A 57,671-nucleotide genomic window follows, 5' to 3' on the forward strand; every position below is an offset into this window, starting at 1 on the left:
ACAGGAGGGTAGGTTCAGAATAAGCCGCACCATAAAAGGAAATACCAACCGGCAGTCCATATACCATTCCGCAGGGTACAGTAATATGTGGATAGCCCGAGGATGCTGCAGGCGCGGTCAGGAATACATCGCCCCACCTGTCGCCATACCAGAGATCGATACTACATGCTGGACCCATTGTTAATCCTGAAATGGCATCAAGATTATGTTCCTTGAGTATCCCGTCTATGATGGCTTGCGATCCCTTATGTGATTTTTTTAATGCATCCTTATATTCTTTGGATTCCAGTGTGCCTAATGCTTCACATGCTTCCAGCGTTTCCTGTTTAAAATATGGCATGGCACGATCCTCATTGGCCTTGTTGAATTCGATAACTTCTTTTAGTGTTTTGATCTTTGTATTTGCGTTCGCGAGATATTTATTTAAGCCTGCTTTAAATTCGTATTTCAATACATTGTACTCATCATTGCCAAGGTCATTGATACGCTTTAGATAGCTCACCTCTATCACTTCAGCCCCCTTCGCAATCAGAACTTCTTTTGCCTTCGCGATCAGAGCATGCATATAATGGTTCTTTCCCGGAAATTCTTTCTCAATACCTATCCTTTTTCCTTTCAGCCCCTCTGCGTCAAGAAACTTGGTATAGTCCTCCAGTTTTTTCCCTTCACTGGTTCTTGTTATTTCATCTTTTTCATCAATACCTGTAAGTACGCCTAAAAGTATTGCTGTATCCCGCACTGTTCGGGCCATGGGACCTGGGGTATCCTGTGTGTGTGAAATAGGAATAATACCACTTCGGCTAAGCAAGCCTACTGTTGGCTTAAGTCCAACAATTCCGCTTACTGCAGCAGGGCAGGTGACTGATCCATCAGTTTCCGTTCCAATTGCCACCACGCAAAGATTTGCGGATGGCGCAACACCTGATCCTGAGCTTGATCCACAAGGGTTATGAGTAAGAAGATATGGACTCTTTGTTTGTCCACCCCGGCTGCTCCAGCCCGAACAGGAACTGGTGGATCTGAAATTGGCCCATTCAGAAAGGTTTGTTTTACCTAGTATAACGGCACCGGCCAGTCGCAGTTGCTTTACTATAAATGCATCTTCCTTTGCAATATGTCCTTCCAATGCTAATGACCCGGCAGTAGTCTGCATTTTATCTGCCGTATCTATATTATCCTTGATCAAAACAGGAATACCATGGAGGCTGCTCCTGATTTTGCCAGCTTTTCTTTCATTATCCATTTCAGCTGCTATTGAAATGGCATCAGGATTTAATTCGATCACTGAATTCAATTTCGGGCCCCCCTTGTCAATTTGCTGGATCCTGTCAAGGTACAACTGCGTGATGGATACCGAGGTCATGCTGCCTTCCTTCATCTTCTGCTGTAATTCATCGATCGTTGTTTCCATTAATGGGAAGCTATCTTCAGGTGCTGTTTGGCCTGCCTTAGCAGAATCGACCCCGGATTGTCTATTTTCCTTACAGGATCCAAATGATAGGGTGGTAATGGTTAATCCGGCAAGTGATCCATTCCAAAGGAAATTGCGTCTGTTCATTATGGTAAGTTGGTATTATATTTAATTGAATATAAGAAATCAATCTGCACTGTGTTCATTATGGGGAATTGTTCGAGCATGATTTTCCACATTCTGGTAAAAAATTCCGCGAAATCCTTAGCATTTGCACATCCTGACCGAGGGTAACCCCTCTGGCCCGGAGTTTGAATTATAAGTGTAGGTTTTTCATAGGATATTGGATTATAAAACGGGCTGTATTTCTATACTGGCCCCTTTTTTTTGCCTATACCCCAAGTGACTTGCGGGCTTTTACCGGCAATTTATCCAACACCAGCTTGTATGACTGGTTAATGAAGAATCGCCATTCCTTTGCCGAAAGTTTACTAATATCCGTTACTTCAATCCAATGATATCTTCCCAGATGTGATGCGATTTTAAAACCATCTCTGTCGAGCAACTCTTCAAATGATTCTTCAGGCACTTTAAAAGTTGCGTTTACCGGTACCTCATCAGGTGATGTGATCAGGAACATTTTACCCCCCACATTAAAACATAAATGCGTTTCCCATTTTATGTCTTCTGTAACAGCAGGCAGTAAAAGGCATATCTCACGAATCAGGTCTATTGTCATCGGTCTCTATTAAAAATGCCCCGCAGCTTTCACTACGGGGCATTGTTCAAGATAGTTATTTATATCAAATGTATTTTGTTTTACCAGGAACCGCGATAGGATAGAATCCATCTGCATCTGGCAATACCGGTGGTGCTGCATCCCAGGCGAATGCTTTGGGCATAATATCAAGACCACTATTTAGTGCCTTGTCCATATCAATGATCTGACCACTATATGTTGCCATTCTTCCAAGTATGGATGTCATTGTACTATAAGCCCCGTTTTCAGCATCTTCAAATTTGTACTGACCCTTGGCAATTGCAGCAAATAATTCATCATGTTCGGTCTGGTAAGGATTATTCTCTGTTTTTGAATCAAACTTATACAAGGTCTTTCCTTTGCTGTCGGCAATCATACCTGCACCGCAATGTATTTTACCTTTTGTTCCGATAAGCAATTCATCTACCCGGCTCATAGTGCCCGGAATATGACGACACTGGCTATTCAGTATGGTACCATCAGCATAGGTGAATTCTACAAAGTGATGATCAAATATCTCACCATGATCCTTTCCTTTACGGACTTGTCTTCCACCCATTCCCTGGGCTTTAACAGGGTAGGCTCCCTTAAACCAGTTTACTACATCAAGGTTATGGATATGCTGTTCAGTGATATGATCACCACATAGCCAGTTAAAGTAATACCAGTTGCGCATCTGGTATTCCATTTCTGTTTGTCCAGCTTTACGTCCCCGTACCCATACACCATCATTGTTCCACCATGCCTGGGCGGAAGTAATATCACCTATCTGGTCCTTACGTTTGAAAAGTTCGCGGTAAGAATTCTGGTAATGTCTCTGTAGACCTACAACCACATTCAGTTTTTTCTGCTTCGCCACAGCAGCTGCCTTTAATACACGCTGAACACCAGCAGGATCAACGGCAACAGGTTTTTCCATGAAAACATGTTTTCCCTGCCTGATAGCTTCTTCAAAATGAATGGGACGGAAACCGGGAGGAGTGCAAAGTATTACTACATCAGCAAGTGGAATGGCTTTAAGGTATCCATCGAATCCTGTGAATTTTCTTTCTTCCGGAACATCAATCTTTGCCAGGATGGCTGCATTATCAGCAAGTTCTTCCCCAATGCTTTTATAACAATTATCGATATTGTCGCGGAAAGCGTCGGCCATCGCCACCAGCTTAACATTCTGCTTCGAAAGAAGCGCCTGGATAGCAGCGCCGGTTCCTCTTCCGCCACATCCTACCAATACCACTTTAATAGTATCATCACTACCGGAAAAGAAATTGGCATGTGACATCAGTGGGGCTGCAATAATTCCACCTGTCAGGAGGCTGGATTGTTTTACAAATTCCCGGCGGGAATTTGAACGGTTTTTGGCATCGTTAGACATCTTGCTTGTTGTTTATGGTGATCTAAGTTAATGTTGAAGGTATTCATCAAAAAATGCATTTGCCGCAGATGGCGATGGTTGTTCCAACGGTCGGATAATCCGGAAGCCAATAAAGCTGCCTTCGGTAAGCCACCAGGGACTTTTTGGTATCTGCGGATCACGGCGGTTCCAGGCTGCAATTGATTTTATTCTGTTAGCTGATCTAAGCTCCGTTGCTTCACTGTTGTAGCCTCCACCTTTTAATGTTTTGGGATAACGCGAAGCATTAAATGTTGTTTTAGGGTCTTTGACTTTATCAGTAAGTGCTTCCTGCGGATCAGGATAATAATGGTCAAGGGTCCATTCGGCAACATTTCCTATCATATCATAGAGCCCCCATGCATTCGGTTTCTTTGTTCCCGATTTATGGAATTTATTCTGGCTGTTGGCGGTATACCAGGCGTACTGGTCAAGCTCTTTTTCGTCGGATCCAAAAAAGTAACGTTCATTGCTCCCAGCACGACAGGCATATTCCCATTCTGCCTCTGTAGGCAGGCGGTAAAATATTCCTGTTTTATTATAGAGCCAGCGGCAATACATAAGGGCAGATTGCTGGCTCATACTGTTTACAGGATAGCCTCCTTCTTTCCCCATTCCCAAACTAAAATCTATATACTGCGGACTTGGCCTTGTTATAGCATCCACATCAGAATTCTGGCTGATGGATTCATCTTTATAAAAAACATCAAAGGCATCGCGACTAACTTCCATTGATGCCATCCAAAATGGAGATATACTTACTTGCCGCCTTGGTGCTTCATCTGTTTCATGCCCTTTCTCCGTGGCATCAGATCCCATCTTGAAGGATCCACCCGCAATAGGCACCATGGTAAAACTTATTGAACTACCCGGAATGAGTTGCTGGTAGGTACGGAAAGAATCAACGGGATTCTGGGCGGCAGCAGTGAGCGTAATTAGGGAGCCGCCAATAAATAACAAAAGGTCTTTCAAAATCTTGCTTGTTTAAAAAAACCAATTTAGTTCATTTTCCTTAAGTGTTCATTTAACAGTTGTCCAGAATGACGCAAAACCCCTGCTCAATCGTTTGCGTATTTTTTCCTTTTTGTTTTCGGTAATGATGAATTCTGCATTTTGCTGCCTCGCGAGTTTCCTTGCAGCAGAAAAGGAGAGTTGGCTGAATGCTTTGGTAAGCCAGTCGGCTTTTATTCCATCGTCTGCAATAACTGTTACCGTTCTGCCTGAAGTGAGACCATAGCCGGTGTGTGGATCAAGTACATGTGAATATTTTTTTCCTTCATGTATCATAAATTGAAAAGCGTTTCCAGAAGTAGTAACAGATTTTCCCGATACACTGATGGTGCGCTCCAGTATTTTATCCCGGCTTTCTGGTACAGCCAGGGCAAGGGTCCAGCCATTTTTATCGGGGGGACTACCCGAAGTAACAATATCTCCACTCACATTCACCAGCGCAGAGCTTATTCCCCTGGCGCGCAGGTTGTCGATCACTTTCTGCGCAATATATCCCTGGGCAATTCCTCCCAGGTCAAGCAGCATACCTTTCTGGGTAAGCCATACCGATCTGGTTGCTTTATCCAGCTTTATTTTTTTGTAACCGCTTACTGCAAGGGCCTGTTGTACCTCGTTTTCTGATGGCCAGCTCTTCTCTTTTCTGGCCCTGCGCCAAAGGCGGGTGAGAGCACCAAGTGTAATATCAAAACTCCCCTTGCTTTTTCGGGATGCATCTACTGAAATTTCAAGAATCTCAAAGAGGGCAGGGGAGGCAATAAAAGCTTCTTCCCGCCCTGCTCCCGCACACAAACGATTCAGTTCGCTGCTGTCAATATAATCGCTGAAAATATAAACCAGTGAATCCACCAGTTTATATGCATCATCAGCAGCCTGGTTGGCAATAGAGCTGTCAGTTGAATACAAAATGATATTAAAGGGAGATCCCATTTTGCTGGCAGAATAGCTAAACTTTTTCGGCTGCGCTTCCAGGTTATAAAAGGATATTAACAATCCTGCGTTCAAAATTATCTTAAGGAGCAATATTTTATTTTTATTGGATTGGATTCCGGTAAATTTAAGACTCAAATTCAATTGCCATGCAAAGAAGGGATTTTGTTCATCAGTCATTACTTGCCGGTGGCGCACTGTTCACATCAACTGTGGCAGAAGCGGCAAAAGGAAAAACAGACACAAGTAATTTTTCCGAAAAGCCTTTTAACCTCGATTATGCTTTCCACGACGGGATGTTCAAAAACCATGGCGGTGATGATTTTATTGAACAGATCAAATTTGCCCACAGTGTGGGGTTCCGTTCCATTGAAGACAATGGTATGATGGGTCGCTCAGTAGAACAACAAAAGAAGATCGGTGAAACCCTCGCGAAACTTGGTATGCGCATGGGCGTATTTGTTATCACTTCTCAAAACTGGCATTGGAAAACCTCCCTCACATCAGGGAAGCAGGAATTTATTGACCTCATGATCAAAGATTGCAAGGAAGCAGTTGAAGTGGCTAAACGCTGTGGTGCTAAATGGATGACGGTTGTTCCTGGAAATTATGAGAGAAGCCTTTCTCATGAATACCAGACCGTCAATGTGATAAATGCGCTTAGAAAAGCATCTGACATACTTGAACCTCACGGACTGGTGATGGTGCTGGAAGCGCTGAGTGATAACCCCGATCTATTCCTTCGCCATACTGATCAGACCTATATGATATGCCAGGCAGTGGGAAGCCCATCCTGCAAGTTTCTTTTTGATATGTACCATATGCAGCGTAACGAAGGAAACATTATAGCAAATATTGATAAAACCTGGTCGGAAACACCTTATTTCCAGATTGGTGACAATCCCGGCCGTAATGAACCGGGCACGGGTGAAATGAATTATCGTAACATTTTCAGGCATATCCATTCAAAGGGATATAAGGGTATTCTTGGCATGGAGCATGGCAATGCCGGTAAGGGTAAAGAGGGTGAACTCGCCCTCATAAAAGCCTACCGTGATGCAGATAATTTCCTGGCTAATCCCCCTCGGTAAAAGGAATATTATGCTGGTTAAGGAAATCTTTGATGATTGCCACATGTACACATAATCCTACATGCAGGAAGGGATGATTTGATACCTGCGTTTTATGTCCCCCATCAATGATCTCCTTACCATTAAGATCAAAGCCAAGGTGAAGATGCTTGGTTGCGAACTGCATTCCGTAAATAATTCCATCCCGGTCAAAAAGAGGACCCCCACTTTGTCCCCTCAACCCGGGTGTACTCAGCTCTATGCCGGTATGACCTCCCTGGGGTTCACCCAAAAAGCGGGTTACAATCCCATCGATAGGAAAGATGGGTGAATTTTGCTTTCCCTCAGTTGTCCACTCAATATTATCTGTTTCAGTATTGTGTTTGAAATTATTGAACTCGGGGAAAGGGAAACCAAGCCGGCAAAGGTATTTGCCTTGTTTTATGCCGGTATTGTTGCGCTTGAAAATAGCATGACCACTATAGAATGTTTTCTCAAATCCTTTGAATTCAAGAATGGCAAGATCCTGCGTGGCATGCATATGTATATCGATCTTGGCGATCTTGTCAAAGCTGTTCCGGAAATTGGTTTTCAACTGAACCATGGTTTCCTTGGAATACTTGTACTTATTATCAAGGTTTTTTAGGAATTGCGGGTATTTATTATCTTTTGCGAGCCGGTTTCTCTCTGATTTATATTCGTTATAGGCATTGTTGATCTTATCTGCGGAAATGATCATATTGGCAACATGCTTACAGGTAATAGCGGCTCCCTTGTCATTTACAAAAAAGAAAGTGGATGCCCCCGGAACGATCATGCCGTTATGATACCTGGCGATTGTATGCAGTGGCCTGGTGAACTTTGATACATTTTCGATGGCGGTTTCGAACATGGGGCTTCAATTAGATGGTAATATACTATTTTAGCCCTTCGCAATAATACCTCTATGCACTCCTTTGAAGAATTATCAAAAGATTTTATAGCCCGTTTCCAGCAATCCCATTTCCCGGAACATCCTGCCTCCTTATATGGTGCGGCAGATTATTTCCTGGGACTGGGTGGAAAAAGGATCCGCCCGGTTTGCTGTCTGATGGGCAATGAACTTTTCGATGAGATAAACCCCAATACATGGCATGTAGCCAATGCAATTGAGCTATTCCATAATTTCACACTCATCCACGATGATATTATGGATAAGGCACCCCTGCGAAGGGGCATGGAGACTGTTCACTATAAATATGGTGAGCCCACGGCATTACTTGCGGGGGATGTGATGTTGGTTGTTTCTTACGAATATCTGAACAAGATCCGCTCTGAACAGATCCATAGAATCGTCCAGTTATTCAACCGCACTGCCAGGCAGGTATGTGAAGGGCAGCAGCTTGATATGGATTTTGAAAAGGCTGAAAAGGTTTCCCTCGATGCCTATATTAATATGATAGAACTAAAGACTTCCGTTCTCCTTGCCGCCAGCCTGAAATTAGGGGCCTTACTCGGAGGAGCAGGAGAGGGCAACCTCCATCATATATATGAATTTGGCCGGAATCTGGGAATAGCTTTCCAGGTGCAGGACGATTTCCTGGATGCCTTCGGTGACCCCGCCAAGTTTGGAAAACAAATAGGTGGTGATATCCTCGCCAACAAAAAAACATTCCTGTTGATCAGGGCGATGGAAACGGCCAGTGAAAGCCAGCTTGCCGAACTGCGATCACTCGCCGATTCAAATCCTCCTGATAAAGTGGAGAAAGTGTTATCCATTTTCCGGAGTTGTGGAGTAGATGTTTGGGCAAGGGAGTTACAGGACAAATATCTCAACGCAGCCCTGAAACACCTTGATGATATAGCGGTATTGAGTAAGCGCAAAGTACCTCTGCAGCAACTGGCTCAATTCCTGGTTCAACGCGATTACTGAACAAAAAAACCGTTCTTTCCCGCTCTTACCTGATTCAATAATTACATATCTTGGCCAACTAAACCAACTGCATGCCGACTTCTTTATTCAGAAAAAAATCCATAGATAAGATCATACGCGACCACGAGCAGGGACTATCCGATGGTCATGAGTCAGGAATGAAAAAAGTACTGAATGTTCGCGACCTCACCATGATGGGCATCGCTGCAGTTATTGGCGCGGGCATTTTTTCTACCATAGGATCAGCCGCTTTCAATGGCGGACCGGGTGTAATATTTCTTTTTCTTATCACCGCAGTTACCTGTGGATTTACCGCACTCTGCTATGCTGAATTTGCTTCGCGTGTTCCGGTTTCCGGTAGCGCTTATACCTATTCGTATGTAACCTTTGGAGAACTGGTCGCATGGATTCTCGGCTGGGCGCTTATTCTCGAATACAGTATCGGTAATATTGTTGTTGCCATTAGCTGGAGTTCTTATTTCAATAATATTCTGCATAATGTGCTGGGCATCGATCTTCCGGCATACCTCACAACAGGTTACCAAACAGCAAAGTCGGCCTACCAGGCCGCATTGGCTGCAGGTGAACCAACAGATGCCATGGTATATGCAACTGCCCCAAAAATCATGGGTATACCTTTTGTAGTGAACCTGCCTGCCTTCCTTATTGTGATCCTGGTGACCATGCTGGCCTATATAGGTATTAAGGAAAGTAAGAATACAGCAAATTTCATGGTTGGATTGAAGATCGTGGTTCTCTTACTGATTGCCGCCGTTGGTTTGTGGATCATTTTTTCGGAAGATACAACCAGTAACTGGAGCCCATTCCTACCCAATGGTATGACAGGCGTTCTTAAAGGGGTATCTGCCGTTTTCTTTGCCTATATAGGGTTCGACGCTATTTCAACAACAGCAGAAGAATGTTCCAATCCTCAGCGCGATATGCCCCGGGGGATGATTTACTCCCTTGTTATTTGTACCATCATCTATGTAATCACCACACTTGTAATTACAGGTATGGTCAACTACAAAGAATTTGAAGGGGTTACTGATCCGCTCGCATTTGTTTTTGACAAGATCAATATGCAGAAGATCGGAACCTTCGTTTCCATTAGCGCCGTTATAGCTGCAACCAGTGTTATGCTTGTTTTCCAGATCGGGCAGCCAAGGATATGGATGAGTATGAGTCGCGACGGACTCATGCCCAAATCATTTTCAAAGATCCATCCCCGTTACCAGACTCCATGGTTTGCAACAATCATAACCGGCCTTGTAGTGGGTATACCGGTATTGTTCGCGGATGATAAACTGATGACCGACCTTACCAGCATAGGAACGCTGTTTGCTTTTGTATTGGTTTGTGGTGGTGTTTTGCTGCTACCCCGCATTGCCAATAAACCCGGGAAGTTTAACCTTCCTTACATTAATGCAAAATTCATAATACCAGTTATAGTAATTGCTTTTACCTGGCTCTGGCGCCATCGTATAGCCGAAGCGGTTAGTAATATCGGCGATGAAGGATACCAGGAGATTTTATTCCTTGTTTTCATGTTCACATCGTGGCTGATGGCAATATTTTCTTTTCTACGAAATTATTCGCTGATCCCTGTATTGGGCATGCTATGTTGTATGTACCTCATGATTGAGATCCCTGCAAAGAGCTGGTTGGTATTCTTTATCTGGATGGCTGTGGGCCTCGCTTTCTACTTCCTTTACGGCTACCGGAAGAGTAAGCTGGCAACTAATCCATAAACCATTCGCGGGCCTTATCTTTGCTACATGAAATTTGAAGTTGGAGATAAGGTGGTGGTACGTCTTACCAATGAGGATGGGGAAGTGGTGGAAATAATAAATGAGAAGATGGTGATGGTGGATGTTCGGGGTGTTAAATTCCCGGCATATACTGACCAGCTTGATTTCCCCTATTTCAAACAATTTTCTAAACAGAAGCTGGTAAAGGAAAAGCCAAAGCCCAAGACCTTTATAGACCAGGTACCAAAAGAGAAGATCGTTCAGAAACCTCGCCGCGATCCTAACGGGGTCTGGATCACCTTTATTCCGAAATTTGAAGCGGATGAATTTGGTGACGAAGTGGTGTCAGATCTTAAGATCCACCTTCATAACCAGAATGATGCAGGGTACAGTTTTACCTATCAGCTGAAGTATTTTGGCGATACAGATTTTGAATTGCGCAATGAGATTCTTGCATTCCAGGATTTCTATTTGCATGACATTCCTTTTGCAGATCTTAATGATAGTCCTTCTTACCATTTCGAATTTTCTTTACTTAGTCCCGATAAGAAAAAGGCTCCCTTTTTTGAGGCTTCCCTGAAGTTGAAACCGAAGCAGGTTTTCATGAAGATCCAGGAGATACAGCAGAAAGGTGAACCCACATTTTCCTACCAGCTTTTCAAAGATTACCCCGCGCGGGTGGAGGAGGAAAAAATGGAGTTGGGTAAACTGGCTGCTGCAGGTTATAAGATCTATGAAGCCTCCCAGGCGCGCCAGCATCTTCCTCCTGCGCGTACAGTAGTGGACCTTCATATGGAGAAGCTCTCCGATAACTGGAAAGGCATGAGCAATTTCGAAATCTTACAAATGCAGATGCAGGAGTTTGAAAAATACTTTGATCTTGCACTGGCGCACTACCAGCCCATGCTAACCATCATCCATGGGGTTGGAAGTGGACGGCTTCGCGATGAGATCCATGATATGCTTCGCCACCGTAGCCAGGTAAAATATTTCGTGAACCAATACCATCCCAACTATGGGTATGGGGCTACTGAGATCCACTTTCAGTACTGAGTTCTTCTTATCTTTACAGGCTTCTCACCGCGCTGCCGCGGTACATGTTTCATGTAACGAGGAAAGTCCGGACAGCATAGGGCAATACACCGGCTAACGGCCGGGGGGCGGGCAACCGTTCACAGAAAGTGCCACAGAAAATAACTGCCTGTTTCGCTTCGGCGAAACCGGTGAGGGTGAAAACGTAGGGTAAGAGCCTACGGTAGCCGGCAGTAATGCCGGTTGGGGGTAAACCTTGTATGCTGAAATGCCATGTAAACCGGTGGCTGAGGGCGGCTCGCCCGATGGTTCCGAAAGGACCAACGCCGGAGGGTAGGCAGATAGATCGCAATAGTAATGTTGCGGCCAGATAAATGGTGGCGGCTTGCTCGGGGTAAAACCCGGGCAGGAACAGAATCCGGCTTACAGGTGAGAAGTTTATTAAAACGACCCAGGGGTCGTTTTTTTTATTTCACCGGCTCCCAACTAATCACCAAGGCCTGGTCTCCTTCTGGATTGCTTGATCTGCGACTTCTGCTTCTTGTGTTCAATTCTTTTTTCTTTGGATCCGGCACTCGGCTTTGTTGCTATCCTGCTTTTCTTCTTACGAAAAGCCTCTTTAATTAATTCATTCATCTTGATGATGACGATCGCCTTATTACCCAGTTGTGTTCTGTCGGCCTGTGATCGCACCTGCAAAAAACCTTCTCCATTGATACGGGCCCTCAATTTCTGGTGGAGCAATAATTTTTGCTCAGCAGTAAAGAAGGTGGATCCATCTATATGCCAACGCCCCTCTACCATGGTTTCCACCTTGTTTACATTCTGTCCGCCACTGCCGCCACTTCTTGCAGTACGAAATATTATCTCGCTGCTTATATCAATATTCATGATGACGCAAAGTTATGGCAACCGTGGCGGCAATTTCCATCATCCATGCCAGTCCAAGATGGATAAGTATACCACCCCAGATGCTGTGGGAATAACAGGCAATTATGCCAAGGATCATTCCCCCGAAATAGGAAGAAATGCATTCCAGCAACGGTTTTCCAAAATGTATGGAACAATAAAAAACTGCCATAGGAAGTATGGCTGCAGGGCCCACATAACGGCTAAATAAAACAACCAGGAATCCCCTGAAAAAAATTTCAATAGTAAAGAAATCGCTCCCATAAGAAATTTCATATAGTAACTTTTGCCACCACGATGGCCCGGCTGGTGCAAGAAAGGAAATGTTTCTAAGTTTTGGATATGTATTCAGGAAATCGGATTGCGTTGCAGCAAATGCAACAAGTGGGACCATCAATGCGAGTAACAAAACATAGGCCCCCCATGAGGGAATTGAATCACTTAATCCATGTGCGTTCAGGAACCCGCTCCCTTTATTTGCAGATGGGGGAAGAAAACTATAAATGATAAATAATAAACTAACTGTGATCAATAATCGGAGCGGCCAGTCAGCTATGATCGATAGGTACCACCCCTTATGACCCGGATGCCATCCCTGTATCAATTCTTTCCATCCTCCGGCAGTTACCTTGATGGCAAAAACAGCCGGAGCCAATAATATTAGAATGATTATTACAGTGGAATTATTTACAGGCACTGCCAATAAATAGTAAAGCAGGTAAGGGATGGCAAATGCCGTCAGGTAAAGTAAATAATAACCAATGAACTTAGTGGGTCGATTGGGAAGATTGTGCAACCACTTGGGTTCTATGCCCAATCGATAATTTAAAACGATTAACAGGGCCGCAAATAGCGTACAACATAAAAGGTAAGGTTTACTTGTATGCTGGTAAAAATCCTGGAACCATGATAGAAAATATTGCATAAATAAATGAACAGGCGCGAAGAAATTAAAAGGAAAGTTAATGTAGTTTTTGATTGATTTGTAACAACTGTTTAGGAAGCGTTAAGAGAAGTCAGTAGAAATGTTAAGTTGTCTTCTGTAAACCGTTTTTAAGTACTGTTGGCCCGCTAATTGAATTATCAGTATGTATTCAATTATTAAAATAAGTACCATGAAAAAGTTAATGTACTCAATAACAGCAATTGCCTTTCTGGCCGCCTGCGGTACAAAAGGTACAACCGAAGAAAAAGAAGTAGCCGCTACGCCTGCACCCGTTGTAGTGGAGCGTGCAAAAGTTACAACCAAGAAAAGCTCTAATTACCGCTCTTCAAACAGTGGTAACTATTCGATAAATAACGAAAGTGCCGCGAGGGTTCCACAAAAGCCTACTGGCATAAGTGATGCCGCCAAAGGTGCCATCATTGGCGGTGTTGCCGGAGCTGGTGCCGGTGCCATCATCGATCGTAAAAAGCCTGCCCGCGGTGCCGTGATTGGTGGAGTGGTTGGAGCTGGTACCGGGTATACTATCGGACGTTCCAGTGACCGTAAATCAGGTCGTGTTGAACAAGGCCGTGAATACAGGGTTTATAAGAGAAGTCAATAATTATTAAATTCAATATTGGTGATCCTGGTTGGCAGATTCGGTTTTCCGATAGCCGGCCGGGATCTCTTTTTATACCTCCGTGCTGTCCTGGCGAAAAGCTGATTGCATGTTCTCCAAAAGCTTGCTTTCAATCATCTTTTCAGCAAGTAGCAACATGTTTTTGAAGGAAGTGGAATGGGAGATTCCATGACCGATGATAACCGGTTTATTAACGCCTAAAATGGGAGTGCCGCCATAATTCTCGAAATTGAAGCGATCGAAATAAGCATGCTGAATATTCTTCCGGCTGGTAACCTCATACAATGATTCGGCCAGCTTAAGAATGATATTACCGGTAAAGCCTTCACATACCATGATATCGGCCTTGTCAACCAGTATATCGCGCCCTTCAATATTACCTATGAAATTGATCTGCGTATTTTCTTTAAGAAGGGGATAGGTGGCTTGTGCCAGGATATTACCTTTTCCTTCCTCTTCCCCGATATTCACCAATCCAACCCTTGGGTTCTCCACACCAAGAATATGCTTGGCATAAAGGCTTCCCAGAATTGCAAACTGGTTTAAATGTTCAGGCTTACAATCTGCATTCAGACCCACATCCAGCAATAAACCGGTTTTACCATCTTCCTTAGGAATGATGGTGGAAATGGTGGGTCTCAATACCCCCTCAATTGGTTTGAGGCTGTAATGTGCGCCAACAAGCATCGCACCTGTATTGCCTGCACTTATAAATGCATCGATCTTACCATTGGCAAGATAATAATACCCTACTGCAATGGAGGATTGTTGCTTTTCTTTCAGCGCCTTGGTGGGGTGCTCATGCATGCCAATTAATTGCGGGGCATGCACAATTGAAATATTATCGGAGGGGATCCTGTATTCTTCCAGTAATGGTTTCAGGGAAGCTTCATCACCGAATAAAACAATATTTGCCGGAGAATGGTGTTCTGACAGGAAAAGCTGAAGACCTTTCACCGCTTCAAGCGGCGCGAAGTCTCCACCCATCATGTCCAGACCGATTTTCATCTCCGGCAAACTATACAATTGTATACAGGTTAATTATTTCTTGATGGGTGATTTCTCAGCCACCAGCTTTCCCTTGTAGAACAATTTTCCTTCGCTCACGTGTGCACGATGACGTACATGCAGTTCACCAGTTGTGCTATCTGTGCTCAGGGTAGCTGCAGCGGCCTTGTAATGCGTCCTTCTCTTGGCACTACGCTGCTGTGAATGTCTGCGTTTCGGATTTGGCATATCTCAACAGTTTATTATATACAAAAATCAATTTCCCAGGTCCTTAAATTTATCCAGCCCCTTCCAGATCGGATTATCTGTCTGGGTCTCTTCCGTTTCCATCTTGCGGAGCATTTCAAGCGCCTCCTGGTTACAGTAAGGCTGCTTTCCGGCTTCCTCCTCGGCGCACATGCGGCGCATAGGCATACTCAGTACAATGAACTCATAGATCCAATCGGCAACGTGCAGGTGACTTTCTCCCCTCGATATATAATATACATCGGGATCCTCTTCCTGACCATTCATCTCCTCCGGGTTCTCCACCAGTTTTACAACTATATTGAACTCATCGAAAAGGGTCCAGGGTAATGCAGTGCTTCCACACCGGTCGCAATTCACTTCCACCGTTCCGCCGATCTCGAACTTCAGCAACATGAAACCGTTCTTCTTATCAAGACTCAATTTTACATGAGCCCTCGAATTGCGGACTTCTGCCTGCTGATAGTTCTCAAAGAACTTATCTGTAACTGAATATTCAAACTCATGAATTCCGGGCTTCAACCCCACAAAAGCAATATCAAATTCCCGTCTGCTGCTCATGAGTACCTTTTTTAAAGGTTGGCAAAGGTAGTAAAATATAATTGAACCAAAGGGTTTTTTTTGTTCAAATCCCTTAATTTCGATGCCGTAAAACAAAAGTACATTTTTCACAGGCATGAACAGAATTGTAAACATATTCGGTGCATATCTGGCCTTCTTACGGTCCGCCTGTGCTAATGTTCCCTGACAAGATCCCCCTCAAAGCTTTCTTACTTTAAATGATTCTTCACCCTAAGTGATCTATCATTGCTGCTTTTTTTGTATTTCGTATACTTACATATTAAACATATAAATAATGAAAAACGTTGCTGTCGTTGGACTTGGCAAGGTTGGTTCTTTGGTTGGAACCCTGCTAAGCGATCTTTTTACCGTAACTGGCTTTGACCAGAGCAGACCCGCCACCGATCTTTCTTTTGCAGTTGAAACGGGTTCTATTAAGGATACCGCCCAATTGGAGGCTTTTCTCTCTAAGCAGGATGCTGTCGTTTCCTGTCTTCCCTATAACCTTAATCTGCCAGTGGCACAAGCCGCTCATAAACTCGGGATCCATTATTTTGACCTCACAGAAGATGTACCCACCACAGCGGCGATCCGCGAAATGGCCAAAACATCTAAAGGGGTGATGGCTCCCCAATGCGGACTCGCACCCGGCTTTATCGGCATCGTTGGGGCCGACCTCTATAATCGCTTTACCAAACTCCGTGACGTGGAACTGAGGGTAGGAGCGCTTCCCCGTTATCCCAACGGTCTCATGGGTTACTCCTTCACCTGGTCGCCTGCCGGGGTTATCAATGAATATATCAATGATTCTGAAGTGATCCATAACGGTGAAAGGAAAATGGTGCCCTCCCTGGAAGGAATTGAAATGATCAATATAGAAGGGCAGGAGTTCGAGGCTTTCAGTACAAGTGGTGGATTGGGTACCATGTGCGAAACACTGGCAGGAAAAGTAGATACCCTTAACTACAAAACCATGCGATATCCCGGTCATGCCAAACTCATGCGCTTCCTCTTGTATGAACTGATTTTAAAAGAAAAGCGGGAATTGGTGGAACAAATATTGACCGAGGCAAAACCACCGGTTCGCGAAGATGTTGTATATGTATATGCTGTTGTGGAAGGATGGAAGGGTGACCAGCTGGCCAGGGAAGAATTCTATCATGCTTATCATCCGATCCTGATCCATGGAAAAGAATGGCGTGCCATTAGCTGGACTACCGCCGCTTCTGTTGCAGCAGTGGTGGAAATGGTTGCCAACGGAACCCTGGCAAATCAGGGCTTTATCAAGCAGGAAGAAATTTCCTATGAAGCCTTCATTAAAACTAAGAACGGAAGCCTTTATCAAAGTCAACATTAATATACACCAGATGAAAAGGGATTATACAGGGTTGCAGCAAGTGTTATCAGGATTGATGCGCCGCTACCAGGAAAGGGTGCCTGATGTTCAGGCTGTAATTGATGCCATGATCAGGGAAGGAATGATCTCCAATGCCAATGACATCGAGAATGATCATATAGCTTTTCGCACAATGGGTGTTCCCAACCTTGGCATCGCCTCCCTCGAAAAGATCTGGCTGCATTACGGATACCAGAAAATGGATCATTATTTTTTCCCTGAGAAAAAACTGGATGCCTTCTGGTATGCGCCACCTTCACCTGAGTTCCCCCGTATTTTCATCAGTGAATTAAGGGTTAATGAATTATCTGCCGAAGCCCGGCAGGTAATTCATTCCTATACCGATACCGTAACCTCGGATCCAGTTGATAAGATCGATCTTGATAACCCGGCAGCTGTGGATGAATTTTTGCACAGCGGCCTATGGCGTACACCAACATGGGAAGATTTTAAAATGCTTTCCACTGAAAGTGAATACGCCGCCTGGGTCATCTATAATCGTTACTACCTGAATCATTTTACTGTTAGCGTTCATAATCTCCCGAATGGTTATGATACCATGGAAGGCTTCAACGCATTTCTTCTGCGCAACAGTTTCAAACTTAATGATTCGGGTGGTGTAATTAAAACAAGTCCGGATGGAAAGCTGGCCCAGTCATCAACCGTTGCAAGAATGGTGAAGGCCGTTTTTGCAGATGGTCAGGAACAGGATATTGCCGGCTCTTATGTTGAATTTGCCGAAAGGAAATTGCTGGATGAATTTGCCCATCTTCCCCGCCATCAGGTTCAGCGCGAACACCGGCGCGAAGGCTTTGAGGCAGGTAATGCCGACAAGATCTTTGAGAGCACTTACTCAACACAAACCGCCAAAGGAGGCTGATCTTTAGCCTTACCTTTACAATTCATCCGCGTTTTTGCCAATTCATCCGGTTTCATCTTCCATCGGGTTGGGCATCCCGTATATTGATGCAAAGCGCGGTTATGCTAAACAGTATGGCATTTTTACAATATTCCACCAAAGAAAGATGGATCGCACTGCTGCTGTTACCACCCTTTGCAGTAGCCATAAACTTCATGATCTTTGGGAAGGCCTATATTGATTCATTATATGGTTTCACAGTAGCTACCCTTATTACTTTATCAGTGATTTTCCTGGTGTACGTGGCCTGTGGAATGATAGCCACCATCCTCGTTCACAAGTACCCAAAATATAGCCAGAGCTTCCGGCGAATTCTCTTAGGACTTGCATTTTTTATCCTGATAATGGTTGCAGGTATCAGCATTCTTTTTTGGGGTTATGATTACCTTGAGTTTCTGGGGTATAATATCAATATGACTTCTTATCTATGGGCCCTTGCCATAGGCGCAGCCTGTAACCTTATAGCCACCAGCTTTAATGAAGGAGCCGCCTTTTACGATAAATGGAGAAATCTTGTAGATGAAGCCGAACAACTTAAAAAAGAAAACCTTCAAAGCCAGCTGGAAGGATTGAAAGGACAGGTAAATCCACATTTTCTTTTCAATAGCCTCAATTCCCTTTCATCTCTCATTAGTGAAGATCCCGAAAAAGCTGAGAAATTCCTGGATGAAATGAGTAAGGTATATCGCTACCTCCTTAGAACAAACGAAGATGGACTTACCACCCTCGAAACAGAATTGCAATTCATCCATTCTTATTTCCACATGCTTAAAACCCGCTATGGCGACGGACTGGAGCTGGAAATAAAGGTCACAGACCGCAGCCTGGCAACCCTGGTTCCACCACTCACGCTTCAAATGCTGGTGGAGAATGCCGTTAAGCATAATATGATCCTCCGCGACAGCCCACTCCGCATTCTGATCCTCACCACCAATAGTAATAAACTGGTAGTGAGCAATAACCTTCAGCGAAAAGACCGCAGGGTTTATTCTACTAAAGTTGGCCTCCACAATATTCATAATAAGTACCGGCTCATGAAACAGGAGGAGATCATGATCAGGGATGATGGTAAGGAGTTTTCGGTTATCGTACCGCTTATCCAGCCGGCATAACCATACTCAATTCATGACGGTAATTTTACAAGTGGTGCCATTGGGGTTTGCGACATACTAACGAATAGCTTATTTTGCCTATAATACTTAAACTATGAAAGTACTTATCATAGAAGACGAAGAACTGGCTGTCAGGAAACTCCAGAAAACCCTGCAGTCCGTTGATGCAGGCGCCGAAGTTGTAGGAATAACTGACAGCATCCGTGCATCTGTAAAATGGCTGCAGGACAATAAAGCCCCTGACCTTATCCTGATGGATATTGAACTGGCCGATGGCCAAAGCTTTGAGATCTTCGACAAGGTGGAGGTGAACAGTACCGTTATTTTCACCACTTCCTATGATGAATATGCGCTGAAAGCCTTTAAGGTAAACAGCGTTGATTATCTTCTCAAGCCCGTTCAGAAAGAAGATCTGGAAGCAGCCCTTGACAAGTACCGTAAGATGAAACAACTGCTGAGTGCAACAGATGCTCCGGCAAACATCAACGTCGATAACCTGGTGAAGGAACTACAGCAACGCCTTCAGACCAAGGAGTTCAGAAAAAGATTCCTGGTTAAACAGGGACAGAAACTGGTAAGCGTTGAGGTTGATGATATAGCCTACTTCTATAGTGATGGCAGGGTCAATTTTTTCAAAACCAATGATAACCGAAAATTCATTGTGGATTATACTATGGACGAACTCGAAGAGATGCTTGACCCCGCAAGATATTTCAGGATCAGCCGTTCATTTTATGTTTCAATACAGAGCGTTGACCAGATCCACGATTATTTTGGTAACCGCCTTCTCTTGAACCTGCTTCCCGCCGTTGACAAAGAAGCGATCATCAGCAGGGAAAAGGTCAGCGATTTTAAAAAATGGATGGGAAAATAATTTTAATACTTAAGATTCATTTCCAGCTTTACCAGGGTTCCGGTATTGATCTCTGAAAGTATGCTGAGTTGCGCGCCAATTGCTTCCGCCCGGCGTTTCATATCATTGATGCCTCTTCCCCTTGCAACAGTTGTGAGTTCAAATCCTTTTCCATCATCCTGAACCAGTAACAATAGCTTTTGCTTTCTCAACCGGAGTTGAACATGTATATTCTTTCCCCCGGAATGCTTCACTGCATTTGCAATAGCCTCCTTAAAAATGGATAAGAGTTCATAACGATGCTCCATATCCGATTCTTTCTCCGCAATAGACGGGTCTGCATCAATTGTGATATTAATATTATAGATCGATTCCTGTTCTGTGGCATAATGCTTCATCCGCTCCAGAGTTTTATGCATCTGGTCATTATGCGGGTTGATGCTCCATACCATGTCATACATGGCCTGCGTCATGCGGTTACTTGTTTCGCTGATGTGGTGGATATAATCACGGGTACGGTGACTGTCATTCTCCAGCTTTGTTTTAGCGAGTTCACTTGAAATATTTATACTGCTAAGTGAATTGCTAAGGTCTTCCGTGAGACTGGTGGCAATCCTTGTGCGTATACTCTCGGTTGCCCTTAACTTCTGCATCCTTAGTTTGTCGAGCCAGTAAAGAAAGCCAACTCCCAAAAACACCATCATCCCCAGAAACCAGTAAGATCGCCAGAATGGTGGCTTTACCTGTATGTCAAGGGAGGTGATCTCGCGTGAGTCAACGCCATCACCGTTCACACATTTTACCCTGAATGTATAATTGCGGTAAGGGAGATAATTATAAATGGCTTTGTTGGTGGTCGACTTTACCCAATCCTTATCAAGCCCCTCCATCATGTGATAAAAACTTAACTGGTCATGATCAAGGAATTGAAGGGATGCATAATCTATAGTAATAGAATTGTTTTGTGGATCCAGTTTTAATTCACCTTCCTGTAAAATAGAATCAATGGGCACACGACGGTTCATCACATGCAGATCAGTTAGGGTAACCTTAGGTGGAGCAGTTGCATTCAATACCCTGGATGGATCAAACACAAGAAAGTTGTGACCCGTTGTGAAGGCAAGTTGTTTTTTGTTGAGCGAAAAGGCTCCGCCTGAAGTAAAATTATCAAAACTGATTCCATCCCTGCGGTCAAAAAGGGTGAACCTGCCTTTTTCAAAATTCCATCTGCAAAGTCCATTCTGCAATCCCAGCCATAATATCCCGCTGGTATCTTTCTGCACTGTATGAACGGTATTAGAGGGCAATCCCTCATCGAGGGAAATGATTTGGGATGTTTTGTTCTTTGTATTGAGGATGGAGACTGAATTACCTGCAACAATCAACAGGCTGTCATTGTAGCGGATTATATCTGTTGGAGAGTCGGTACAGAGTTGCCAGTTCTCACCCGTTTTGCTGGTAATATGATCAAGGATCTTTCCTTTTTTTGGATCAAGTTGGTATAGCCCCCTTCCGAGGCTCCCAATCCAAATCGTTCCATCTGTATCGGTATACAACTTTTGTATTAGGGCCAGACGCATAAGTGATGAATACCCTTTCTCCGGGTTGCCACCACTTTCCGCATGATCCCATTTCACCAGCAGTCCGCCCTGGGTTCCGAACCATAGATTGCCTTCATGATCTTCCGTGATCTGACGGATGGTTCGCTTTTCAAATACCTCCATCAATGTATTCCAAAGTTTTCCTGTTCTGGGGTCATAGATCTTAAGTCCGCCTCCCTGTTCTCCCATAAACACCAACCCCGTTTTACTATGCTGGTGTATATACCAGATGGTCAATACATCCTTCCATTTATCCAATGCAGCAGGAACTGCAATAGGAGCCATATTCCGGTCATAAGAATATAATCCCTTGCCCCACGTAGCCACCCAGATATTTCCATTACTGAGTTGAACAATATTTGTAACCGGACCCTCCTTGGGCTGCGTGGCGCCGGGGCGCAGCAGATGGTAAGCGTTGAATGGTTGCGATACGGGATTGAATACATATACACCATCGGAGGTGGCGATCCATAGATTCTGTTGCCTGTCTTCAAACATGTCATGGGTATTGTCAAACCGCAGTTGTGATCCCTGTGCTGCCGATTGCCCGATAACATTTAATTTTTCTGATTCAGGATCATAAGATGCCGCAAAGGGCAGGCCATAGACCCATAGCTGTCCGTTTGATTGAATAAATTGCCCCTTGATTTCATGGTATCCGGGAAAGAGTGAATTCCCAATATTAAGTGTAGTGGTCTTTCTTGTTTGCCTGTCATACCAATGAAAAAGCGGATTACCCGAATTGCGTGGCCAGTTATTACAGCTGAATGTTTTTCCCCCAACCGCTGGCCTGATACCGCCAACATTCTCCAACCTTCCAAAGGCTTCAAGTATCGGGTCTTTAATAGTATTATTTGAAGCTGTATAAATTCTTCCGGATAATGGATCAATTCGAGCTATTCCGGAATCAGCTCCCAACCAATAACATTTGTTGTAATTGTCAGCCGCAAGCTCCAGTACATGCCATTTCTCGGGTACCCTTAGAGATGAAGGTTTAAAGACCATTGAGTTTTCATCCAGCTCAAAGATCCCCTGTGTAACGATCATCAGGATGATCTTACCCCGCCAGTCTTCCAGTAACCTGTAAGGAAAGAAAATATTATAGGTTTTAGGGGATGCATTAACCGGTACATTCTGGTACTCAAATGTGGAAGTATGAAAAAGTCCTACACTATTGTCATCATTCACCACCCAGAACCTTCCCTTACTATCCGAAAATATTCCTGCCACATTATTGGATGGTAGTGATCCTGCAATATTGCGGTTATGTCTGAACGTTATAAACTCTTTCCCGTCAAAACGCTGTAATCCATTTACGGTTGCCAGCCATACAAAACCCAACTTATCCTGAGTTATATTATAAACCTGGTTGGATGCAAGTCCATTAGCAGTGTTATAGTGTGTAAAGGAATATTGCCGTGCAGCCTGTGCAACCAATTCCTTGTTTGAACAAAGCAGGAGAATCAAAATTATACAGGCAATTTTTTTCAACGGTCTCACAATTACTGTATCTCAAATATAACAATTGAATCATGCATTTTACCGGTTCATGTATGAACTGCTTTCCTTACGGTATGAATGGATATAATATTGTATCCTATTAATAACCTTATCAATTGAAATTAAAGATGACCAGAGCATCCAGGAGGATCCTTTTTGCCAATGTGCCGGCCGACGGGCATTTCAACCCCCTCACCGGGTTGGCAGTTTTCCTCAGAGAACAGGGCTATGATGTACGTTGGTACAGTTCTGCCCTTTACGCCGACAAGATCCGCAGGCTTGAAATTCCTTATTATCCTTTTAACAAAGCGATGGAATTAAACAATGATACGGTGGAAAGTCATTTCCCGGAACGAAAGCTTATTAAAGGAAAGATCAGCAAACTTAATTTCGATATCCAGCATTTTTTCATCCGCAGGGGTGAAGAATATTATGCCGATATAAAGGATATCTATTCTGAGTTTCCCTTTGACCTGCTTATTGCAGATTGCCTGTTCACCGGAATTCCTTTTGTTAAAGATAAAATGAAAATACCCGTCCTTTCTATAGGTATCATGCCCCTTGCAGAAACATCAAAAGATCTTGCACCATCCGGCCTGGCAATGCATCCCGCCACAGGATTGGCAGGCCGTGCCAGGCAGGCTATGCTTCGCTGGTTTGCCGACAAGGTGTTGTTCCGTAAATCAAATGAGTTGATGCATCAGATATTTGATGAACATTTCATACCTCACCAGAAAGAGAATGTATTTGACATGATGGTACGCAAAAGCACCCTGCTGCTTCAAAGCGGTACACCATCTTTTGAATACAAACGGAGTGACCTCGGCGAGAATGTTCGGTTTATTGGGCCACTTCTTCCTTACAATAAAAAGCAGACACAAAAAACATGGTTTGATCCCCGTCTCAATACCTACGAAAGGGTAGTACTGGTAACGCAGGGAACTGTTGAGAAAGATGTAAACAAACTGCTGGTGCCAACACTGAATGCATTCAGGAAATCTAATTTCCTGGTGGTGGTAACAACTGGTGGAAGCGATACAGATAAACTGCGTAATGAATTTCCTGATTCCAATTTCATCATAGAAGATTTTATTCCTTTTAATGACATCATGCCCTATACAGATGTATATATTACCAATGGCGGATATGGTGGCGTGATGCTGGGAATCGATCATCAGCTACCCATGGTTGTTGCAGGTGTTCATGAAGGCAAAAATGAGATCAATGCCAGGATCGGCTATTTCAAATTGGGTATTGATCTGAAGACAGAAAATCCACGGCCTCAGCAGATCCGCAGCGCGGTTGAAATGATCCTTGTAAATGATACTTACCGTCGCCGCGTGGAGGAACTGGCAAGTGAATTTAAAACCTATGACCCGCTTCGCCTTACAGCAGGATTCGTGAGTGAGATATTGCTTACAAATTCAGGTACAAAAAAAGTATTGGCAGACCCCCTGATTTATTAACCAAACCAAATAAAACCCCGGACTAAAATCCGGGACCCTTAAATCGATCAGTATGAAGAAGTATTTTTTATTAGTGTTATTAAGCGGAGCTATTACCGGCTTAACCTCCTGTGAAAAGGATGAGAACAATTTCGGTGGAATTTTCAAAGGCCCCGTGGTGAATTACCACCAGGGAAAGGCATTCACCTGGATCCAATTGTCTAAACAGGGTACACCTGAGAAACTGGCAATTGCAATTGATGATGATGTAATGGCGAATGTTCCCGTTGAGGCCGACAATGAAGGCGGTGGTCATCATGATCATTCCAACAGTGTAACGCTGCAGCTTCATCCGAAAGCTATTGCAACAACACCATTCAGGCATGTGGGCCTCGATTGGAATCCTTCAGGTCATGAGCCCGATCCCATTTACACGATTCCACATTTCGATTTTCATTATTACATGATGGATGAAGCTGCACGGCTTGCTATTCCACCATTTGAAGTGAATCCGGATGGTTTCAACAATGTGCCCGACCAGGCATATTTCCCCCTGAATTATTTTTCTCCTCCTGGTGGAGTTCCTCAGATGGGAAGGCATTGGATCGATGTTACCTCACCCGAATTGAATGGAGCACCATTCACCCAAACATTTATCATGGGTTCTTATAACGGTAAGGTTACCTTTTATGAGCCAATGATCACGCGGCAATTTATTCTGGATAATGCCAGCTTTGAAAGGGCTATTCCACAGCCCGCCAAATTCCAGGAATCAGGTTATTACCCAACCAGGATGAAGATCCTAAAGCACGACAAACTCACGGAGTTCATTTTGGAAGGGTTTGAATACAAACAAAAGTCAAACTAAGGATCATGCGCAGGTTCAACATTTTTCAGTCATCTCATGCAGCTCTTCGTTCATTGCTGCTCGATACCAGCTTGCTGATACAGTTCACTGATTTTTCAGATGCTGTTAAAGTTCAGGAAACATTTGACCAGGTTACTGAGCTGGTGCTCGATTGTCATCGTCAGGCCGAGGAAGAAAGCAGATATATTATTCCAGCCATTCTTCGCTATCATAAAAATGCGCCGGAATGTTTCTCCGCAGAAACCTATGGCAGAAACTCACCTGCGAACAATCTCCTTCGTCGTATGAACAGAATTGAAGATGCAAAAGGATCTAAGTCCAGGGTTAAGTCCGCAGCTAATATGCTGTCTGCTGGTTTCAGGCGATTTGCCGAACAGGTGATCCTTAGTATGAAGATGCAGGAAGAAATGTTGAACCCGCTTTTATGGTCATATTATACCGATGAAGATCTGCAGGAAATCCAGGAACGTATAGAAGGGCGGCAAACAATGGCCGAATGGCTGAGTCTCTGCACCTGGATGGTGAAGGATATGGATGATGAAGAGATCGCAGATTGGTTATTATCTGTCCGCTCCACTTTACCTTATCCAGTATTTGAACAATTGGTAGACCGTTTGTCTGCTGGTTTACCCCTGTTGAGATGGAATAAAGTACAATCAGGATTAACAGAAGAAGCTATGGTGGCATAGTGTAGTAATAGGTGATTGGTGTAAAAGGCGCCTGCATTTTAAAGTGCATGGCGTCTTTTTTTTGCGCGATCTAACCCAATAAAAAGGCCCCATAAAAATGGGGCCACACACAATGAAAAGTAGCGTCTTATAAAGCGCTTAATGGCTTATAAGCAGGAACTACATTCTTTACTGGTTTGGATGCTTTCAGGTAAGTGAAAATTGCTTCAATATCATTGTCCTTCAGTTTCGCAAAATTATACCAGGGCATGGGTGGAAGTAATGGGCGACTATTATCAAGTCCCTTATACTTGCCTTCGCGGAGTGACTTGGTAAACTGCTCCAACGTCCATGCACCTATGCCCGTACTGTCTGAGCTGATATTAGCGGCATAGCTCACACCCCATGGGCCCACAGCCACCGTTAGTTCTGGTCCGAATAAAGCCCATCCTTTTGAGAGAGCTGCAGTATCGATAGGGCCTGTGGGCCTGTCGGCCAGGTGACCGGCAAATCGGTTTGCCATATCAGGTTCTGGTCCCCTAGGACCAAAATTCTTTGGAGTATGACAGTCATCGCAGCCAATTGCATTCACCAGGTATTCTCCCCTTGTAAGCATGTCTTCTTCCGGTGCTTCAGCAACTTTTGCAGTATTGCCGGCACTGTCAGAACAGGCAACAATACCTGTTACTAACAATACCGCCAATGCACCTGCTGTCAGGAATTTCTTTTTCATGTTGATAATTTCTAATGGTTAATCAGGTTTATAATTAAGCTGGAAAATTAAGCTGAACTGATACTGCGGTAAATGCCATTAAGTATGGGTTGAGTATTTGCCGCCATGAATTGAGAAAGTTCACCCATGGGCGTGACGGTCATCATCGGGTATCGGTAAGGAATAAGCTAAATTGTGAAAAAGCAATGAAAGGCTTTACCATACCATTTAAGGATATCAAAGCAACAGATGTTGCCCTGGTGGGAGGTAAGAACGCCTCTCTGGGAGAAATGATCCGGTCATTATCTTCTACCGGAATAATGGTGCCCGATGGATTTGCCACAACTGCTATGGCCTTCCGGTATTTCCTTTCCTATAATGCGTTGGAAAAGCCGGTTGCCAATGCATTGGCCCGTTTAGACCGTACCGATTATCATAACCTTGGAGAAACCGGCGCTGCTATCCGTTCACTTTTTCTTTCAGCGCAAATGCCCCCCGACCTGAGTGGTGAAATTGCACAGTCCTATCGCGAATTGATTTCCGGCACCCGTAAAGAAGTTGCCGTAAGAAGTAGTGCTACCGCTGAAGATCTTCCCGATGCAAGTTTCGCCGGGCAGCATGAATCCTACCTGCACATCTCCGGCGAACAGGAAGTAGTGGAAGCTGTTCAACGTTGTTATGCATCGCTGTACACCGATCGCGCAATCAAATACCGCGAACACCATCATTATGCCCATTCACAGGTTGCTCTCAGCGCCGGTATTCAGAAAATGGTAAGGTCTGACCTCTCCGCCTCAGGTATTGCCTTCACCCTCGAACCCGAATCAGGTTTCCGGGATATTATCCATATCAGTGGAGTATGGGGACTCGGTGAAACCATTGTGCAGGGCACGGTAACGCCTGATGAGTTCCTGCTCTTCAAACCAACACTAAAGAAAAACCTTGACCCCATACTTGAAAAAAAGAAAGGCGATAAAGGGATCATGCTGGTTTATGAAAAAGATGAGAACGGTGTAACAGGTACCGTTTCGAAAATCACTCCAGCCGAAAAGCAGCAGCAATTTGTACTCACAGAATCAGAGATCATTACCCTCGGTAAATGGTGCCTCGATATTGAATCACTCTACAACAGGCCCATGGATATTGAATGGGCCAAAGATGGTGAAGACAACCGCATTTATATTCTGCAGGCCCGGCCCGAAACTGTTCAGTCAAAACAGAATATTGCCCATATGACCCAGTATAAACTGGTAGAACATTCAGAAGTACTCGCCAGTGGACAAGCAGTGGGCTCATCAATAGCAAAAGGCAGGGCACGACTATTATCGGATCCTTCTCAGGCATTCAAACTTCAGGAAGGCGAAATAGTGGTAACTGATAATACCAGTCCGGACTGGGATCCCATCCTGAAAAAATCAGCGGCCATCATCACCAATAAAGGCGGAAGAACCAGTCACGCCGCTATTGTAGCCAGGGAGCTCGGCGTACCCGCCATAGTGGGTTGTAATGATATTACCTCAAAACTTCAGGACGGTCAGGAGATCACTGTTTCCTGCTGCGAAGGCAAGACCGGCTTCATTTACGAGGGACTACTCAACTGGGAAGAAACAACCATTGATCTGTCAGCCATTGACATGCCCCTTCATACTAAAGTGATGATGATACTGGGCGATCCGGAAAAAGCCTTTCAACTTTCTTTCTATCCAAATAACGGGGTGGGATTGATGCGGATGGAATTTATCATTACACATTCAGTCAAGATTCACCCCATGGCATTGGTTAATCCCGAAAAGGTAATGGACGAACAAACGCGGAAGGAGATCAGCCGCCTTACAATGGGTTATGAAAACCCCCGGGATTATTTCATTGATAAACTGGCCGAGGGAATAGCCCTTATTGCAGCGGCTTTCTTTCCGCGGCCGCTTATTCTGAGAATGAGTGATTTTAAGACCAATGAGTATGCAGGACTGATAGGGGGAAAATATTTTGAACCCCATGAAGAGAATCCAATGCTGGGCTTCAGAGGTGCATCAAGGTACTATAACGATCTTTACCGCGAGGGATTCAGGCTAGAATGTGAAGCGGTGAAGAAGGTCAGAAATAAAATGGGCCTTTCAAATCTGAAGCTCATGATACCCTTCTGCCGAACCGTACAGGAAGGTGAGAAGGTTTTGGAAGTAATGGCAGCATTTGGGCTAGACCGGAAAAAAGATCCCGCCCTTGAAATATATATGATGGCAGAAATTCCGAGTAATGTGCTCCAGGCCGCAACTTTTGCAAAATTATTTGACGGGTTCTCCATCGGATCAAATGATCTAACGCAGTTAACTCTGGGCATAGACCGCGATTCATCTATAATATCCGGGCTCTTCAATGAGCAGGACCCTGCCGCTAAAGAAATGATCGCCCAGGTGATAAGGAGGGGAAGGGCTGCAGGAATACCGGTTGGACTCTGTGGACAGGCACCCAGCGATGATCCCGCATTCGCCCGTTTCCTCGTGGAAGAGGGTATCAGCAGCATTTCATTTACCCCCGATGCATTACTAGTCGGTATAGAGAATATCCTGGCTGCTGAACAGGAAACCACCTAAAATATCGTGTAAACATTTCCTCAATGAACACTAATTAGGGTTAGAAAGCAATAGGTGGGGTTTATATTCTACAGTTTTGTACCTTAATATGGCTTAATACATAATAGGCCTGATTCTTTTTATTGTTGGGTAAAACAACTAACAATGAAAATCTCAAACATCTTTAAAAGCTCCATTCTTGGTGTATCCGGATTGCTGACAAGCCTGGTTTTGTTTGCCCAGGATAAAGGTCTCGATGTTGATATCGATATTAAAAAAGAACCAACCTGGTATATGCAACCATGGGTTTGGATCGTAGGTGGCGCAGTATTTATACTCCTGCTGATCGGTATGCTCAAGGGTAATAAATCCAGTTAATTTATACCCGTTATTATTTAATCAAGTAAATCATTACAATATGAAAAAGCAAATTTTTAGTTTCCTTACAATCGCCGCAGGTTCATTTTTATTTGTAGCGTGCAGTGATTCTAAAGCTACTTATGTAGACCTGGAAACAGGAAAGTCAATCGAAGTAAAAAAAGATGATGCAACCGGTAAAATGGTTAATGCAGAAACTGGTGATCCCGTTACTTTTTATGTTGACACAAGATCAAATGATACCTTGTATGGTGCCAACGGAAAAGTTGTAAATGGAGAGATCGTTCGTACCAGTGAGGGAAAGTATATCCTGTCTGATGATCTGAAGATCAAAGCTGATGAAGATGAATACAAGATCAAAGGCGACGATTACAAAATGAAAGTTGAAAAGGATGGCGATATAAAGATCAAGGATGGCGATACGAAGACTAAGATAGACGAAGACGGCAAGAAAGTTAAACAGGACTAATAAATCTCTTTTTAAACTTTAAATGGCCTGTGAAGGCCATTTTTTTGGATCATGAAATTTTCATCCAACCATATTAATCCATTGAACTATATAATAGGACTTATATCCTTAATGTTAAGCCTTTTACTATTTTCCTGTGAGCCTGTAAAAGATGAAAAAGGAAAAAAGGAAAAGCCCGGGAATGGTCGTGTTATGCATAGTATCAATGGATATAATCTGGAAAACCCCTTGTTGATCAATCTCCCTTTATCACTCTCAGAAGTGTCCGGAATCGCATTTTACGACAAGGACACTTCTCTTTTTGCCATCAATGATGAATTCGGCTTTCTTCATAAAGTACGACTCAATCAACCCGATTCTTCCGGTATGTGGAAGTTTGGTCCTCCCGGCGATTATGAAGATGTGGTACTGGTAGACAGTACCTTTTATGTGCTGGTTAGTGATGGTAGTATCCTAACTATTCGCTTTGCTTCTTATGATTCATTGTCAGTCACAAAATCACAGATACCCGAAACGTATAAAGGCGAATATGAGATCCTTTATTATGATTCATCCGATAAGAATTTATACCTCATCTGTAAGGATTGTGAATCTGATAAAAAATCGGCCCTTACTGCAATTAAATTTGATCCCGCCAACAAGGTATATGCAGAGGGTTTTATGATTGATGTAAAATCAATAGCCGGCATGGTAGGTAAAAAAAAGATGAAATTTAAGCCAAGCGCAGCGGCATTACATCCTAAAACGGGCGAACTTTTTATTGTATCGGCCATTAATAAAATGATTGTTGTAGCTGAAAGATCCGGCACTCCATTAAAAGCATATGAAGTAAATGAACAACATTATAAACAACCAGAAGGAATTAGTTTCAGTAAGGAAGGAGATCTCTTCATCTCCAATGAATCGGCTGATATAGGAACAGGCAATGTTCTTTTCTATTCTTATAATGCAAAACCATGAGGAAGTATTTAATCATTTTAACTGCACTTTTTTTCCATTTATCACTGTTCGCTCAAACAGATAGCATAACAACCAGGATCGTCCTGATAGGAGATGCTGGTGCCTTGGTAAATGGCAGGCAGCCGGTAGTAGACGCTGTAAAGAAGAATATCAAACTTGATAGCAACACCACCGTATTATATCTCGGTGATAACTTATATAAAGATGGTCTGCCTGATGAACAAATGCTTACCTATATGGAAGCGAAGGTTCAGCTCGATTCGCAATTACTCATTGCAAAGAATAGTGGCGCAACGGTTTATATGATTCCAGGCAACCACGACTGGAACAATGGAAGCCCTAATGGCTGGAATGCAGTAGTTCGTGAGCAACAGTATGTGCGCTCCCTCAATGATCCTAAAATACATTTCCAACCTGAAGATGGTTGTCCGGGGCCTGTTACAGTTGATCTGAATAAAGATGTGATGATGGTATTATTTGACAGCCAGTGGTGGATACATACCAATTCCAAACCTACTATCGAATCTGATTGTCCAACTAAGACCCGTGAAGATGTATTAAATGAACTTCAGGATATTGTTGACAAGAATGGTGAGAAGCTGATCATTTTTGCTGCACACCATCCTTTCCGAAGTAATGGTATTCATGGTGGATTTTTTACCTGGAAGCAACACCTTTTTCCCTTTACCGATCTTAATAAGAAGTTATATATTCCATTACCCATACTCGGTTCTGTATACCCGATAGCCCGCAGTGTTTTCGGCACACCACAGGATATGAAACATCCTGAGTATGATGGAATGATCAATAGCATTGAAGGAGTTATGAAAAAACATCCCAATGTTATATTTGTACATGGTCATGAACACAATCTCCAGGAAATAAAAGATACCGCCCATTACTATATCGTTAGCGGTGCCGGTTGCAAAACTACCCGTGTCTCCAATTCAAAATATTCAACCTTTACATCCTCAAAGCTTGGCTTTGCTGTTCTGGAAGTGGCCAGAAATAAGAATGTATATTCTAATTTCTATGAAGTGGAACCCGATTCCATTCATATGGCGCATAAAGGTGCCCTCCTGAATTTCACAGTTGAGAATAAACCAGAAACCGATAGCGGTACAGCAAAAGTTGTTTATTATGATGGTCCTGATTCTGTGTTGGTAATTGCGAGTGAATTGTATAATGATCCAAAACCGATGCAGCGCTGGATGCTGGGTACCAACTACCGGAAGGAGTGGGGTACACCGGTTAAAATGAAAGTTTTCAATGTGCGGCAGGACCCCCGCGGTTTTGATGTGGAAAGCATGGGTGGTGGTAAACAAACCAAGAGCCTGAATCTTACTGATAAGAATGGTGTTGAATACAAACTCCGGACTATCGACAAAGATCCGGGTAAGGCCATTCCACCTAACCTGAGAGGTACATTTGGAGAAGATATCGTGCAGGACATGATCTCTGCCTCCCATCCCTATGCCCCTCTTGTTGTTCCTCCCATTGCCCAGGCAATTGGTGTAACAGTTGCCAATCCTCAGTTATATTATATTCCTAAAACATCCTATCTCGGCCAATATAGCGGAGTGATGGGAGATAAGATCGCTTTCCTCGAAAAAACGAATCCGCTGGATAAAATTGATGATGACAAGAGTACAGCGAAAGTGATCACCAAAATTATTGAAGAACCACAGAACAGTATCGATCAGCCAACAACCCTGAAAGCGAGATTGCTCGATATGCTGATCGCAGATTGGGACCGCCATTTTGACCAGTGGAAATGGGTTAAGACAAATGATGATGTTTATCGTCCTATTCCCCGCGATCGGGATATTGCCATGTTCAAATCTGATGGTGTATTACCCTGGTACCTGGCCCGTAACAGGATGCCTTTCCTGAAAGGCTTTATTAAGAAAATGCCGAAAGAAGAATACCTGGCATTTTCTGCCCGCGATTTTGATCGCATCTTCCTCAACCAGCTCGACCGCGAACAATGGGATAGCATAAGCCAGTATGTACAAAAACAAGTTACCGATGCGGTGCTTGATTCTGCAGTGAATAAGATGCCGGAAGAAGTAGTTGCCTTTGGTGGTGATATTATGAAGGAAACCCTGAAAAGCAGACGTGATATTCTCAATAAAGAAGCACTTGATTATTACGATTTCCTGGCTTCCTATGTGAATGTTCTTGGCACAAACCTTAAGGAGACCATTCACATCGAAGAAGCGGATGAAAAAATAAAAGTGAATGTTTACCATACTAAAGAAGATGGCGATACCATTTACACAACGTTTACCCGCACCTTTGACCCCAAAATCACAAAAGATGTAAGGATCTATGGTTTTAACGGAGATGATATCTTTATTGTTGATCCGGAGGTTAAAAGTAATATCTCCTTTAGACTGATTGGTGGCAAAGGCGTGGATTCATTTGATATCAAAGGCAGATCGCGCGTGTTCATCTATGATTTCAAACCCGAAGGAAACCGTGTGCTCGATGACGGTAACGTAAAACTTCGTCTCTCAGATAACCCTGAAGTAAATGCTTTTAAAGCTGTGGAATTTAAGTATCCCATTTCAAAGTATCCACGTATCCAGCTCGGGTTTAACAATGAGGATGGCTTTATGATAGGCACGGGACTTTGGTTACAGAAACATGGTTTCCGGAAAGAGCCTTACAAGTATGACCAGAAATTCAGGTTTCTCTATGCCGTGTCAAACGGTGCTTACCAGATGAATTACAGAGGTAGTTTCATAGACGCCTTAAAAAATACAGATATCGTAGTGGAAGGAGATTATGTTCATCCAACGCTGAATAATTTCTTTGGATTAGGAAATAACACTAAATACGACCAGGACAAAAATATTCGTTATTACCGCACCCGTTACAATATGGTTACCGGAAATGTATTTCTTCGTAAGAAATATTTCGGAAATTTATTACAGGTATTGGCAGGCCCCACTTTCAACCATTATTGGATCAACCAGAATGACAATGAGGGAAAGATACTGGAACATCCCGCTGCTGTTGGATTAGACAGCATACGTTTACATAATAATAAGGCATATGCGGGTGCAACCCTGCGATTGCTGATCAATAATCTGAATAATGATTTCTTCCCCACAAGGGGGGTAGATTGGGCTACAGAGTTTACCAGCCAGTTGGGAATGAGTTCTCATTCAAAGAACTATACGGCCCTGAAATCTGATCTAACCCTTTATACCAGTGTACAAAGAAAACCAAGAGTGGTTGGTGTGTTCCGGGTAGGTGGTGGAAAGATCCTTTCAAAAGACTATGAATTCTTTCAGGCAATGTCGCTGGGTGCTAACAACTACCTTCGTGGTTTCCGGAAGAACAGGTTTGCCGGTGGCTCTTATATGAACACGGGAATGGAAATGAGGCTTCGGTTGTTCAATCTGAAATCTTATATCCTTCCCGGAACAGTGGGCGCCATTGGATTCGCCGAAATTGGCCGGGTATGGTATGAGGGAGAAGAATCCAGACGTTGGCATCCTTCTTATGGTGGTGGTTTTTATTTCCTTCCCTTTGACATGATGATGGTGAGTGCATTGCTGGGCTTCTCAAAAGAAGACAGGATGATCAATATGTCACTGGGAACCAAACTTAACTTTACATTTTAATATGAAATACGACCTGATCATTGAAAATGTACAGAAATATGTTACCAATCTGTACGAAACCCATAAAGACCGCGCATTATATTACCACGATCTTGAGCATGCAGCCAGCGTTGCCGGTTATTGTGATGAAATGTCGGCACATTATAACCTGGAAGAAAAAGACCACTGCATCCTTCTTTGCGCCGCATGGTTTCATGATACCGGTTACCTTCTCACAAAACCTGAATTTCATGAAGAGAAAAGCGTTGAACTGATGCGCAATTTCTTCACAGACTACATTGCTGCTGAAGAAGCCTTACAGGAAATGGTGGATGGAATTGCCGATTGCATCCTTGCTACCAAGATTCCCCGTCATCCAACAAACCTGGTACAGGAAATATTGTGTGATGCCGATATGTATGAACTTGCAACTAACAAGTTTTTTGAAAACAATACCAATCTCAAACGGGAGATGCGAAAGACCCATGGTTATGAAGCCAAGGGCTGGAAAAAAACAACATCAAAATTCCTGAAAGATCATTTTTATTTTACAAAATATTGCCAGGAAAAACTCTCTGCAGGCCTTAAAGATAATATCAACAAGTTTTCAGGTAATGATCAGAAAGTTGAGACTGACGAACAACAGATAGCAGTAACCGATAAAAGCGGCAAGAAGGCAAAGTTCTCTTTTGTACCGGGTAAGGAACAGGCGAAATCGGGCGATAATGATAAAACTTCCCTATCCTTTATTAACAAGGGAATACAGACCATGTTACGCCTTACTTCTGAGAACCATATGGAACTTAGTGCCATGGCCGATGGTAAGGCTAATATCCTGATCTCCGTGAATGCCATCATCATTTCCATCATTCTATCGGTCTTGCTCCGCAGGCTGGAAGTGGACCCCCACTTAACCATTCCAACCCTGATATTCCTTGCCTCCTCAGTCGTTACTATTATTGTAGCCATTCTTAGTACCCGACCCAAAATGTCGCAGGGTGCTATCATAAAAGAAGATGTTCTTTCCAAGAAGACCAACCTGCTCTTCTTTGGAAACTTCTACCGCTCCTCTCATGAAGATTACAAATGGGCCATGAGCGTAATGATGAAAGATCCCAATTATATCTACGGCTCTGTGGTTGATGATATTTATTACCTGGGTGTGATACTGGGAAGAAAATATCGCCTGATCCGCCTTGCCTATAATGTATTCATGATTGGTATCATCGTTTCGGTCATTGCCTTTATCATAGCAATATTATGGAAACAACAGGCAGGCGATGCATCCGCCAACACGCCACAATTCCCCCTATAAGAACTACATAAAATGAAATATTTCAGCAGAGACGAAAGCTGGCTTGGATTTAATGAAAGGGTGCTCAGCGAAGCCACCAATAGAGATCTTCCCCTATATGAACGCATAAAATTTCTTTCCATATATTCTTCCAACCTGGATGAATTCTTTAGTGTGCGCTACCCCGTTATAATGGCAGCGCGGAAACTGCCCGATACACTTCAGCTGAACCAACATACCATGTATGAGAAAATTAATGGTCAGCTCGAAAACTATGGCAGGATATTACAGGAACAGATATTGCCTGAGTTGGAGGAAAATGGTATTCATCTCTATTACAAAGAATCATTTGCTCCGGAACATATAGAATTCATTAAGGAGAAATTTTACGCGGGAATACTTTCATTTCTGCGTCCGGTTTTTTTGTATAAGGGAGATGTGAGTCGGTTCGTTCCGGAAAATGACCAGATCTACCTGATCATCGATTTAAAAAGTGAACAGGATGGTTCAGGTCATCTTGCCGTTGTCAATATCCCCTTTAAAGATGGGAGCCGTTTTATTGAATTGCCAGAACTGAATGGTAAGGACCATATCGCTTTCATTGATGATGTGATCCGGGAAAATCTTTATTGTCTCTTCCCCGGCTATATCGCTGCGGGCGCCTATAGTTTTAAACTTTCAAGGAATGCAGACCTCGAACTGGAAGATGAATTCACCGGCAACCTGCTTAAAAAACTGGAGGAAACGATCAGTAAGCGTAAAACCGGAATGCCATCAAGACTTCTTTATGAAGCAGCGATGCCGGAAGATATCCGCAAAGAATTACGACATACTTTCGGCCTGAAAAAAGAAGAGATGTTCCCCGGTGGGAGGTATCATAGTCTTAAGCACCTCATAGATCTTCCCGATTTTGGAAAGAGACTTAATGCAGTTTCACAGCCACCCCTAAGGTCAGGTGCCAACTGGGAATGCGGAAATATTTTTGATGCGATCCGTCAGAAAGATATCCTTCTGCATCTTCCTTACCAGAGCTATAATCCTGTACTCGCTTTATTTAACCAGGCCGCCATTCATCCGGATACCACGGAAATTTATCTGACCATATACCGCATTGCAGCCAACTCACATATCGCCAATGCATTGATCAGTGCCGCACAAAATGGCAAGAAGGTTACTGCCGTAGTTGAACTTAAAGCAAGATTTGATGAAGAGAATAATATTTCGTGGAGCAAAAAACTAAAAAAGGCCGGCGTTAAGATTGTATATAGTACCGCTGCTATTAAAGTACATTCCAAAACAGCGCTCATCCGGATGAGAACACCAACCGGTAACAAAGATTATTGCCTGATCAGCACCGGTAATTTCAATGAAATAACAGCAAGATTTTACACCGATCATGTGTTGCTTACTTCTAAAAAAGAAATAGGGGATGAGTTACACAAGCTCTTTGGATACCTGGCAGGTAAACACAAACCCGGTGTAGAAAAGCCCGCTTTTAAAGAACTTCTGGTGGCTGGATTTAATATGGTTGATGCATTTGATGAATTGATCAGCAAAGAAATTCAAAAAGCAAAAGAAGGCCGGAAAGCCCTCATACGCATTAAGGTCAATTCACTGGAAGAAAGAGATATGATCGCGAAACTTTATAAAGCTGCCGCGGCAGGCGTAGAGGTTCAATTGATTGTTAGAGGTATATGCTGCCTGGTGCCGGGGCAACCCGCTCTGCAGGATCGTATCAAAGTAAAAAGGATTGTTGGAAGATACCTTGAACATTCCCGCATCTTTATTTTTGGTACTGATGAGGAAGCTGTTGTTTACATGGGCTCTGCCGACTGGATGTACCGCAACCTGCACAAGCGGGTAGAGGTATGCGCGAAGATTTCTGACCGCGATTGCCGTAAACAGCTAATTGACTATTTTAGTATCCAGTGGGCCGACAATTACCGGGCTGTTGAAATTGATGAGTTGAATAGTAATGTTTTTTACCCGACACCGGTCGCTGATACTAATTCCCAGACCGCCATATATAACTACCTAAAAGAAAGCCAAACCCTTGCCTGATATATTCAAATTGTTCAGAGACAACCTGCAGCGTTACCGTTTCAGGCTTGTATTGATAACGGCTTGCTTCTGGACCCTTGTTGATATGTTGTTTTTGGTGATGACCTTTGATGATATTTTTATCCCAAAAATTGCTCCACATCTTGTTGACCCGGGCCTTCTGTTATGGCGAACAGTAGTGGTTTTCTTCCTGAGTTTTGCAACAGCATATTTGATGGTGTATAAGCTTCGTAATATTTATTTCTCTAAAGGATTCTTCGTTCGTTTTATATACCGCAGCTTACTCATTCTCGGATTTGTACTGATCTACTGCCTGCTTATCGGAACCATCCACCTCATGTACAACGACCAGGAGAATCTTTTTAATGCGGTTCCTGCAGCAGTTATGATCATGTTCCGAACCAACTGGTTCATCATTAAACTCGTGTTCTGGCTTATCGTTTATTTTGGAACGCTGGTGATGTATGAAGTGTATGAAAAATATGCTCCCGGCACCTTCTTCCGGATCCTGACAGGAAGGTATCGCACACCACAGCAGGAGAATAGGATCGTTATGTTCATCGACCTTAAAGATTCAACCCCCATAGCAGAAAAGCTGGGACACGAGGCTTATTTCCATTTTATACGCGATTTTATCCTTGACCTCTCCACTGCATTAGTTGAAAACCGGGGCATCATTTACCAGTATGTAGGAGATGAGATCGTTGTATCCTGGACAACCAATCCCAAAAATGTAAAGAGATGTATCCGCTCGCTTGTAGAAGCCAGAAGATTGGTACAGAAGGATGGAGACCATTACCGTCGTGAATATGGGATCAATCCCGAATTCCGATGTGGTATTCATACCGGTATGGTAACGATTGGCGAAATCGGATTGGTCAAGAAAGACCTTGCTATGAGTGGCGATACCATGAATACTGCTGCCCGCATCAGATCGGCCTGCAATGATTTCAATGAAAAGTTCCTTCTCTCAGAAGACTTCCTGAAACTCAGTGATCTGAAAGATTTCCAGGTAAAATTCCTGGGGAATGTTGAGTTGAAGGGCAAGTCGGCCGAAATTAAATTATACGCCCTCCAGGTATAATTAACCAACTCAGCTTATTGAGACATGGTTCATCAACCCGACTGTCAGGTTCTTCCAATGCATTTTGGTGAAATCAGTGAACGCCACCAAAAATGCACTGATTACAGTACCCTTCCGGTGTAGTATAAAATTAGCAGATGGAGGTGTCATCTGAAGTTTATAAGCATTGCCTGGTTTCGGAGTAGCCCTCACCTTAATAGAAATAGATTCTTCATCGGTAAGTTTATCAACCGACCTTCTGATACTCTCAAACTCTGCATAGAGAGTATTATTACTTTCCATACTTCCCTTTTGCGATACTGGCAGGTTGAAATAGTTGCCACTGGCGGCGGGCCCTTCCACCGGATCTCCATCTTTGGTAAGTAAGGAAAAACGGGTAGAGGGTTCACCATATACCTTATGCCAGTTGTTCACATCCAGTAAGCGCCGGCTGGCCAAACGAAAAAGGACACGGGCCTCCAGTAGTGTAAGGCCGTTTGATTCATAAATGTATTGTGCTTCCATGAGGTAAAAATTGAGAATTTAATTCCTGGGTTTCCTGACACTGTCCACCGATTTGGAGGATGAATCCGTAACTGTATGTAAAGAATCAGGCCCGGTGCCGGTCTTAGATAATGTATTACGCTGGGGATAGTCTGATGCAGGTTGGGCATATTTTGCTGCGTTCAGTGAATCCTGGGCACTCAGCCCACTGTTCACCTCAACTTTCTTGTCAGCCCTTTCGCCGCAGCCGGTCAGGGTAAACACACCCATCATAAGCATGGCGGGAAGGGCCAGGAATATGGCTTTTTTCATTTGCTGCTTTTTAAATCCTTATCCAAAGAGCATACCACCAGATGTGTAAAAATTATTGGGGTACTATTTGTATATTAGTGGGTGAATTCAGAATATGGCAAAGCTTTTGTTTAACAATGTAGAAGCGTATCTACGATATTTGTACCACTAAATTTTCAACTAAAAGCTCCGGATGAAACCTCTAAGAATATTTGTGGCCGATGATGACGAAGATGACAGGTTCCTGATCATGGAAGTACTCAAAGACATTGATCAGAGCTTTGATCTCTGCTTTTTTACTGACGGTACCGCACTGATGGAAGGGCTCTCCAACAGGCCCGCAGAGGAACTCCCTGGAATCATTATCGCCGATCTCAATATGCCGAAGCTGAATGGACTGGGCGCGCTGAAAATGAGTAAAAAAATGGCGCAGCTCCGGAATATCCCCTTTTTCATCCTTAGTACTTCAAGCGCTGAGCGCGATATGCAGGAAAGTATTAACTCCGGCGCGGTCGACTTCCTCGTGAAGCCTAATACCTACGATGATCTCCTGCTGATATTAAACAGGGCAATAAGCACCGTGTTTGGTAATAACCAGCCTCGTTTTGCCCATGGCTAACCTGGCCTGGGCCTCCCTGACCTTATAATTATCATTACCCGAACCGTCAAATAACAGCCCTGGAACTGATCCAGGTCATGCTTTACGGTTCCGGAGTTGGCTAGCTTTCCGGTTCAGAATAATTCAAACCAGAAAGACATGCAAACAGCTGCAATTCCGGCTCCGGCAACATTTACCAATGGTAAGAAAAAGGGACTTTCCATTATGGATGGAAATGAAGCCGCGGCCTATATAGCCTATAAAACAAATGAAGTTTGTGCCATCTATCCCATCACACCCTCTTCCACCATGGGCGAGTGGGCCGATGAATGGAGTGCCAAAGGCATGAAAAACGTATTTGGACAGGTTCCCCGCGTAATGGAGATGCAAAGCGAAGCGGGCGCTGCTGGCGCTGTTCACGGTGCACTGCAAGGTGGAACCCTTGCCACCACATTCACTGCCTCACAGGGCCTATTGCTCATGATCCCTAATATGTATAAGATAGCCGGTGAACTCACGCCCGCCGTCTTTCATATTGCTGCCCGAACACTGGCAACCCATGCGCTTTCCATCTTCGGCGACCATTCTGATGTAATGGCCGTTCGCTCAGTTGGCTTTGCCATGCTATTCGGCAATACTCCCCAGGAAGTAATGGATATGGCCATGATATCCCAATCAGCCACCCTCAATGCAAGGATCCCTTTCATGAATATTTTTGATGGCTTCCGTACCTCCCATGAACTCGGAGAACTGGAAGTTATTCCCGATGAAAGCATTGAAGCGATGATAGATATTGACGCTGTGAATGCCCATCGAAGTCGCGCCCTCTCTCCCGATAATCCATCTATCCGCGGTACTGCTCAAAACCCCGATGTCTATTTCCAGAACAGGGAAGCAGCCAACACCTTCCATAATCGTGTACCCGAGATCGTTAAAGAAAAAATGGACCTGCTCTTCACCCTCACCGGCAGGCGCTACCAGCTTTTTGAATATTATGGCCATGAAGCAGCCGACAGGCTGATCATTATCATGGGCTCCGGATCAGGAACAGTGAAGGAAACGGTCGATTATCTTAACAGCCGTGGTGAAAAAACCGGCGTATTGATCATCAGATTGTTCCGTCCATTCTCTATCAAAGATTTCCTTTCCGTTATTCCAAAAACGGTTTCTTCTATAGCCGTGCTTGATCGCAGCAAAGAATCCAATGGAATTGGTGAAGCACTCTATATGGATGTGGTGAACGCCCTGAATGCCGAAGCTTCTGATTTCAATCCCCGCGTCATCGGCGGCAGGTACGGTCTCTCTTCTAAAGAATTTACGCCCGCCATGGTTAAATCCATCTTCAGCGAGCTGCAGAAAGAGTCTCCTAAAAAACATTTCACCATTGGTATCGACGATGATGTTACCCACCTCAACCTCGAGTATGACAAGCAATTCTCCCTTGATGCGCAACACCTGTTCAGGGGACTGTTCTTTGGACTGGGCGCCGATGGTACAGTAAGCGCCAATAAGAACTCTATCAAGATCATCGGAACCAAAACAGATAATTATATACAGGGATATTTTGTCTATGATTCTAAAAAATCCGGCTCTCTAACGGTATCGCATCTGCGCTTTGGTAAACATCCCATCCAGAGTGCCTACCTAATCAATTCAGCCAATTTCATTGCCTGCCATCATTTCAATTATCTCACCCGCTACGATATCCTGAAGGATGCAGAGAAAGGCGCTACCTTCCTGCTGAATGCTCCTTATGATAAAGAAGAACTCTGGGAAAAACTACCCCGCAAGATCCAGGAAGAGATAGTAGAAAAGGAACTGAAATTCTACGCTATCAATGCGCATGCTGTTGCCCGTGAAGCCGGTATGGGATCACGTATTAACACCATCCTCCAAACCTGTTTCTTCGCCATCAGTAATATCCTTCCCCGCGAAGAAGCCATCGCCAAGATCAAGGAAGCCATCTATGAATCTTACTGGAAAAAGGGTGAGGCAGTAGTTCAGAAGAATTATGAAGCCGTTGATAAGACCCTGGCCAATTTATTCGAGATCGATTATAGCGGATTTGAAATTGGTAATGTTCCGCTAGAAGGCATGATGCCCGATGCAGCACCCGATTTCGTGAAAGATGTATTGAGTAAGATCATTGCCGGTAATGGCGACGACCTGCCTGTAAGTGCCTTCCCGGTTGATGGTACATTTCCTTCCGGTACCACGCAGTGGGAAAAAAGAAATATCGCAGATGCTGTTCCGGTTTGGGATACATCTTTATGCACCCAGTGTAATAAATGTGTGATGATCTGTCCACATGCTGCTATTCGCGCCAAGATCTATGATAAGACATTACTGGAATCCGCGCCATCCACTTTCAAACATATGGACCCGGTAGGTAAGGAGTGGGATAAAACAACAGAGGCCTATACCCTCCAGGTTTCTACCGAAGATTGTACAGGATGTAATCTCTGTGTTGCTGTGTGTCCTATCACCAGCAAAACCGACGAACACCATAAAGCAGTAAACCTTTATGAGAAAGGTGGAATACAGGAAGCAGAAATCCAAAACTGGGAATACTTCCTCACCATCCCTGAAGTTGCCCGCGAAAGGGTGAACCGCAATACAGTAAAGGGATCTCAGTTCTTCCAGCCGCTGTTTGAATTCTCAGGCGCCTGCAGTGGCTGTGGTGAAACACCTTATCTCAAACTGCTCACACAATTGTTCGGCGAAAGAATGATTGTTGCCAACGCTACTGGATGCTCTTCTATTTTTGGTGGCAACCTTCCAACAACACCGTGGACCATGAATAAGGCGGGCCGCGGACCAGCATGGGCCAACTCCCTCTTTGAAGACAATGCCGAATTTGGTCTGGGTATTAAAATGGCGAATGACCGTAAACGTGATAATGCCGTTTCACTGCTGCACCAGATGAAGGAAGAGATCGGTGAAGACCTGGTGGATGAACTGGTGAATGCACCGGAAATTACGGAAGCCGATATTAAAGCCAAACTTGAACGTATAAAAGAACTTAAGCAGGTGCTTTCTGCCAATCCAACATTTGCTTCCAAAAACCTGATGCACCTGGCCGATTTCCTCGCAGCAAAATCAATGTGGATCATTGGTGGGGATGGATGGGCTTATGATATTGGATACGGCGGACTTGATCATGTACTCTCCACTGGCGAGAATGTAAATATCCTCGTGATGGATACAGAAGTTTATTCCAATACCGGCGGACAAAAATCCAAGTCAACACCCATCGGTGCCAGTGCCAAGTTCTCGGTGAATGGTAAGAGTACCGGTAAAAAAGACCTTGCCCTGCAGGCCATTGCCCATGGCACTGCCTATGTAGCACAAATTGCGATGGGAGCCAATGATAGCCATACCATCCGGACCATACTGGAGGCCGAGGCTTTCCCCGGACCATCCATGATCATTGCCTATGCACATTGCATTGCACATGGAATTGATATGGGACATGGTGCTGAAGAGCAGGAGAATGCAGTTAAGTCTGGCTACTGGCCGCTCTTCCACTATAATCCTTCCAAGCCAAAGGGACAACGATTTGTAATTGATTCAAAAGAGCCAACGATGGAATTAGCTGAATTCATGTACCATGAGAACCGCTTCCAGATGATCAGGGCCAAAGACCCTGTACTGGCCGAATCATTCCTTAAGCAGGCTGATGAAGCCAAGAAGGAAAAGTGGGATCGCCTTCGTACACTTACTTCCCTATGATTCCCCTAAGGCCCTGAACCAAAGAGGCTGTCTAACCAGACAGCCTCTTTTCTTATTGAACGGGGGTTAGTGAGCAACTATGCTTTGTCGTAATAAGGGATCTCATCATTTGATACGGCCTCTTTCTGCTGCCAGTAGGCGAGGGTAACGATATGTCCATCGGGGGTTTTTAGCAGTCGCCCGAAAATGGCATTGATAGGGTTGAACATTACATTGGTAACGCCAATGGTATAGGTTTCCGGTGCTGATGGCGGCGGCGGTGGCGGAGCAATTGGTGCTTCTGCCGCGGGAGCTTGTGTTGCTGCTTCTGCTGAAGGAGCTGCTTCTGTTGTTGCTGTTGCAGGAGCTGGTGCTGCTGCAGGGGCGGGAGTAGCCGCTACTGGTGCTGCCTTTACCGGCGTTGGAATGGCAACCACTTCATACTTATTGAACTCGAGCAATGGCTTAAGAAATGCCAGCCTTTCTTTAGAAGCATTCTTTTCCACTATGGCGCATTTGATGCCATTCAGTTCCTCAAACTCATGATTTTTATTGATAGCCATAAGATCTTTTTAAAAGCCAATACTCAATGATTGAATATAATCATACACATAACGTACAAAACCTGTGAACACTATCCCCGCCAGGCAGAGGTATAAAGCAAGCTTTGGAAATACAGGTACCGAAAGTTTTTCAATGGGATGATCATTGCTGTCCATGAAAATCGCTTTTACAATTCGCAGGTAATAATAAAGGGAGATGATCATGTTCAGCGCAGCGATCGTTAAAAGAATATAGTTGCCTTTACCCGCACCCGCCAGCAGCAAAAAGAACTTACCAAAGAATCCAGCTGTTGGTGGAACGCCGGCAAGTGAAAACAACCCAATGGCCAGTACCCAACTCAAAACAGGATTGGTCTTGTAGAATCCTTTATAATCGCTTATTCCTTCCCGGCCAGTAGTGGCACTTACAAACGATACCACTCCAAAGGCAGCGAGATTGGAAAAGATATAGATCAGCACAAAATATACAACAGCACTGCTGCCTGCCGACGAACTACCGGTTATACCTACCAGAATAAAACCTACCTGCGCAATAGAAGAAAATGCAAGGAATCGCTTGAAGTTTTCCTGCCTGATGGCAAAGAGATTTCCTACAATAATTGTCACAACCGATAACAGGTACAGCATATTGTACCAGCTTTCTGCAATGGGCTTGAATACTGTATAAAGCACCGGCACCAGTACAAATAAAATGGCTCCTTTTGATATAACTGAAAGATAGGAGGTGACCGCTACCGGTGCTCCTTCATATACATCGGCCGTCCACAAATGAAATGGCACGGCAGATATTTTAAAGCCAAAGCCTGCCAGCAATAAAACAAAGGCAAACAACTGCATCGGATCAGCACTGTAACTGGCTGCTATGCCCGCAAAGCCTAATGTTCCGGTACTTCCATATACCAGCGAGATACCGAATAGCAACAGCCCCGATGAGAAGGCAGAAGAGATGATCAGTTTCATCGCAGCTTCTGAACTCTTCCTTTTGGCAAGGTCAAAATTTGCAATGGCCGCAAGGGGAATAGTAGATAGTTCAAGGCCCAGGTAAAACATCAGCAGGTTGCCTGCCGATATCATGAAGAACATTCCCAGCAGCGTACACAACAAAAGAATATAAAACTCCGCAACATGTTTATGGTCTTTCAGCCAGCTCCATGATTGCAGCGAAATGATAAGGGTTCCGAGGTTAAGTATATTTTTTTCGAGGATGATCAATGAATTGGTATGGTACATTTCGTTGAAGAGCATTCCCTCCATGCTTCCCAAAAATCCAGCAACAAAATTTATGGCCAGCAACAGGTTCACCAGGTTCAGGAAAGCACCATTGTCCATATCCTTCGCGATCTTCAGTGTAAGCAACACAAAGATGATGAGGGTGAGCAAAAGCTCCTGTTTCATTATAATCAATAGATCGTTCATCGCGTTGGATTTTCGCTTACTTGAAAAATTTCGTCATGATCAATGTTGTTCCGGGCTGTATCAGGTCATTTAACCAGAATGGAACTACACCTATCACCACTATTCCGGATATCAGCAGTACTGCCGCCAGTTTCTCATTCCACCCGGCATCCCCAATCATTTTATGGTTATCGTTTATTGGCCCCATGATGGTTTTGCCCGTGGCCCTCAATATATATACAGCAGTTACAACAATGGAAGCACAGGCGAGAATGGTTGCCAGCCGGTACCATGGATCGGGATTCTGCCAGGAGCCCATGAACACGGTCATCTCAGCAACAAATCCACTGAAACCGGGCAAGCCCAGTGAACATAAACCTGCAATCACGAATACCGATGAAATAAAGGGCATCACTTTCAATAATCCGCCCAGTTGCGCCACCTGCCTTGTATGTGTTCTGCTATAGATCATCCCAATGGCGGCGAAGAAAAGGGCCGTCATCAATCCATGCGACACCATTTGCAACACCGCGCCGGTGATGGATGTTTGTGTTAGCATTCCGATGCCCAGCAATACAAATCCACAATGGCTCACAGAAGAATAGGCATTGATATATTTAAGGTCGGTCTGCATCATGGTGGCAAAGGCACCATAAATGATGGCGATGGTTGATAATAAAATGATGACCCAACTCCATGCTTCTGCACCTTCGGGCATCAGGAAGGTCGCCACCCGCAAACAACCATAACCTCCCAGCTTCATGGAGATGCCTGCCAGGAACATTGATGCCGCAGTAGGCGCGGAAGCATGTCCATCGGGTACCCATGTATGAAAGGGGAAGATGGCGGTAAATATGCCGAAGCCTAAAAAGGCAAAGGGGAAGAATATTTTCTGTACATCAACCGGAATATCGAGAGCTGCAATTTCCATGAGGTCAAATGTATAACTGCCACCTGCAACCGCAGTATTGAAATAGAGTCCGGCCAGTCCAATGAACACCAGTGCCGAACCACCCATCAGCATCAGTGCCAGTTTCATTCCGCTATACTCTTTCTTACCGCTGCCCCAGATGCCGATCAGCAGGAACTTTGGAATCACGGAGAGCTCCAGGAAAAAGAACATCGTGAAGAGATCAAGGGAGATGAAAAACCCATAGGCGCCAAGACTTAGCAACAACAGTAAAAAGAAGAACTCTTTGTTCATATTCTCCATGGTCCACGATACCAGCACGCCGGCAACCACCACAAAGGCAGTTAACAGGATCATGGCGAGTGATATGCCATCCACACCCACATGGTAGTTGATATGAAGGGCGGTGAACCAGGCATAGTTGTCTTCAAACAACATGGGCGAATTATTTCCGCCAGCCCTTGCCTGCAGGTATAAATAAAGAAAGGCAAAAGCCAGCAACAGTTGTATTAGCGCTCCACCCAGTGCAATGGCTCTTACCTGCTTCAGCTCCTTGCTGAAAAGGATGGCCACAGCAGTGAGCAGGGGAATTAATATGAGTAATGTGAGGTTCATGGTTATATTTTATTTCCACAGGTAGATGAATAGTACACTTAATGCCGCCACGCCGCCAAAGAACCAGAGGGCATAGCTCTGAACCCTTCCGCTCTGGATCCCTTTCGTTAGCCAGGAGATCTTTGCCGTAACTGCAGCCATCCCATTCATGCTGCCATCCACAATATTGCGGTCGAACCAGGCTGCAGGTTTCCCCACCAGGTTAAACAACACCTTCTTTGTAATGAACTGGTAGATCTCATCGATATAGAATTTGTGGTATGCGGCGCGATATAATCCACCCACTGCGGCCGCAAGTTTTGCAGGCTTATCTCCCGGTGTTTTATAAAGCCAGCCCGCAAGTATGGTTCCGGTAATGGCCAGTAACACAGGCGCTATAGAGAACCCAAGGTTGATATGGGTTTCGATGGGTGCACCATTTGCCGTGATATATTCAGAGAAAGGCAACAGTCCCGCTACCAGCGTGAAGATCGCCAGAATTACCAGGGGTACCTTCATGCTTAGCGGACCTTCACCATGATGTGCAGTATGGGTGGAGTCTTTGTTCCAGAATATGGAGAAATACAAGCGGAACATATAAAATGCAGTGAGTGCACCGGTTATCAGGGCAATAAAATAGATGGTCATATTTGAATCATATGCCGCCAGTAATATCTCTTCCTTGCTGAAAAATCCGGCAAAGGGTGGGATACCTGCAATGGCCAGGCAGGCGATCAAAAATGTTGCATGGGTGAGGGGCATCCATTTTCTTAATCCCCCCATATCACGCATATCATTGCTATGGACAAAATGAATGATTGCTCCGGCACCCAAAAACAATAATGATTTGAAGAAGGCATGAGTGAAGAGATGGAACATGGAGGCCATATATCCCAGATTATTATCTCCACTCTCCGGATTAAGCCCCAATGCGAACATCATATACCCGATCTGCGACATGGTGCTATAGGCCAGCACCCTCTTGATATCGGTTTGGGTACATGCGATGATGGCAGCTATAAACGCCGATATTACACCGGTATAACTGATAAGCGTAAGCGCCGTATCATTGGTGGAGAAAACCGGAAACAATCTTGCTACCAGGTAAACACCTGCCACCACCATGGTAGCGGCATGGATCAATGCGCTAACGGGAGTTGGACCTTCCATGGCATCGGGTAGCCAGATATGCAAAGGGAACATGGCCGACTTACCCGCACCACCCATGAACACCAATGCCAGCGCCCAGGTAAAGGCAGATATCCCTAAAAATCCGGCAGAACTGATTGCAAGGGATGCTTCTGAACCCGGATCACTCAGCTTCTCTATCAGCGTTGGGAAATCAAGCGTATTGCTGTAGTATGATAATATGAGGATGCCTACCAGAAATCCAAAGTCGGCAAACCGCGTAACGATAAATGCTTTCTTGGCTGCCGCAACAGCTGTTGGCTTATCAAAATAAAATCCTATAAGCAGGAAGGACGATACACCCACCAGCTCCCAGAACATATAGATCTGGAATATATTGGAGGAGAGTACCAAGCCCAGCATCGAAAAAGTAAACAGCGAAAGAAACGAGTAGTATGTGCTAAATCTTTCTTCTCCTTTCATATACCCCAAACTGAAAATATGCACCATCAGGGATACAAAACTCACTACCACCAGCATCATTATGGAGATCGGATCAAGCAGCACCCCCATATCAATGGAAAGCGATTCGCTGAAAGGAAGCCAGCTAATACTGAAGGGCACGATCTTCTGATAAATGCCATCCGCCTGTCCATCTATAAAAAAATACTGGTAGGCTGCCGCGAATGAAATGATGGTGCTGGCAGCAAGGGCCATTGTTCCGATAATGCCTGCCGATGATCGGAAATATTTCCTGCCGAATAATCCCAGCAACAGAAAGCTCACCAGCGGCAGCAGGGGAATCAATGCGATATACAGGTAAGTACTCATATACTAGTATTTCATTTCGGTTGCATCTTCCACATCAATGGAATGGTGACTCCGGTAGAGGTTTATGATAATGGCAATAGCCACCGCCGCTTCTGCAGCAGCAATGGTTATGATGAACAGCGAAAAGAAAATGCCATCCAGCTTATCGGGATAGAGGTATTTGTTGAAGGCCACAAAATTGATGTTCACACTATTCAGGATGAGTTCAACACTCATCAGCATCGTGATCATATTGCGCCGCGTGAAGAGCCCATACATCCCTATAAAGAAGAGGGCTGTACTCACAAACAATATATGCGTTAAGGGAATGCTGCTCATAGTACTTCTTCTTTTTGGGGTTCAGGAACCGGGTTGATCTCTATATCTGTTGCATGGGGAGGGGAGATGATCTGTCCCTTCCTGTTCTCCGGAATTTTCATGGCGATCACGATACATCCTATCATGGCTGCCAGCAACAGCATACTAACCAGTTCAAAGGGTAGTACAAATCCGTGTTCAGTAAGGCTGAGCATCCTTTCTCCTATATCGGCAACATTCACCACAAATGGCTGCGTTGCGGTGGCAGGGAACTCGTATTCGCGGATCAGGTTATAAGAAAATCCAAATCCAAAAAGCGCGGCAAGGATGGCAAAAATATTCCGTTTCGCCGCAGGTGCCGGCATCTGTGCCCCAGAACGCTGGGTCAGGAAGATGGAGAAAATGATCAGCACCACAATGCCGCCCACATATACAATGATCTGCACCGCGGCAATAAACTCTACCTGCATCCAGAAATACAAAGCGGCTATGCCTATCAGTGAGAACAAGAGCCAGATGGCAGAGCGGAAGATCTTCCTGGTGGTTACGGCAAGTATTCCTGTTCCAAGGATAAATGCCGAAATGATGTAAAACATTATAGCTGCTGCATTCATTCTACTCCCTCCCTTATTTTTGATCCTGGTTGATTGAGTTTTTTGGTCAGTTTGCTCCTGTCATAAACACTGTGCTCGAAGTTCTGCGCCATTTTAATGGCATCCGTGGGACAAGCTTCCACACATAAATTGCACATCGTGCATAACTCAAGGTGGTACACGAATGTGTCTATGGCCTTCTTCTTTTTGCCTTCCGGCGATACATCAAATTTGGTGATGATCTTGATGGTGGCATTGGGACAAGCAAGTTCGCAGGCCGTACAACCAGTGCAGGCATGCTCATTGTTTTCATCGTGGATCATTACCACCTCACCCCTGAAGCGCTCGGAGAGATTCAGGTTAGCGCGATTCTCGGGATACTCCTGGGTGATGATCTCACCGGGACGAATAAAATAACCACCCGTTGTTTTCATCCCTGTCAGCAATGATTTCACTGCATGATAGATGTCCGATATATATTCTTTTATAAACATGAGCGTTTTTTGAAAGCATTAAAAATGCCATCCCATAATTGCCATTATCGTTACCAGCAAAAGATTCAGCATACTGATCGGCAACAGGTATTTCCATTCAAGGTTTAAGAGCTGGTCGATCCGCAGCCGCGGGAAGGTCCACCTGAACCACATGATCAGGAATATCAGGAAGAAGACCTTACCAAAAAACCAAACAGAAGAAGGGATATAATCCATGATATGGTTAAAGCCTTCCAGGTTGCCAATATGCAATGGCATCCATCCCCCCAAAAACAGCGTTGCGCCAATAGCACAAACAATAAATATATTGATATACTCTGCCAGGAAGAAAAGAGCAAACTTCATCCCCGAGTACTCTGTATGGAATCCGGCCGTTAGTTCAGACTCCGCTTCTGCCATATCAAATGGTGCGCGGTTAGTCTCCGCCGTTACAGCAATTATGAAAATGACGAATGCGATAAATGCCGGTATATGCCCCTTAAATATCCACCATCCATTCTGTTGCGATGAAACGATATCAGATAGTTGCAGGCTGCCGGTTAACACCACTATCGTTATAATAGATAGTCCCGCCGATAATTCATAACTCACGATCTGTGCACCACTTCGCATGGCGCCGAGCAGGGAGTATTTATTATTACTGGCCCATCCCGCCATCAGTATTCCGATCACGGAAATGGAGGAGACCGCCGACACAAATAACACTCCGATATTGATATCCCAGATCTGGAAATTCTGTGCAAAAGGAATAGGAGCCAGCAGCAGCATGGCCACGATCATCACCACGAAAGGAGCGAGGTTAAAAAGAAATTTATCTGCGCCATCGGGTGTGAGTCCTTCTTTCATGATCAGCTTAAGGGTATCGGCAGTGGTCTGGAACATTCCCATCGGACCAACACGGTTTGGTCCCAGCCTGATCTGCATATGGGCGGCTACTTTTCTTTCCATGAGTACCAGCACCAATCCCAGTATCGCAAACAAGGCAATGGCCAGCAGTATCACCAGCAGGCTTTCGATCACCAGCACCCAGGTGCTGCTGAAATGCGCGTTGAGCCATTGTTGCAGAGAATTGGTCAGGCCTTCTAAACTGAACATCGCTAATTGTTTTTTTGTTTACCTGTCTATATCCGGTATTACGAGGTCAAGGGTTCCCATGGTTGCCATCAGGTCGCCGAGTTTACTTCCCACCACCATATGTTCCAGTGCCGATAGGTTGGAGAAGCCGGGTGATCTGAACTTGATGCGGTATGGTGTTGTTCCTCCTTCACTAACTATATATACGCCCAGTTCACCACGAGCCGTTTCAACACGGGTATAGAATTCACCCTTGGGTAATTTCAACACTGCCTTTGTTTTGGCCTGGAAATCTCCTTCCGGAATATTATCGATCAGTTGTTCAATGATGCGCACACTCTGGTGCATTTCCCTTATCCTGACCATATAGCGCGCAAAGGAATCGCCTTCAGTTTCAAGGATCTCATCAAATTCCACTTTATCATATACCTCGTAAGGAAACAGTTTCCGGATATCAGATCTTACACCGCTTCCTCTGGCTACCGGTCCGGTACAACCGAAGGAGATGGCATCTTCAGCAGATAGCTTGCCAACACCTTTCATCCTGTTCTGGAAAATGATATTACCGGTAACCAGATCATTGTATTCGTCGATCTTACTCTTGAACAGCGTGATAAAATCTTTTACCCTGCGCTGGAAATTCGGATGGATGTCATACATCACACCACCCGGCACCATATAATTCATGGTGAGTCTTGCCCCGCAGGTTTCTTCCATGATATCGGTGATGGTCTCTCTTTCACGGAAGGCATAGAAGAAGGGGGTAAATGCACCCAGGTCCATGGCCATAGCGCCCCACCATAGTTCATGGGAAGCGATGCGGGTGAGTTCATCCATCAGTACCCTTATCACCTGCGCACGCGGCGGGATCTCCAGTTGCAGGCCCTTCTCCACGGTTAACGCACATGCATGGTTGTTGATATGGGAAGAGAGATAATCCATCCGGCTGGTAACATAAATGAACTGCCGGTAGCTGAGGCTCTCACACATCTTTTCGATGGAGCGGTGTATATAACCAAGATGCGGTTCAAGTTTTTTGATGGTCTCACCATTAAGTGTTATCACCAGGTGGAGAACACCATGGGTGGCAGGGTGCTGCGGACCAACATTGATCACCATTTCCCCGGTACCATCAAGCGCGCCGTCAACAGTTTTTTTTGTATTATTATGAACTATCTGTGTTTCGGTATACATCTTGCGCTTTTATAGTTTGATCATGTTGATGGGATCTTCAAAATCTTTACGCAGCGGATAGCCGGAGAAATCATCTTCCAGTATCAGCCGGCGCAGGTCGGGGTGGTTCAAAAACTTCACCCCGAACAGATCATATACTTCGCGTTCATGAAACTCCGCTGTTCTCCAGATATCAGAAACAGTTTCTATTTCCGGACTATCACGGTTGAGGTTTGCCTTTATTACAACCGTCTGACGGTGTACAGTAGACGATAAATGGTAAACCATGGTGAGATGCGTTTTCCAATCGATGCAGGTAAGGCAAAAGAGATAATTAAAATTAAGCTCGCTCTGCCGCAGCTCAAGGGCAAAGCCTCGCCACTCTTCCGGCTGTATCTGCACATTCAGCCATTCGCCGCTTTCATCAAAGCTGGCGGTTGGAAGGAGTGCAGTAAAATATTCCCTGAAATATTCTTTGGTCATGGTTGTGGTTTTTCTCCGCGGATCTGTTCCCTGGTGAACCCGCTTTTGATCTTTTCCTGTAATGCGATCAATGCATGCAGCAGTGCTTCAGGACGGGGTGGACAACCAGGTATATATACATCCACCGGTATCACATGGTCGGCACCCTTAACAACGGAATAGGTATTGTAGAAGAAGGGGCCGCCACTGATGGCGCAGGCTCCCATGGCAATTACATATTTGGGATCGGGCATCTGGTCATAAAGCCGCTTCAGTACCGGCGCCATTTTGTTGACGATGGTTCCTGCAATGATGATAACATCGGCCTGCCTTGGTGAGGCACGGGCCACTTCAAATCCAAAGCGGCTGAAATCATATTTGGATGATGCTACAGACATCATCTCGATACCACAGCAACTGGTGGCGAAGGTTAGTGGCCAGAGTGAATTGGAACGGGCCCAGTTTATAATGTCGTCGAACTTGCTTACCACGATGCCTCCACCTGGTACGGGGTGGATCTGTCCTGGAAAATCCTTGTTCGTTTCCCGTATCTGTTCTCTTACATCCATTTGAGGGCTCCTTTTTTGTGGGCATATAAAAAGCCCATGAATAATATGAAAAGAAATACAACGATCTCAACAAGTGCTACCATCCCCATCTTTTTTACAACTACCGCCCATGGATAGAGGAAAATAAGTTCCACATCAAAAATCAGGAAGATGAGTGCGAAAAGATAATAACCGATATTGAACTGGTTCCATGGCGAACTGCTTGTTGGAATTCCACATTCATAGGCCTGTCCCTTCTGGGGGTTGACGGTGCCTTTCACCAATAGTTTTGCTATCAGTATGCCGCCGGCAGAAAAGAGTACGGCAGCGAGGGTCAGTGCGATCAGTGAAGCGGAACCCATATGCAGCTTTTTTATTTGGCAGCTACCTGCTGGCAGCTTCGGTAATATAGCATTTTTCGCTAAAAAATTGTCCAGGTTTTATCTCCCGACAGTATCTTTTGTAAGGGCTGCTTTCCCTTCTTCTCTTTTTGCAGTTCTATCTGGGCAGCCATATTATCCTCATAAGTAGGGCGCTCCTCCGCATACATCACACCAAAGGGCCGCGGAAAATGTTGGCCATCAAAGGCCGTATCAAAAAACCTTGCGATCAGGTTTGCCTTGGTCTTGTCTTTTTCATCATGGATCCACAATTCATCCCTGCCGCGGCCGCCCTCTTTAAGATCCACAATAACAGGTGTTAATCCATCCAGGATAATGCCTTTATTTTCATCATTTCCAAATACCAGCGGCTTGCCATCTTCCAGTTGCAACGCTTCTTCTTTTTTTGTTTCCTTATCTGAAAAAGCAAAGAAAGCACCATCATTGAAAACCGGACAGTTCTGGTAAACCTCCACAAAAGATGTTCCGCGATGCTGGTGTGCACGTCTCAATATGCCCTGCATATGTTTAGGGTCACGGTCAAGGGTACGCGCTACAAAACTTGCCTTTGCTCCAAGGGCCAGCTCGGATGGATTGAAGGGTTCTTCAATAGATCCGTAGGGACTGGTCTTGGTGATCTTTCCTTTTTCAGAAGTGGGAGAGTACTGTCCTTTGGTAAGACTGTAGATCTGGTTGTTGAACATCAGGTAATTGATGTCAAAATTCTTTCGCATCAGGTGGATAAAATGGTTTCCACCGATAGACATACTGTCACCATCACCCGAAACCACCCATACACTGAGTTCAGGGTTGGCGGCCTTCACGCCGGAGGCTATTGCCGCGGCCCGGCCATGGATGCTGTGCATACCATAGGTATCCATATAATAACTGAACCGCGAGCTGCATCCGATACCCGAAATGAACACGAAATTTTCCTTGGGAATGCCAAGATCAGGGAATACAGTCTGCACCTGCTTCAGGATGGAATAGTCGCCGCAGCCCGGACACCATTTCACTTCCATATCACTCGAGAAATCCTTTGCTGTAAGCGATTGAGGCTTTTCTAATGTGAGCGTTTCCATAGTTTATGCTTTTAGTAATTGGAGCATTTTTTCTTTTATTTCGGCAGTAGTAAACGGTTGTCCCTGCACTTTAGACAATCCCGTTGCTGGCACCAGGTATTTAGCCCTGATGAGCTGCAGTAATTGTCCGCTGTTCATTTCAGGTATCAGCACCTTGTCATAATTGTTGAGCAGTTCACCGAGGTTTTTTGGGAATGGATTGATATGATGCAGATGCAGATGCGCAACATCTTCACCTTCGGCAAGCAATTCTTTCACCGCTGTTTTTATTGCACCATAAGTTGATCCCCATCCCAGTACCAGCAGGCGGCCATGATCCGCACCTGTATCGGGCGCGGCAAGTGGAATGAAATTTTCAATGGCCCTGATCTTTGCGGCACGAAGCATGGTCATCTTTTCATGGTTGGCAGCTTCGTAGGAAACATTTCCTGTTTCATCCTGCTTCTCCAATCCACCAATGCGATGCTCCAGTCCTTTGGTGCCCGGCTTTATCCATGGTCTTACAAACAACTCATTGCGCTTATATGGCAGCAGTTCTTCGTCGGCACCATTAGCCTTCTGCAAAAAGCTGTTGCTGATTGTTCCGAGGTCTTCTGCATTGGGAAAACGCCATGGCTCAGAGCCATTAGCTATATATCCATCACTCAGCAATATCACCGGGGTCATATGTTCAACAGCTATTTTACAAGCCTCAAAAACAGTATTGAAACAATCAGAAGGAGTGCTGGCAGCAAGAACCGGCAACGGCGCTTCTCCATGCCTTCCAAACATGGCCATCAGCAGGTCAGACTGCTCTGTTTTAGTAGGAAGTCCTGTTGATGGTCCGCCTCTTTGTACATCAATAATAAGGAGCGGGATCTCCAGCATGGTAGCAAGCCCCATCGCTTCTGTTTTCAGCGCCATACCAGGTCCTGATGTAGTGGTAACGGCTAAGCTTCCGGTATAAGAAGCGCCAATAGCAGATGCGATGCCGGCTATTTCATCTTCGGCCTGGAAGGTCTTTACTCCATTGCCCTTGTATTTGGATAGCTCGTGCAGTATATCAGTAGCGGGTGTAATAGGATAGGACCCTATAAAGAGGGGCAAACCTGATTGCTCTGAAGCAGCCAGCAGTCCCACTACAATTGCCTGGTTGCCGGTTATATTTCTATAAGTGCCGGGGGGTAATTTTGCCGGACCGATCTTGAACTGCGTGGTGAAGATCTCGGTATTGTCGCCGTAGTTCCATCCTGCCTGCAGTACTTTGATATTGGCTTCCGCGATCTCTGGTTTTTTAGTGAACTTATCGTTGATGAATTTTATGGTATGATCCATCTCCTTATCAAACATCCAGAATAGCAAACCCAGTACAAACATATTCTTAGACCGTTCCACTTCCTTGGTACCCAGACCAGAATCTACCAGGCATTCTTTGGTGAGTTTGGTGATATCAATGGCATGGATGGTATAGTTGCTAAGGGTTCCATCATTAAGTGGATCCGCATCCGGCGGATATTTCGCCAGTCCAAGGTTTTTCTTATCGAAGCCCTGGGTATTAACGATGATGATGCCACCTCTACGAAGCTTTGGCAGGTCAACTTTCAGGGCCGCGGCATTCATGGCAACCAGCACATCATAGCTGTCGCCGGGCGTGAAGATCTCCCTGCTGCCGAAATGCACCTGGAAGCCCGAAACGCCGGCCACCGTGCCTATCGGGGCACGGATCTCTGAGGGGAAATCGGGGAAGGTGCTGAGGTCATTTCCATATAACGCGGCAGTATCGGTGAACTGCATTCCGGTAAGTTGCATACCATCTCCCGAGTCTCCTGAAAAACGAACCACAATATGGTCCACTTCTTTCTTTGCAACGATCTTTTCACGCTGCTTTTCTATAGTATCCATAATGATAATTTATGCTGCATTGTCAGGGGTGAAGCGCTTCCTTCTTGGCAAGCAACTGCTCCACTGTTTCCTGGTAGGCTTCATCGGGAACGCAACAATCAACCGGACAAACACTTGCGCACT

52 protein-coding genes and 1 other RNA gene (2 of these 53 cut by a window edge) are annotated in these 57,671 nt (G+C 44.6%); 23 read left to right on the top strand and 30 right to left on the bottom strand.

Going from position 1 to position 57,671, the window contains the following annotated elements; translation table 11 throughout:
• The 5 genes from V6M43_RS10280 to V6M43_RS10300 form a co-directional block, all read right to left on the bottom strand.
• Nucleotides 1–1,558 carry the 5' portion of an amidase gene (locus V6M43_RS10280; protein ID WP_332734931.1) on the bottom strand. 80 nt of this gene lie to the left of the window's left edge, so the window shows 1,558 of its 1,638 coding nt (coding positions 1–1,558); its start codon is at nucleotides 1,556–1,558; the stop codon falls past the left edge of the window.
• Between the two features lie 244 nt (nucleotides 1,559–1,802).
• Entirely contained in the window at nucleotides 1,803–2,150 is a 348-nt protein-coding gene (locus V6M43_RS10285; RefSeq protein ID WP_332734933.1) for an MmcQ/YjbR family DNA-binding protein, read from the bottom strand.
• Nucleotides 2,151–2,214: 64 nt separating this feature from the next.
• Nucleotides 2,215–3,546, bottom strand: coding sequence for a Gfo/Idh/MocA family protein (locus V6M43_RS10290; RefSeq protein WP_332734935.1), 1,332 nt, complete (start codon nucleotides 3,544–3,546; stop codon nucleotides 2,215–2,217).
• A 27-nt stretch (nucleotides 3,547–3,573) separates the two neighbouring features.
• A complete protein-coding gene (locus V6M43_RS10295; protein ID WP_332734937.1) occupies nucleotides 3,574–4,536 on the bottom strand; it encodes a formylglycine-generating enzyme family protein in 963 nt (320 codons plus the stop codon).
• A gap of 48 nt (nucleotides 4,537–4,584) precedes the next feature.
• Complete coding sequence (locus V6M43_RS10300; protein WP_332734939.1) at nucleotides 4,585–5,595, bottom strand: FAD:protein FMN transferase; 1,011 nt, start codon at nucleotides 5,593–5,595, stop codon at nucleotides 4,585–4,587.
• A gap of 56 nt (nucleotides 5,596–5,651) precedes the next feature.
• Between V6M43_RS10300 and V6M43_RS10305 the strand changes: the two genes are divergently transcribed.
• Nucleotides 5,652–6,593, top strand: a complete 942-nt coding sequence (locus V6M43_RS10305; protein ID WP_332734942.1) for a hydroxypyruvate isomerase family protein — start codon at nucleotides 5,652–5,654, stop codon at nucleotides 6,591–6,593.
• On the opposite strand, the gene V6M43_RS10310 is transcribed toward V6M43_RS10305, so the two are convergent.
• A complete protein-coding gene (locus V6M43_RS10310) occupies nucleotides 6,577–7,464 on the bottom strand; it encodes a trypsin-like peptidase domain-containing protein (protein WP_332734944.1) in 888 nt (295 codons plus the stop codon). The two genes, V6M43_RS10305 and V6M43_RS10310, sit on opposite strands and share 17 nt — an antisense overlap.
• Before the next feature lie 54 nt (nucleotides 7,465–7,518).
• On the opposite strand from V6M43_RS10310, the gene V6M43_RS10315 reads away from it, so the two are divergent.
• The 4 genes from V6M43_RS10315 to rnpB all read left to right on the top strand — a co-directional run bounded on the left by V6M43_RS10315 (nucleotide 7,519) and on the right by rnpB (nucleotide 11,709).
• Nucleotides 7,519–8,484, top strand: a complete 966-nt coding sequence (locus V6M43_RS10315; RefSeq protein WP_332734946.1) for a polyprenyl synthetase family protein — start codon at nucleotides 7,519–7,521, stop codon at nucleotides 8,482–8,484.
• A gap of 71 nt (nucleotides 8,485–8,555) precedes the next feature.
• Nucleotides 8,556–10,235 carry an amino acid permease gene (locus V6M43_RS10320; protein WP_332734948.1) on the top strand — a complete coding sequence of 560 codons (1,680 nt, stop codon included), beginning with the start codon at nucleotides 8,556–8,558 and terminating at the stop codon, nucleotides 10,233–10,235.
• 27 nt (nucleotides 10,236–10,262) lie between these two features.
• The gene (locus tag V6M43_RS10325) at nucleotides 10,263–11,288 is read left to right on the top strand and encodes a Smr/MutS family protein (protein WP_332734950.1); all 1,026 of its coding nucleotides are present in this window, start codon (nucleotides 10,263–10,265) and stop codon (nucleotides 11,286–11,288) included.
• Nucleotides 11,289–11,307: 19 nt separating this feature from the next.
• An RNA gene (gene rnpB, locus V6M43_RS10330) (RNase P RNA component class A) lies at nucleotides 11,308–11,709 on the top strand.
• Between the two features lie 44 nt (nucleotides 11,710–11,753).
• Here the strand turns inward: rnpB and arfB are convergent.
• A complete protein-coding gene (gene arfB, locus V6M43_RS10335; RefSeq protein ID WP_332734952.1) occupies nucleotides 11,754–12,158 on the bottom strand; it encodes an alternative ribosome rescue aminoacyl-tRNA hydrolase ArfB in 405 nt (134 codons plus the stop codon).
• Nucleotides 12,148–12,993, bottom strand: a complete 846-nt coding sequence (locus V6M43_RS10340; RefSeq protein ID WP_332734954.1) for a CPBP family intramembrane glutamic endopeptidase — start codon at nucleotides 12,991–12,993, stop codon at nucleotides 12,148–12,150. Before V6M43_RS10340 ends, arfB begins: the two co-directional genes overlap by 11 nt.
• A 298-nt stretch (nucleotides 12,994–13,291) precedes the next feature.
• Here V6M43_RS10340 and V6M43_RS10345 point away from each other — a divergent pair, with 298 nt between their 5' ends.
• Nucleotides 13,292–13,723, top strand: a complete 432-nt coding sequence (locus V6M43_RS10345) for a YMGG-like glycine zipper-containing protein (protein WP_332734956.1) — start codon at nucleotides 13,292–13,294, stop codon at nucleotides 13,721–13,723.
• A 69-nt stretch (nucleotides 13,724–13,792) separates the two neighbouring features.
• Here the strand turns inward: V6M43_RS10345 and plsX are convergent, their stop codons facing one another.
• Genes plsX through V6M43_RS10360 form a run of 3 tightly spaced genes read right to left on the bottom strand, consistent with a single transcriptional unit; the run spans nucleotide 13,793 to nucleotide 15,556 of the window.
• The gene (gene plsX / locus V6M43_RS10350) at nucleotides 13,793–14,749 is read right to left on the bottom strand and encodes a phosphate acyltransferase PlsX (RefSeq protein ID WP_332734958.1); all 957 of its coding nucleotides are present in this window, start codon (nucleotides 14,747–14,749) and stop codon (nucleotides 13,793–13,795) included.
• A gap of 33 nt (nucleotides 14,750–14,782) precedes the next feature.
• Nucleotides 14,783–14,977, bottom strand: a complete 195-nt coding sequence (gene rpmF, locus V6M43_RS10355; protein WP_039132760.1) for a 50S ribosomal protein L32 — start codon at nucleotides 14,975–14,977, stop codon at nucleotides 14,783–14,785.
• 27 nt (nucleotides 14,978–15,004) lie between these two features.
• Entirely contained in the window at nucleotides 15,005–15,556 is a 552-nt protein-coding gene (locus tag V6M43_RS10360; protein ID WP_332734960.1) for a YceD family protein, read from the bottom strand.
• A gap of 295 nt (nucleotides 15,557–15,851) precedes the next feature.
• On the opposite strand from V6M43_RS10360, the gene V6M43_RS10365 reads away from it, so the two are divergent.
• The 4 genes from V6M43_RS10365 to V6M43_RS10380 all read left to right on the top strand — a co-directional run bounded on the left by V6M43_RS10365 (nucleotide 15,852) and on the right by V6M43_RS10380 (nucleotide 19,857).
• Nucleotides 15,852–16,913, top strand: coding sequence for a saccharopine dehydrogenase family protein (locus tag V6M43_RS10365; protein ID WP_332734962.1), 1,062 nt, complete (start codon nucleotides 15,852–15,854; stop codon nucleotides 16,911–16,913).
• Between the two features lie 10 nt (nucleotides 16,914–16,923).
• A complete protein-coding gene (locus V6M43_RS10370) occupies nucleotides 16,924–17,832 on the top strand; it encodes a DUF1338 domain-containing protein (protein WP_332734964.1) in 909 nt (302 codons plus the stop codon).
• A gap of 113 nt (nucleotides 17,833–17,945) precedes the next feature.
• Entirely contained in the window at nucleotides 17,946–18,983 is a 1,038-nt protein-coding gene (locus V6M43_RS10375) for a sensor histidine kinase (RefSeq protein ID WP_332734966.1), read from the top strand.
• Nucleotides 18,984–19,077: 94 nt separating this feature from the next.
• A complete protein-coding gene (locus V6M43_RS10380) occupies nucleotides 19,078–19,857 on the top strand; it encodes a LytR/AlgR family response regulator transcription factor (RefSeq protein WP_332734968.1) in 780 nt (259 codons plus the stop codon).
• A gap of 2 nt (nucleotides 19,858–19,859) precedes the next feature.
• On the opposite strand, the gene V6M43_RS10385 is transcribed toward V6M43_RS10380, so the two are convergent.
• Nucleotides 19,860–22,904 (bottom strand): ligand-binding sensor domain-containing protein, encoded by a 3,045-nt coding sequence (locus V6M43_RS10385; RefSeq protein ID WP_332734970.1) that lies wholly within the window; start codon nucleotides 22,902–22,904, stop codon nucleotides 19,860–19,862.
• Between the two features lie 161 nt (nucleotides 22,905–23,065).
• Here V6M43_RS10385 and V6M43_RS10390 point away from each other — a divergent pair, with 161 nt between their 5' ends.
• Genes V6M43_RS10390 through V6M43_RS10400 form a run of 3 tightly spaced genes read left to right on the top strand, consistent with a single transcriptional unit; the run spans nucleotide 23,066 to nucleotide 25,939 of the window.
• Entirely contained in the window at nucleotides 23,066–24,403 is a 1,338-nt protein-coding gene (locus V6M43_RS10390; RefSeq protein ID WP_332734972.1) for a glycosyltransferase, read from the top strand.
• Nucleotides 24,404–24,455: 52 nt separating this feature from the next.
• Nucleotides 24,456–25,250 (top strand): hypothetical protein, encoded by a 795-nt coding sequence (locus V6M43_RS10395; RefSeq protein WP_332734974.1) that lies wholly within the window; start codon nucleotides 24,456–24,458, stop codon nucleotides 25,248–25,250.
• Nucleotides 25,251–25,255: 5 nt separating this feature from the next.
• The gene (locus V6M43_RS10400; protein ID WP_332734976.1) at nucleotides 25,256–25,939 is read left to right on the top strand and encodes a hypothetical protein; all 684 of its coding nucleotides are present in this window, start codon (nucleotides 25,256–25,258) and stop codon (nucleotides 25,937–25,939) included.
• Nucleotides 25,940–26,066: 127 nt separating this feature from the next.
• Here V6M43_RS10400 and V6M43_RS10405 read toward each other — a convergent pair whose 3' ends face one another.
• Entirely contained in the window at nucleotides 26,067–26,651 is a 585-nt protein-coding gene (locus tag V6M43_RS10405; protein ID WP_332734978.1) for a diheme cytochrome c-553, read from the bottom strand.
• Between the two features lie 185 nt (nucleotides 26,652–26,836).
• Here V6M43_RS10405 and ppsA point away from each other — a divergent pair, with 185 nt between their 5' ends.
• The 8 genes from ppsA (at nucleotide 26,837) to V6M43_RS10445 (ending at nucleotide 39,060) form a co-directional block, all read left to right on the top strand.
• Nucleotides 26,837–29,221, top strand: coding sequence for a phosphoenolpyruvate synthase (ppsA, locus tag V6M43_RS10410; RefSeq protein ID WP_332734980.1), 2,385 nt, complete (start codon nucleotides 26,837–26,839; stop codon nucleotides 29,219–29,221).
• Nucleotides 29,222–29,365: 144 nt separating this feature from the next.
• Nucleotides 29,366–29,578 (top strand): hypothetical protein, encoded by a 213-nt coding sequence (locus tag V6M43_RS10415; protein ID WP_039132769.1) that lies wholly within the window; start codon nucleotides 29,366–29,368, stop codon nucleotides 29,576–29,578.
• Between the two features lie 40 nt (nucleotides 29,579–29,618).
• Entirely contained in the window at nucleotides 29,619–30,047 is a 429-nt protein-coding gene (locus tag V6M43_RS10420; RefSeq protein ID WP_332734983.1) for a hypothetical protein, read from the top strand.
• A 51-nt stretch (nucleotides 30,048–30,098) separates the two neighbouring features.
• Nucleotides 30,099–31,007: a hypothetical protein gene (locus tag V6M43_RS10425; RefSeq protein ID WP_332734985.1), complete on the top strand. Its 909-nt coding sequence runs from the start codon at nucleotides 30,099–30,101 to the stop codon at nucleotides 31,005–31,007.
• The gene (locus V6M43_RS10430; protein ID WP_332734986.1) at nucleotides 31,004–34,642 is read left to right on the top strand and encodes a BamA/TamA family outer membrane protein; all 3,639 of its coding nucleotides are present in this window, start codon (nucleotides 31,004–31,006) and stop codon (nucleotides 34,640–34,642) included. The genes V6M43_RS10425 and V6M43_RS10430 overlap by 4 nt, the downstream gene beginning before the upstream one ends.
• Nucleotide 34,643: 1 nt before the next feature.
• A complete protein-coding gene (locus tag V6M43_RS10435; protein WP_332734988.1) occupies nucleotides 34,644–35,936 on the top strand; it encodes a Pycsar system effector family protein in 1,293 nt (430 codons plus the stop codon).
• 12 nt (nucleotides 35,937–35,948) lie between these two features.
• Entirely contained in the window at nucleotides 35,949–37,976 is a 2,028-nt protein-coding gene (gene ppk1, locus V6M43_RS10440) for a polyphosphate kinase 1 (protein ID WP_332734990.1), read from the top strand.
• Nucleotides 37,969–39,060 carry an adenylate/guanylate cyclase domain-containing protein gene (locus V6M43_RS10445; RefSeq protein WP_332734992.1) on the top strand — a complete coding sequence of 364 codons (1,092 nt, stop codon included), beginning with the start codon at nucleotides 37,969–37,971 and terminating at the stop codon, nucleotides 39,058–39,060. The genes ppk1 and V6M43_RS10445 overlap by 8 nt, the downstream gene beginning before the upstream one ends.
• 9 nt (nucleotides 39,061–39,069) lie before the next feature.
• Here the strand turns inward: V6M43_RS10445 and V6M43_RS10450 are convergent, their stop codons facing one another.
• Both V6M43_RS10450 and V6M43_RS10455 read right to left on the bottom strand, forming a co-directional pair.
• On the bottom strand, nucleotides 39,070–39,564 hold the full coding sequence (locus V6M43_RS10450; RefSeq protein WP_332734994.1) for a hypothetical protein: 495 nt from the start codon (nucleotides 39,562–39,564) through the stop codon (nucleotides 39,070–39,072).
• Nucleotides 39,565–39,582: 18 nt separating this feature from the next.
• A complete protein-coding gene (locus tag V6M43_RS10455) occupies nucleotides 39,583–39,855 on the bottom strand; it encodes a hypothetical protein (protein ID WP_332734996.1) in 273 nt (90 codons plus the stop codon).
• A gap of 172 nt (nucleotides 39,856–40,027) precedes the next feature.
• Here V6M43_RS10455 and V6M43_RS10460 point away from each other — a divergent pair, with 172 nt between their 5' ends.
• Nucleotides 40,028–40,453, top strand: a complete 426-nt coding sequence (locus tag V6M43_RS10460; RefSeq protein WP_332734998.1) for a response regulator — start codon at nucleotides 40,028–40,030, stop codon at nucleotides 40,451–40,453.
• A 138-nt stretch (nucleotides 40,454–40,591) separates the two neighbouring features.
• A complete protein-coding gene (gene nifJ / locus V6M43_RS10465; protein ID WP_332735000.1) occupies nucleotides 40,592–44,164 on the top strand; it encodes a pyruvate:ferredoxin (flavodoxin) oxidoreductase in 3,573 nt (1,190 codons plus the stop codon).
• 77 nt (nucleotides 44,165–44,241) lie between these two features.
• Here the strand turns inward: nifJ and V6M43_RS10470 are convergent, their stop codons facing one another.
• The 15 genes in view from V6M43_RS10470 to V6M43_RS10540 are tightly spaced (at most 59 nt apart) and all read right to left on the bottom strand, a layout consistent with a single transcriptional unit that may run on beyond the window.
• A complete protein-coding gene (locus tag V6M43_RS10470; RefSeq protein WP_332735002.1) occupies nucleotides 44,242–44,706 on the bottom strand; it encodes a hypothetical protein in 465 nt (154 codons plus the stop codon).
• 9 nt (nucleotides 44,707–44,715) lie between these two features.
• Nucleotides 44,716–46,122 (bottom strand): NADH-quinone oxidoreductase subunit N, encoded by a 1,407-nt coding sequence (locus tag V6M43_RS10475; RefSeq protein WP_332735004.1) that lies wholly within the window; start codon nucleotides 46,120–46,122, stop codon nucleotides 44,716–44,718.
• A gap of 16 nt (nucleotides 46,123–46,138) precedes the next feature.
• Entirely contained in the window at nucleotides 46,139–47,626 is a 1,488-nt protein-coding gene (locus V6M43_RS10480) for a complex I subunit 4 family protein (protein WP_332735006.1), read from the bottom strand.
• 9 nt (nucleotides 47,627–47,635) lie between these two features.
• Nucleotides 47,636–49,564 (bottom strand): NADH-quinone oxidoreductase subunit L, encoded by a 1,929-nt coding sequence (nuoL, locus tag V6M43_RS10485; RefSeq protein WP_332735008.1) that lies wholly within the window; start codon nucleotides 49,562–49,564, stop codon nucleotides 47,636–47,638.
• 3 nt (nucleotides 49,565–49,567) lie between these two features.
• Complete coding sequence (gene nuoK, locus V6M43_RS10490) at nucleotides 49,568–49,882, bottom strand: NADH-quinone oxidoreductase subunit NuoK (protein ID WP_039132787.1); 315 nt, start codon at nucleotides 49,880–49,882, stop codon at nucleotides 49,568–49,570.
• Entirely contained in the window at nucleotides 49,879–50,475 is a 597-nt protein-coding gene (locus tag V6M43_RS10495) for an NADH-quinone oxidoreductase subunit J family protein (RefSeq protein WP_332735011.1), read from the bottom strand. Before V6M43_RS10495 ends, nuoK begins: the two co-directional genes overlap by 4 nt.
• Nucleotides 50,472–50,948, bottom strand: a complete 477-nt coding sequence (locus tag V6M43_RS10500; RefSeq protein ID WP_332735013.1) for a 4Fe-4S binding protein — start codon at nucleotides 50,946–50,948, stop codon at nucleotides 50,472–50,474. The genes V6M43_RS10495 and V6M43_RS10500 overlap by 4 nt, the downstream gene beginning before the upstream one ends.
• A gap of 18 nt (nucleotides 50,949–50,966) precedes the next feature.
• Nucleotides 50,967–52,043, bottom strand: a complete 1,077-nt coding sequence (gene nuoH, locus V6M43_RS10505) for an NADH-quinone oxidoreductase subunit NuoH (RefSeq protein ID WP_332735015.1) — start codon at nucleotides 52,041–52,043, stop codon at nucleotides 50,967–50,969.
• A gap of 18 nt (nucleotides 52,044–52,061) precedes the next feature.
• Nucleotides 52,062–53,216 carry an NADH-quinone oxidoreductase subunit D gene (locus tag V6M43_RS10510; protein ID WP_332735017.1) on the bottom strand — a complete coding sequence of 385 codons (1,155 nt, stop codon included), beginning with the start codon at nucleotides 53,214–53,216 and terminating at the stop codon, nucleotides 52,062–52,064.
• 9 nt (nucleotides 53,217–53,225) lie between these two features.
• On the bottom strand, nucleotides 53,226–53,678 hold the full coding sequence (locus V6M43_RS10515; protein ID WP_332735019.1) for an NADH-quinone oxidoreductase subunit C: 453 nt from the start codon (nucleotides 53,676–53,678) through the stop codon (nucleotides 53,226–53,228).
• Nucleotides 53,675–54,226, bottom strand: a complete 552-nt coding sequence (locus V6M43_RS10520) for an NADH-quinone oxidoreductase subunit B (protein WP_039132795.1) — start codon at nucleotides 54,224–54,226, stop codon at nucleotides 53,675–53,677. Before V6M43_RS10520 ends, V6M43_RS10515 begins: the two co-directional genes overlap by 4 nt.
• Nucleotides 54,217–54,567, bottom strand: coding sequence for an NADH-quinone oxidoreductase subunit A (locus V6M43_RS10525; RefSeq protein ID WP_039132798.1), 351 nt, complete (start codon nucleotides 54,565–54,567; stop codon nucleotides 54,217–54,219). Before V6M43_RS10525 ends, V6M43_RS10520 begins: the two co-directional genes overlap by 10 nt.
• 59 nt (nucleotides 54,568–54,626) lie before the next feature.
• Nucleotides 54,627–55,667, bottom strand: coding sequence for a 2-oxoacid:ferredoxin oxidoreductase subunit beta (locus V6M43_RS10530; RefSeq protein ID WP_332735023.1), 1,041 nt, complete (start codon nucleotides 55,665–55,667; stop codon nucleotides 54,627–54,629).
• Between the two features lie 3 nt (nucleotides 55,668–55,670).
• Nucleotides 55,671–57,548: a 2-oxoacid:acceptor oxidoreductase subunit alpha gene (locus V6M43_RS10535; protein WP_332735025.1), complete on the bottom strand. Its 1,878-nt coding sequence runs from the start codon at nucleotides 57,546–57,548 to the stop codon at nucleotides 55,671–55,673.
• A gap of 22 nt (nucleotides 57,549–57,570) precedes the next feature.
• Nucleotides 57,571–57,671 carry the 3' portion of a 4Fe-4S dicluster domain-containing protein gene (locus V6M43_RS10540; RefSeq protein ID WP_332735027.1) on the bottom strand. 247 nt of this gene lie beyond the right edge of the window, so only the last 101 of its 348 coding nucleotides appear in the window; its start codon lies beyond the right edge, outside the window; the stop codon is at nucleotides 57,571–57,573.

The sequence above is a fragment of the Flavihumibacter sp. genome (assembly GCF_036676075.1).
Classification (GTDB): Bacteria; Bacteroidota; Bacteroidia; order Chitinophagales; family Chitinophagaceae; genus Flavihumibacter.

Bases quoted from the DNA above. Each gene is read 5' to 3' on its own strand.
- V6M43_RS10480 (WP_332735006.1), bottom strand. From the start codon at position 47,626: ATGAACCTCACATTACTCATATTAATTCCCCTGCTCACTGCTGTGGCC.
- V6M43_RS10535 (WP_332735025.1), bottom strand. From the start codon at position 57,548: ATGGATACTATAGAAAAGCAGCGTGAAAAGATCGTTGCAAAGAAAGAA.
- nuoH (WP_332735015.1), bottom strand. From the start codon at position 52,043: ATGTTCAGTTTAGAAGGCCTGACCAATTCTCTGCAACAATGGCTCAAC.
- V6M43_RS10430 (WP_332734986.1), top strand. From the start codon at position 31,004: ATGAGGAAGTATTTAATCATTTTAACTGCACTTTTTTTCCATTTATCA.
- V6M43_RS10320 (WP_332734948.1), top strand. From the start codon at position 8,556: ATGCCGACTTCTTTATTCAGAAAAAAATCCATAGATAAGATCATACGC.
- V6M43_RS10415 (WP_039132769.1), top strand. From the start codon at position 29,366: ATGAAAATCTCAAACATCTTTAAAAGCTCCATTCTTGGTGTATCCGGA.
- V6M43_RS10500 (WP_332735013.1), bottom strand. From the start codon at position 50,948: ATGTTTATAAAAGAATATATATCGGACATCTATCATGCAGTGAAATCA.
- V6M43_RS10435 (WP_332734988.1), top strand. From the start codon at position 34,644: ATGAAATACGACCTGATCATTGAAAATGTACAGAAATATGTTACCAAT.
- V6M43_RS10520 (WP_039132795.1), bottom strand. From the start codon at position 54,226: ATGGATGTAAGAGAACAGATACGGGAAACGAACAAGGATTTTCCAGGA.
- V6M43_RS10390 (WP_332734972.1), top strand. From the start codon at position 23,066: ATGACCAGAGCATCCAGGAGGATCCTTTTTGCCAATGTGCCGGCCGAC.
- V6M43_RS10395 (WP_332734974.1), top strand. From the start codon at position 24,456: ATGAAGAAGTATTTTTTATTAGTGTTATTAAGCGGAGCTATTACCGGC.
- V6M43_RS10525 (WP_039132798.1), bottom strand. From the start codon at position 54,567: ATGGGTTCCGCTTCACTGATCGCACTGACCCTCGCTGCCGTACTCTTT.
- V6M43_RS10370 (WP_332734964.1), top strand. From the start codon at position 16,924: ATGAAAAGGGATTATACAGGGTTGCAGCAAGTGTTATCAGGATTGATG.
- V6M43_RS10405 (WP_332734978.1), bottom strand. From the start codon at position 26,651: ATGAAAAAGAAATTCCTGACAGCAGGTGCATTGGCGGTATTGTTAGTA.
- V6M43_RS10365 (WP_332734962.1), top strand. From the start codon at position 15,852: ATGAAAAACGTTGCTGTCGTTGGACTTGGCAAGGTTGGTTCTTTGGTT.
- V6M43_RS10305 (WP_332734942.1), top strand. From the start codon at position 5,652: ATGCAAAGAAGGGATTTTGTTCATCAGTCATTACTTGCCGGTGGCGCA.
- V6M43_RS10400 (WP_332734976.1), top strand. From the start codon at position 25,256: ATGCGCAGGTTCAACATTTTTCAGTCATCTCATGCAGCTCTTCGTTCA.
- V6M43_RS10470 (WP_332735002.1), bottom strand. From the start codon at position 44,706: ATGGCTATCAATAAAAATCATGAGTTTGAGGAACTGAATGGCATCAAA.
- V6M43_RS10380 (WP_332734968.1), top strand. From the start codon at position 19,078: ATGAAAGTACTTATCATAGAAGACGAAGAACTGGCTGTCAGGAAACTC.
- V6M43_RS10345 (WP_332734956.1), top strand. From the start codon at position 13,292: ATGAAAAAGTTAATGTACTCAATAACAGCAATTGCCTTTCTGGCCGCC.
- ppk1 (WP_332734990.1), top strand. From the start codon at position 35,949: ATGAAATATTTCAGCAGAGACGAAAGCTGGCTTGGATTTAATGAAAGG.
- V6M43_RS10455 (WP_332734996.1), bottom strand. From the start codon at position 39,855: ATGAAAAAAGCCATATTCCTGGCCCTTCCCGCCATGCTTATGATGGGT.
- V6M43_RS10285 (WP_332734933.1), bottom strand. From the start codon at position 2,150: ATGACAATAGACCTGATTCGTGAGATATGCCTTTTACTGCCTGCTGTT.
- V6M43_RS10475 (WP_332735004.1), bottom strand. From the start codon at position 46,122: ATGAACGATCTATTGATTATAATGAAACAGGAGCTTTTGCTCACCCTC.
- V6M43_RS10495 (WP_332735011.1), bottom strand. From the start codon at position 50,475: ATGAATGCAGCAGCTATAATGTTTTACATCATTTCGGCATTTATCCTT.
- plsX (WP_332734958.1), bottom strand. From the start codon at position 14,749: ATGAAAATCGGTCTGGACATGATGGGTGGAGACTTCGCGCCGCTTGAA.
- V6M43_RS10510 (WP_332735017.1), bottom strand. From the start codon at position 53,216: ATGTATACCGAAACACAGATAGTTCATAATAATACAAAAAAAACTGTT.
- V6M43_RS10290 (WP_332734935.1), bottom strand. From the start codon at position 3,546: ATGTCTAACGATGCCAAAAACCGTTCAAATTCCCGCCGGGAATTTGTA.
- V6M43_RS10315 (WP_332734946.1), top strand. From the start codon at position 7,519: ATGCACTCCTTTGAAGAATTATCAAAAGATTTTATAGCCCGTTTCCAG.
- arfB (WP_332734952.1), bottom strand. From the start codon at position 12,158: ATGAATATTGATATAAGCAGCGAGATAATATTTCGTACTGCAAGAAGT.
- ppsA (WP_332734980.1), top strand. From the start codon at position 26,837: ATGAAAGGCTTTACCATACCATTTAAGGATATCAAAGCAACAGATGTT.
- V6M43_RS10420 (WP_332734983.1), top strand. From the start codon at position 29,619: ATGAAAAAGCAAATTTTTAGTTTCCTTACAATCGCCGCAGGTTCATTT.
- nifJ (WP_332735000.1), top strand. From the start codon at position 40,592: ATGCAAACAGCTGCAATTCCGGCTCCGGCAACATTTACCAATGGTAAG.
- V6M43_RS10460 (WP_332734998.1), top strand. From the start codon at position 40,028: ATGAAACCTCTAAGAATATTTGTGGCCGATGATGACGAAGATGACAGG.
- rpmF (WP_039132760.1), bottom strand. From the start codon at position 14,977: ATGCCAAATCCGAAACGCAGACATTCACAGCAGCGTAGTGCCAAGAGA.
- V6M43_RS10325 (WP_332734950.1), top strand. From the start codon at position 10,263: ATGAAATTTGAAGTTGGAGATAAGGTGGTGGTACGTCTTACCAATGAG.
- V6M43_RS10310 (WP_332734944.1), bottom strand. From the start codon at position 7,464: ATGTTCGAAACCGCCATCGAAAATGTATCAAAGTTCACCAGGCCACTG.
- nuoK (WP_039132787.1), bottom strand. From the start codon at position 49,882: ATGAGCAGCATTCCCTTAACGCATATATTGTTTGTGAGTACAGCCCTC.
- V6M43_RS10450 (WP_332734994.1), bottom strand. From the start codon at position 39,564: ATGGAAGCACAATACATTTATGAATCAAACGGCCTTACACTACTGGAG.
- V6M43_RS10375 (WP_332734966.1), top strand. From the start codon at position 17,946: ATGGCATTTTTACAATATTCCACCAAAGAAAGATGGATCGCACTGCTG.
- nuoL (WP_332735008.1), bottom strand. From the start codon at position 49,564: ATGAGTACTTACCTGTATATCGCATTGATTCCCCTGCTGCCGCTGGTG.
- V6M43_RS10360 (WP_332734960.1), bottom strand. From the start codon at position 15,556: ATGAGCAGCAGACGGGAATTTGATATTGCTTTTGTGGGGTTGAAGCCC.
- V6M43_RS10530 (WP_332735023.1), bottom strand. From the start codon at position 55,667: ATGGAAACGCTCACATTAGAAAAGCCTCAATCGCTTACAGCAAAGGAT.
- V6M43_RS10515 (WP_332735019.1), bottom strand. From the start codon at position 53,678: ATGACCAAAGAATATTTCAGGGAATATTTTACTGCACTCCTTCCAACC.
- V6M43_RS10425 (WP_332734985.1), top strand. From the start codon at position 30,099: ATGAAATTTTCATCCAACCATATTAATCCATTGAACTATATAATAGGA.